Below are 57012 nucleotides of genomic sequence, written 5' to 3'. Positions count from 1 at the left end.
GGTCAGTCTCGTCGTCTGTGATCTGAACGGGCTCAAGCGGGTCAACGACACTCATGGGCACGCCGCGGGGGACCGCCTCCTGGAGCGGTTCGGGTCGGTGCTGTCGCTGTGCGGGGCCATGCTGCCGGGGGCGCTGGCCGCGCGGCTGGGCGGGGACGAGTTCTGTCTGCTCGCGGTCGGGCCGCCCGCCGACCAGGTCGTGAAGGCGGCCAACGAACTGTGCCGCAGGGCAGCCGAGTTGGAGCTCGGGGACGGGGTGGCCTGCGGGGTCGCCTCCACGGAGGACCCGATCGGGCCGGTGCGCTCGGCCCGCCGGCTGTTCCGGCTCGCCGACGCCGCCCAGTACCGGGCCAAGGCCGAGCGGGCGGCCGGGCCCGTCGTCGCGGGGCGGGCCGGGCCCGACGATCCCGTCGTACGGCTCGCGGACGAGCCGTCCCAGGAGGCCGGAGGCGAGCGCCGACGGTTCCGGGGCCGCCACGCGCCCTGATCCGGCACGCGCCCTATCCGCCCGCACCCCAATGCCGCCCGTGCCCCTGACAGGCCCCGATTCCACACGCGCTCCGGTTCCGCACGCGCCCCCGAACGCGCCCTGATCCCGTCCGCGCGCCGCACGCGCCGTATCCGCCCGCACCCCGATGCCGCCCGTGCCCCTGACAGGTCCCGATCCCACACGCGCTCCGGTTCCGCACGCGCCCCGAACGCGCCCTGATCCCGTCCGCGCGCCGCACGCGCCGTATCCGCCCGCACCCCCCGTACGCGCCCGATCCCGCCCGCGCGCTGCACGCGCCCTATCCGCCCGCACCCCAATGCCGCCCGTGCCCCTGACAGGTCCCGATCCCACAAGCGCTCCGATGCCGCACGCGCCCCCGAACGCGCCCTGATCCCGCACGCGCGCCGCACGCGCCGGATCCGCCCACCCCCCGTACGCGCCCGGTCCCGCCCGCGCGCAGCGCACGCCCCGATCCCCCCCGCGCGCCGACCCCGGGACGCACTCTGCCTAACCCCCGGCGGTGTGACGCATTCGGTAAGGGGTGAACGCCGCCCCCAGTGGTGACATCATCGAATTCACTGCGTACGCTCCTGAATATGGATATGCACACTGTGGTGGTGGGGACGTCCGGGACGACGGCGTCCGATGTGCTCGCGGTGGCGCGCGGCGGCGCCCGCGTCGAGCTCTCCGGGGAGGCCGTGGCCGCCCTCGCCGCGGCCCGCGAGATCGTGGACGCGCTGGCGGCCAAGCCGGACCCCGTGTACGGCGTGAGCACCGGCTTCGGCGCCCTGGCGACCCGGCACATCAGCCCGCAGCTGCGCGCTCAGCTGCAGCGCAACATCGTCCGCTCGCACGCCGCCGGGATGGGCCCGGCCGTGGAGCGGGAAGTCGTCCGCGCCCTGATGTTCCTGCGGCTGAAGACCGTCTGCTCCGGACACACCGGCGTCCGCCCCGAGGTCGCGCAGACCATGGCCGACCTCCTCAACGCCGGGATCACCCCGGTCGTGCACGAGTACGGCTCCCTCGGCTGCTCCGGCGACCTCGCGCCGCTGTCCCACTGCGCGCTGGCGCTGATGGGCGAGGGCGACGCCGAGGGCCCCGACGGCGTCGTCCGCCCCGCCGCGGAACTCCTCGCCGCGCACGGCATCCAGCCGGTCGAACTGCGCGAGAAGGAGGGCCTGGCCCTCCTCAACGGCACCGACGGCATGCTGGGCATGCTGGTGATGGCCCTGGCCGACCTGGACACGCTCTACCGGTCCGCCGACGTCACCGCCGCCCTGTCCCTGGAAGCCCTGCTCGGCACCGACAAGGTCCTCGCGCCCGAACTGCACGCCATCCGGCCGCACCCGGGGCAGGCCGCCAGCGCCGCCAACATGCTGGCTGTGCTGAAGGGCTCGGGCCTGACCGGCCATCACCAGGACGACGCCCCGCGCGTCCAGGACGCCTACTCGGTGCGCTGCGCCCCGCAGGTCGCCGGCGCCGGGCGGGACACCATGGCCCACGCCCGGCTGGTCGCCGACCGCGAACTGGCGTCCGCCGTCGACAATCCCGTCGTCCTTCCCGACGGCCGGGTGGAGTCCAACGGCAACTTCCACGGGGCGCCCGTCGCCTACGTCCTGGACTTCCTGGCCATCGCCGCCGCCGACCTCGGCTCCATCGCCGAGCGGCGCACCGACCGGCTGCTCGACAAGAACCGCAGCCACGGCCTGCCGCCGTTCCTCGCCGACGACGCCGGTGTGGACTCGGGCCTGATGATCGCTCAGTACACGCAGGCCGCGTTGGTGAGCGAGCTGAAGCGGCTCGCCGTACCGGCGTCCGCCGACTCGATCCCGTCCTCCGCCATGCAGGAGGACCATGTCTCGATGGGCTGGTCGGCGGCGCGCAAGCTGCGCACGGCCGTCGACAACCTCACGCGCGTGATCGCCATCGAGTTCTACGCGGCCGCGCGCGCAGTGGAGTTGCGCGAGGGGCTGACCCCGGCGCCCGCGACGCGGGCGGCCATCGACGCGGCGCGAGAGGCAGGAGTCGAGGGGGCCGGCCCGGACCGGTTCCTCGCGCCCGACCTCGCGGCGGCGGACGCGTTCGTGCGCGGCGGGCGGCTGCTGGCCGCCGTGGAGAAGGTCACCGGGCCGCTCCAGTAGGGCGGTGGGGGTCCTGCCGTCCGGCGGGGCCCCTCAACGGCCGTCAGAAACCGAGGCGTTCCCGGCGTACCGAGTACACGACGAACCCGGCGCCCAGTGTCAGGCAGAAGGTCCCGCCGATCACGTACGGCGTGCTGTCGAAGGTGCCGGTGTCGGCGAGGCGCGCGCCGGTGACGGAGGCGTCGGCGGTCGTGGCCGCGATCCGGGCCTGCTCCGTGACCTGCGGCGACGGGCTCGTCGAGACCGCGTCTCTCACCGGGGAGTCGGGCGTCGCGTTCGCGGACGGGACGAACCACATGGCGCCCAGCAGGGACGCCGCGGCGGTGGCGGTCAGCAACGGGCGGCGAGCGGATGACACGGAATATCGATCCCCTTGTGACGTCGGCGAATTGGCCGTGTGGGGCGATGTTAGTGAAAGTCGCGGGTCACGGGAAAGTCACGGGAGGGCCTGGACGTACGCTCCGGCCATGAGCACACCAGAGACATCACGTTTTGTACGGCTTCGGGTGGAACTCGTTCTCGAGGTCGACGACGCGGACGCGGTCACCAAGGCCGCACTGCGCCGGATCGCCGGTGAGGAAGGGATGCCGGCGGCGGAGCGGGCCCACACCGAGAGCGCTGTGACGGAAGACACCGCAGAGGCCCTCGCGTACCTCGTGGACCCGTTCGACCTGGTCAGCGAGGTGCCCGGGGTGGAGCTCCAGCAGGCTTCCTGGAGCAGCGAGCGGGTCGACCACGACCCCGATTCGCCGGACTGGGACCTCGACGAGGATGATGACGAGGACAGCGACGGCTGAACCGTCCGGGAACTCGTGGCCCCGGGTGGCAACCGCCGCCCGGGGTTTTCGCGTCTCAAGCGGCGCACCGACCGCACCCGTAACGCCGGCATCACGCGTCACGACGTGGTGATCCCCACACCTGCGCGACCTGGGGAACCGGACGAGCCGGCCGTAGCGTTGAAAGTTCCGGATGAGGACTCACGAGTTCCGGCGGGGGCACTCAGTGGTGACGGGGCACTCGGTGGTGACGGGGACACTCGGGGTTTTTGGGGAAATCGGCAACGATGGAGAAGCGTGTGATGACGGTCAGTAAGCGGCGCAAGGGCCTGACGGTCGCGTCCGCACTGCTCGGCGGAGTGCTGGTGCTCTCGGCGTGTTCGGGTGGCGACGACGACGCCTCCGGGGGTGGCGGCGACAGCTCCCAGTCGAAGGTCGACGAGGCCGCGGCGAAGAAGACCTCCGAGGCCCAGATCAAGATCACGCCCGAGGACGGCTCCGACAACGCCTCCATCAACAACTCCGCCGCCGTCACCGTGAGCAAGGGAACGCTCACGAACGTGAAGATGACGACGAACGAGGGCACCGAGGTCAGCGGCCAGATATCCGCCGACAAGAAGAGCTGGAAGCCCAGCACGCAGCTGGAGCGTTCCACCACCTACAAGCTGGCGGCCGAGGCGAAGGACTCCGAAGGTCGCGTCGCCCACGAGAACGCCTCGTTCACCACGGTCTCTCCGGCCAACAGCTTCATCGGCAACTTCACGCCGGACGACGGCACCACCGTGGGCGTCGGCATGCCGGTGTCGATCAACTTCGACAAGGCGATCACCAACAAGGCCGCGGTCCAGAAGGGCATCAAGGTCAGCACGACCAGCGGCCAGGAGGTCGCCTGCCACTGGTTCAACGCCAACCGCATGGACTGCCGGCCCGAGGACTACTGGAAGGAAGGCTCCACCGTCACGCTGAAGCTCGCGCTCGACGGCGTCGAGGGAGCCAAGGGCGTCTTCGGCGTCCAGCAGAAGACGGTCACCTTCAAGATCGGCCGCAACCAGGTCTCGTACGTCGACGCGAAGACCAAGAAGATGAAGATCACGCAGGACGGCAAGGTCGTCCGCACGATCCCGATCTCCGCCGGCTCGCCCGAGAACAAGACCTACGAAGGCATCATGGTGATGTCCGAGAAGTTCAAGGAGACGCGCATGAACGGCGCGACCGTGGGCTTCACGGACGACGACGGCAAGGGCGAGTACGACATCAAGGACGTGCCGCACGCCATCCGCCTCTCCAGCTCCGGCACGTTCATCCACGGCAACTACTGGGGCGCGAAGTCCATCTTCGGCAGCGTGAACACCAGCCACGGCTGCGTCGGCCTGCAGGACGCCAAGGGTGCCAACGACCCGAACACCCCGGGCGCCTGGTTCTTCAAGAACTCGATGCTCGGTGACGTGGTGGTCGTCGAGAACACCGGCGACAAGACCATCGCGCCGGACAACGGCCTCAACGGCTGGAACATGAACTGGGCCGACTGGAAGGCCGGCTCGGCGGTCTGACGACACGCCACATCCCGCCGCGCGGCTGACGAAAGGCCGCCGCCCACCCCTCGTCCGGGGCGGGCGGCGGCCTTTCGGCTGTTCTCATGCACCTCTTATGCGCGGCTCAAGCCCTCATCACGGACCGCCCCTAGCGTGCGGCCATGTTCTTCACCTACCTGAGGCGCGAGCTGCGCCGCCGCAGAAAGGCGGCCCTCGTCGTCGCCTCCGGACTGGCGCTGGGTATCGCGCTGGTCATCGTCGTGACGTCCGTGTCCGCCGGCATGGGCAGGGCGCAGGACAAGGTCCTCCAGTCGCTGTACGGGCTGGGCACGGACATGACCGTCACCAAGGCCGCGGCCCCCGCGGCGAGCGGCTCCGAGCAGCCGCGCTTCCGCTTCGACGCCCAGGACGACGGCTCGACCGGTGAGCAGAGCAGCGACCGCGTCATGGTGCGGGGTTTCGAGACGCTGGCGAGTTCGACCGTGGGCAAGGTCGACACGCAGAGCGGCGTCGCCGACGCCGTGGGCGGGCTGAGCCTCCAGGTCGTCAAGGTCAGCGGCGCGTTCACGCAGGGACGGTTCGAGCAGGGTGAGGGCGGCGGGCAGGACCGCGGCGGGGCGCTGCCCTCGCCGCAGGGCCGTGTCGAGGGCGGTGGCGCCGACTTCGACGTCAACACCTACTCGGTCTACGGCACCGACGTCACCAAGCCGGCCCTCGGCCCGCTGACCTCCTCGAAGATCACCAGTGGCCGTACGTTCACGACGGCCGAGACGAACGCGAAGGTCGCCGTCGCGGACTCGGCGTACGCCAAGGAGAAGAAGCTCAAGACCGGCTCCACGGTCACCATCAAGGGCAGCAAGTTCAAGGTGATCGGCGTCGCCACGGCCGACAGCGGGGACGCGGCCGCGAACCTCTACGTCCCGCTGAAACAGGCTCAGACCTTGGCCGGCGCCAAGGACAAGGTCACCACGATCTACGTCAAGGCCACCGACTCGCAGCGGATCGCCGACGTCAAGTCGGAGATCCGGAAGAACATCCCCGGCACGACGGTCACCACCTCCGCCGACCTCGCCGGCACCGTCTCCGGCTCCCTGTCCACGGCCTCCTCCCTCGCCGCGAGCGTCGGCAAGTGGCTCTCGATCACGGTGCTCGTGGCCGCGTTCCTCGTGGCGGGCCTGCTGACGTCCTCGGCGGTCTCCCGGCGGGTGCGCGAGTTCGGCACGCTCAAGGCACTGGGCTGGAAGTCGAGCCGGGTGACCCGGCAGGTGGTCGGAGAGGCGGTCGTCAACGGCCTGGTGGGCGGAGCGCTGGGGATCGCGCTGGGTCTGGCGGGAGCGTACGCAGTGACTGCCGTCAGCCCCACACTGCAGGCGCAGCTGGGCGGGGGTGGGGCCGGAGGCGTCGGGAGCTTCAGCGGCGGTCCCGGCCGTGAGGCGGCGGGCAGGACCCTGGACGTCGCCCTCACCGCACCGGTCGCCCTGACGACGATCGCGCTGGCGGTGGGCCTCGCCGTCGCGGGCGGTCTGATCGCGGGCGCGTTCGGTGGCTGGCGGGCTTCCCGGCTGCGCCCGGCGGACGCCCTGCGGCGGGTGGAGTAGGCGCTTCCCCCCCCGTCCGGCGGCATCGCACCGATCCAGGGGCGCAGGGTTGTATCGATACGTGGCTCCGCCGCGTGAGCGCGAACAACCCCCATGCGCCCGCACTCGACGCATCACCCCAGGAGCCCACACATGTACGACCTCAGAGCCGTCACCAAGCACTACATCCGCGCCAAGGACACCGTCCAAGCCCTCGACGACATCGACCTCACCATCCCCGACGGCGACCGGCTGGTCATTCAGGGCCCCACCGGCGGCGGCAAATCCACCCTGCTCCAAATGCTCGGCGGTCTGGACCGCCCCACCTCCGGACAGGTCGTCCTGGACGGCACCGATCTCGCCGCGCTGCCGGAGGCACGACTCACCCGGGTCAGAAGCGAAAGCATCGGCTTCGTCTTCCAGTCCTTCAACCTCATCCCGACGCTCACCGCGCAGGAAAACGTGGAGACCGCGCTCGTCCCGCTCGGCGTGAAACCGAAACAGCGACGTGAACAGGCCGCCGAGGCGCTGAGGTCGGTCGGCCTCGGCGAACGCCTCGCCCATCTGCCCGGCGAGATGTCCGGCGGCCAGCAGCAACGTGTGGCCATCGCCCGGGCCCTGGTGAAACAGCCGAAGGTACTCCTCGCCGACGAACCCACCGGCAATCTCGACGAATCCATGCGCGACGAGATCATGGACGTACTCGAACGCATGTGGGAGGAGCTCGGTCTCACCTTCGTGATGGTCACCCACGACTCGGCGATAGCGCAGAAGGCCCCCCGCCTGGCGACGATCCGCAAGGGCCGGATCACCGTCGAAGAGAACGCACGAGCGTAACCGCGCGGCCCTGTAACGGAGTTCCGACGGCCTTGTAACAGCCTGCCGACGGATTTCTTACCTTCCTCTCATCTATTGAGCACTTGATCACCCCTCGGCATACTGCGTGTTCCGGGGGGTGTACGTGCATGCGTACGAGACCACCTCCGGCCGGGTGAACGGGGATTCATCCGGTTCTTCTGCAAGGGGGAAACTTGCGCAGACAAGTGAAAAGGGCGTGCGCGGCCACGGTCGCCACAGCGGCTGCCGTGGCCCTGGCGGCGGGCATGACCAGCCCGGCGTCGGCCAACGGCGAACAGGCGGCAGCGGCCGCCAAGCCGGCGTCCCTCACCGCCAAGCACCGCATCACACTGATCACCGGCGACCGCGTCGTCCTCGACGCCAAGGGCCGTGTCATCGGCCTGGAGCACGCCAAGGGCCGTGAGAACGTACCCGCCCAGGTCCGCAAGGTCGACGGCCACACCCTGGTCATCCCGGCCGACGCCGCCCGCCTGGTCGCCACGGGCAAGCTCGACCAGCGGCTCTTCGACGTCACCGAGCTGAACAAGTCCGCGACCCGCAAGGCCCAGAAGAAGGGCCTGAAGGTCATCGTCGGCTACCAGGGCAGCCCCGCTGCCACCAAGGCCGACGTCCGCGAGGCGGGCACCGTGAGCCGCACGCTGAAGTCGGTGAACGCGGACGCGGTGCAGACACCGCAGAAGGACACCGCCGAACTCTGGGACGCGGTCACCAACGGCGAGAAGACCGCCGCCGGGATCGCGCACGTCTGGCTCGACGGCGTCCGCAAGGCCAGCCTCGACAAGTCCGTCGCGCAGATCGGCGCACCCAAGGCGTGGTCGGAGGGCTTCGACGGCAAGGGCACCAAGATCGCCGTCCTGGACACCGGTGTCGACGGCACCCACGACGACCTCAAGGGGCAGGTGATCGGCGCCAAGAACTTCACCGCCGCTCCCGACACCTCCGACAAGGTCGGCCACGGCACGCACGTCGCCTCCATCGCGGCCGGCACCGGCAAGAAGTCCGGTGGCACATACAAGGGCGTCGCGCCCGGCGCGAAGATCCTCAACGGCAAGGTCCTCGACGACGGCGGCTTCGGCAGCGACTCCGAGATCGTCGCGGGCATGGAGTGGGCCGCCGCCGAGGGCGCGGACGTCATCAACATGAGCCTGGGCGGCCTCGACACGCCCGCCATCGACCCGATGGAAGCGGCGGTGAACAAGCTCTCCGCGGAGAAGGGTGTTCTGTTCGCCATCGCGGCCGGCAACGAGGGCGACTTCGGTGAGCAGACCATCGGCTCCCCGGGCAGCGCCGCCGCGGCCCTGACCGTCGGCGCGGTCGACGACAAGGACAAGCTCGCCGACTTCTCCAGCCGCGGCCCCAGCACGGACGGCGCCCTCAAGCCCGACGTGACCGCGCCCGGTGTGGACATCACCGCGGCCTCCGCCCCGGGCAACCAGATAGCCCAGGAGGTCGGCGAGAAGCCGGCCGGCTACATGTCGATCTCCGGTACGTCCATGGCGACCCCGCACGTCGCGGGCGCGGCGGCGATCCTCAAGCAGCAGCACCCGGAGTGGAAGTACACCGAGCTCAAGGGCGCCCTCACCGGCTCCACCAAGGGCGGCAAGTACACCCCGTTCCAGCAGGGTTCGGGCCGCATCCAGGTCGACAAGGCCATCAAGCAGTCCGTGATCGCCGACCCCGCCTCGGTGAGCTTCGGGGTGCAGCAGTGGCCGCACACCGACGACAAGCCGGTCACCAAGGAACTGACGTACCGCAACCTCGGTACGAAGGACGTCACGCTGAAGCTGGCGTCGACGGCCACCAACCCGAAGAACCAGGCCGCCCCGGCCGGCTTCTTCAAGCTCGGCGCCACCTCGGTGACGGTCCCGGCCGGCGGCAAGGCCTCCGTGCCGTTCACCGTCGACACCAAGCTGGGCGGCACCGTCGACGGCGCGTACTCGGCGTACGTGACGGCGACGGGCGACGGCCAGACGGTCCGCACGGCGGCCGCGGTGCAGCGCGAGGTCGAGTCGTACGACGTGACGCTGAAGTTCCTCGACCGTGACGGCAAGGCGGCGAAGAACTACAGCGCCGGCCTGTCCGGCATCGCGGGCCTGGGCAAGGGGAAGGAGGCCGCGCCGTACGACGAGGACGGCACGGTCACCGCCCGCCTCCCCAAGGGCACCTACATCCTGAACACGAGCGTCTTCGTGGGCGACGACCCGGAGAAGTTCGAGGGCGTGGACTGGCTCGCCCAGCCCAAGCTGAACGTCACCAAGAACACGACCGTCACGCTGGACGCCCGCAAGGCCAAGCCGGTGGACATCACCGTCCCGGCCACCGGCGTCAAGTCGGAGTTCGCCTCGGCCGACTTCACGGTGGAGACCGATGACAGCAGCTACGGCTTCGGCTGGTGGCTGGACTCCTACGACAAGTTCCGCAGCGCCCACGTCGGCCCGCAGATCACCGACGGTTCGGTGACCCAGCAGTGGGACGGCCACTGGTCCAAGGGCGCCAAGGAGGAGTACGACGTCATCGCCGGCGGCCCGGTCAAGCAGCTCGCCACCGGTTTCACCAAGCACTACAAGGCGAGCGAGCTCGCCACGGTGAAGGCAGGCCTCGGCGCCTCGGCGAGCGGCAAGAAGGGCTCGATCAACGCGGTGGGCTGGATGCCGTGGAGCTCCAGCGCCTCCTCGATCGGCCTCCCGCAAACCCTGCCGGGTACCCGCACACTCCACCTGTCCGCCCAGGGTGGCGTGAAGTGGCAGCTCGAGTTCGCCCAGTCCGGCGGTGTGGACGCGGACGGCTTCCCGGTCGACGAGGCCGCCTACGAGATGGGCACGCACAAGTTCGCCGCCGGCAAGAGCTACTCGAAGAGCGTCAACACGGCTGTCTTCGGGCCGCGTCTGTCCGGCGACTTCGGCGTCATCCGTGAGGGCAACCAGATCTACGGTTCCCTGCCGCTCTTCGCCGACGGCAAGGGCAACGTGGGCTACTCGAAGTTCTCCGCGGTCGACACGACCCTCTACCGCAACGGCACCAAGGTCGGCAGCAACGACGACCCGCTGTTCGGCGACAAGCAGTTCAAGGTCCCGGCCGCCGACGCCGAGTACAAGCTGACGACCTCGGTCAAGCGCAGCGTCAAGGTCGCGTCGGCTTCCACCCGCGTCGACGCGAGCTGGACGTTCCGCTCGAAGAAGAGCAGCGGCATCACCAAGCTGCCCGTCTCCACCGCCCGCTTCCTCGCGGCCACGGACCTGAGCAGCAAGGCCCCGGCCGACAAGACCGTCAAGGTCCCGGTCACCGTCGAGGGTGCGGCCAAGGGCAGCAACCTGAAGTCGCTGTCGGTGTACGTCTCCTACGACTACGGCAAGACCTGGAAGAAGCTCACCGTCAAGGACGGCAAGGTGAGCGTCAAGAACCCGGCGAAGGGCAAGGGCATCTCCTTCCACGCCAAGATCGCCGACAAGAAGGGCAACAAGTCGACGATCTCGATCTACAACGCGTACTACGGCAAGTAGCACGCGCGGCGAGCACGCAGTGACGCAAGCGCGTCGACGGCCCGTCGGGAGCTTCGGCTTCCGGCGGGTCCGTCGCGTCAGTAGGGTCCTCGCATGACCGCCGCAGTGACCGCCATGATCACCGCCGTGGTGGGCGTCCTCGGCACGCTCTTCGCCCCGGTGCTCAGCCAGCGGTTCTCCGCCCGGCAGCGCGACGAGGAGACCCGGGCCGACGAGCGGCGGCGGCGCTTCGAGGAGCGCAGAGACGCCTACACGGCGATGAACAGGGCCTCGCGCCAGTTCCACACGCTGTTGAAGGACGCCCTGCACCGCCTCCGCGACGGGGTCTACGGCGACGCCGAGCGCGACCAACTCGAAGAGACCCGGCGCGAGTACCGGGACCGGTACGCCGAGGCCCAGATGATCGTGCCGGAACGCGTCCTGGAGGCCTCACGGTCCGTGAACGAGGTCCTCGCGGGCGTCGACGCGGCGGTCAAGCGGCTCGACCGGGGCGTGGCCCGGGACGGCGAGAGCGCCGAGGGGGCCCTTCGCGAGCTCAAGGCGGCCGAGCCGAGACTGTCCGCGATGCGCGGGCTGATGCGGGAGGACCTCGGCGTACCGGACTGAGACGCCGGCCCGCTCACTCCGACGGCGTCGAAGCCCTGGTCCCCGAGCGCGTCGCGTCCGCCCCCCAGCTCGCCAGCAGCCGCAAGGCCTCCGCCGACGGGGTGCCCGGTTCCGCGTGGTAGGTGACCAGGGACTGCTCACCGTCGTCGACCAGGCGGAACGTCTCGAAGGACAGGGTCAGGTCGCCGACCAGGGGGTGACGCAGGCGCTTGACGCCGTAGCTCTTCTCCTTGACGTCGTGGGCGGCCCACAGGCGGCGGAACTCCTCGCTCTTCACCGACAGCTCGCCCACCAGAGCCGACAGCCGCGGGTCGTCCGGGTGGCAGCCCGCGTCCATGCGCAGGTAGCCGACGATGTCCGCTGCCTTCTGCTCCCATTCGACGAACAGCTCGCGGTACTCCGGCCGCAGGAACACCATCCGTGCCCAGTTCCGCTCCTGGGCCGGCACCTCCGCCCAGTCGCCGAAGAGGGCCGACGCCATCCGGTTCCAGGCCAGGACGTCGGAGCGGCGTCCGACGATGTACGCCGGGACGCCCTCGATCGAGTCCAGCAGATGCCGCAGGGCCGGCCGCACCTGCCGGCTGCGTGCCACCGGCTTCTTCTTGTGCTGCTTCGGCTTCGCCAGATGCATCAGGTGCGCGTGCTCGGCGTCGCTCAGCCGCAGGGCGCGCGCGATGGCGTCCAGCACCTCCGCCGAGACATTGCGGCCGTTGCCCTGCTCCAGCCGTGTGTAGTACGCCACCGACACCCCGGCCAGCTGCGCGAGTTCCTCGCGGCGCAGCCCGGGCACCCGCCGCCGTCCGAAGTCGGGCAGCCCCATGTCCTCGGGCTTCAGCCGGGCCCGCCGGGTGCGCAGGAACTCGCTGAGTTCGGCGCGCCGGTCCAGGCCGCCACCGGCCGTCTGTGCGGGTTCGGGCTGTTCGTCCATGCGTTCCAGTATTCACGGTCGTACGCACACCAGCCTGACCCCGCCAGTGGTACGCACCGTGTGCGTACGCAAAACCGTGGTCTGGGTGAGCACGATCGAATCGGGCACGCTGGTGATCATGCCCGGTCAGAAGATCCAGAAGGCCGCCGGGCGCACAACCCCGCTAGGAGAACCCCGGCATGACCACTGTTGCTGCGTACGCCGCTCCCGCCCCCAAGGCTCCGCTGGAGCGCACCACCATCGAGCGCCGCGAGGTCCGCGAGTTCGACGTCCAGATCGACATCAAGTTCGCTGGCATCTGCCACTCCGACATCCACCAGGCCCAGGAGGGCTGGGGTGAGGCGATCTTCCCGATGGTCCCCGGCCACGAGATAGCCGGTGTCGTCTCCGCCGTCGGCCCGGGCGTCACGAAGTTCGCCGTCGGCGACCGGGTGGGCGTCGGCTGCATGGTCGACTCCTGCCGCGAGTGCGAGAACTGCAAGGACGGGCGCGAGCAGTACTGCGTCAAGGGCAACGTCCCGACGTACAACGGCATCGGCCACGACGGCGAGCCCACCTACGGCGGCTACGCGCAGAACGTCGTCGTCGACGAGAACTTCGTCGTCCGCATCCCCGACGGCCTCTCCCTCGACGTCGCCGCGCCGCTGCTGTGCGCCGGCATCACCCTCTACTCCCCGCTCCGCCGCTTCGGCGCCGGCCCCGGCAAGAAGGTCGCGATCGTCGGCCTGGGCGGCCTCGGCCACATGGGCGTCAAGATCGCCCACGCGCTCGGCGCCGAGGTGACCGTGCTGTCGCAGTCGCTGCGCAAGCAGGAGGACGGCCTGCGGCTGGGCGCCGACCACTACTACGCCACCAGCGACCCGAAGACCTTCGAGGAGCTGGCCGGCACGTTCGACCTGATCGTGTCCACGGTGTCCGCCCCGCTGGACTTCAACGCCTACCTGTCCCTGCTGAAGACCGAGGGCACGCTGGCCAACGTCGGCGCCCCCGAGGAGCCCGTCTCCCTCAACCTCTTCTCGGTGATCGGCGGTGGCAAGACCCTCGCCGGTTCCATGATCGGCGGAATCGCCGAGACGCAGGAGATGCTGGACTTCTGCGCCGAGCACGGCCTCGGCGCCGAGATCGAGCTGATCCGCGCCGACCAGATCAACGAGGCCTACGAGCGGGTTCAGGCCAGCGACGTGCGCTACCGGTTCGTGATCGACACGGCGACCATCTGACCCCGGCCCCATGTGCAGCAGCCCTGAGGGCCCCGGCCACGTGCCGGGGCCCTCAGGGCTTTCGTGATGTACGGCGGGCCGCAGGCGGGGTACACGTGGGGGAGTGCACCACAGGGGTTCGCCGGGTTTTCATGGGGAGGCCCGTCATGACCGTGCAGCTGAACCACACCATCGTCGTCGCCCACGACAAGCGCGCATCGGCCCGGTTCCTCGCCGACCTCCTGGGGCTCGACGTGAGTCCGCCCTACGGGCCCTTCCTCCCGGTCGAGATCCCCAACGGGGTGACGCTCGACTTCATGGACAGCCCGGGCGCCATCACGCCGCAGCACTACGCCTTCCTCGTCTCGGAGGAGGAGTTCGACGAGATCTTCGGCCGCATCCAGGAGGCCGGCCTGACCTACTGGGCGGACCCGTTCCACAGCCGCCCCGGGGAGATCAACCACAACGACGGCGGGCGCGGGGCCTACTTCGACGACCCCGACGGCCACCGCCTGGAGATCATCACGAGGCCCTACGGCAGCGGCGGCTGAACCGCCCGCACGCCGCTCGCACCCCGGCTCGTCACATCGTCGCGCCGCCGCCCGTCATACCGGCGAAGGCGACACCACGACGAACAACCGGGGAGCAGTCATGACATCACCGATCCTGGTCACCGGCGGCACGGGCACCCTCGGCGCCCACGTCGTCCCGCTGCTGTGCTCGTCCGGCCACGACGTGCGGGTCCTCACCCGGAGCGCCCGCCCCGCCGGGGACGGCGTCGAGTACGTCACCGGGGACCTGCTGACGGGCGACGGCGTTCAGGCCGCGGTCCGGGGCGCCGAGACGGTGCTGCACCTGGCGGGCGGCCCCAAGGGCGACGACGAGGCCACCCGCACCCTGGTGGCGGCCGCCGCCCGGGCCGGCGTGCGGCACCTGGTCCACGTCTCGGTCATCGGCGCCGACCGCATCCCGCTGGCCTGGATGCGGACGAAGCTGGAGTCGGAGCGGGCCGTCGCCGAGTCGGGCATCGGGTGGACGACCCTGCGCGCGGCCCAGTTCCACGACCTCGCACTGACCATGGTCGAGAAGATGGCGAAGCTGCCGGTCCTCCCGGTTCCCGGTGGTCTCCGGCTCCAGCCGGTCGACTCCCGCGAGGTCGCCGCCCGTCTCGCGGAACTGGCCCTCGGCGCCCCTTCGGGCCTGGTCCCGGACCTGGCCGGGCCGCACCTGTACGACCTCGCCGCCCTGGCCCGCCCCTACCTCCGCCTGCGCGACAGGCGCCGCCCCATGCTGCCGGTGCGCATCCCCGGGAAGGCGGGGCGGGCGTACCGGGCGGGGGAGAACCTGGCGCCGGCGGGGGCGGAGACGGGGAAGCGGACGTGGGAGGAGTTCCTGGCGGAGAGGCTGGGCCAGGGGCTGCCCCACGGGTGACCGGGCAGCCCCGGGCCCTGGTCCTACCCGGCGTCCGGCCGGTCCTGGTCCTCGAAGGTCCACACCGCCCGGGACCCCGGGCCCACCACGAGGGCCGAGTGGCCGATCCGCTCGACGTGCCGGTACGACACCGGGTGGTTCAGCGCCATCTCGACCTGCTCGAGCCCGACCCGGTCCAGGGGCACGGAATCGAACCGGATCGTGGTGCCGCCGCCCTTGGCGAGGACGCCGCCGTCCGGCAGGGAGCGGACCGCGAAACCGCCGGCCTTCAGCAGCGGCACCGTGGCGGCGAGGTCGCGTGCGGTCACCGCGAGCCGGATGCCGGTGACGTCCCGCATCAGGTGGTCGCGGTAGGCGTCGGACAAGTAGCGCTCCCGGCCCACGTCACCCGGGTGGGAGGCGGGCTCGGTGTTGCTGCGCGGGTCGGCGAAGTACTCCGGCCGGTACTCCATGCCCCAGGCGCCGAAGAGGTCGTACTCGCCGGTGGTGAAGACCGCGTCGAACCAGGGCACGGGGACGCCGTCGCCGAAGTCGCGCGTCTGCGGAAACTCGACCGGGTCGCTGATCCCGGCCTTCCGCAGCCGCTCGACCACCGTGGGCAGATCGCCGGCACGCTCGGTGGACACGCCCAGGCCGGCGGCGCCCAGGGTGCCGTCCTTGCCCGGTACGTCGCCCACTCCGAAGAGCTCGAAGTAGGTCTCGCGCCCCATCAGGTAGCGGCCGGTCCAGGTCTGCCCGCCGGAGCCGGTCGTGGTGCGGACCTGGAAGTTCGCGAAGTCCCGAAGATAGGAGGAGTGCTCGATGGCGTCCGCGGTCTGCCGGTCGAACACCCCGTAGGCGTGGTTGTAGAACAGCAGGTGCCGCCCCTCCGGGGCCCCCTTCTCCTCCGCCCGTGCCGTGCTCACGCCGCCCTGGACCGCCCCCGCGAGGGCCAGAGCGACGACCATGATCAGCTGTAACGCTCTTCTGAGAACCATGCCAGGGAGCGTAGGGCGGGAGGAATCGATTCCGCCGTGGATTGTTCCCGTTGCGCGGTCAGACCTTGGTCAGTGGGTCCGTCGGTGGCGGTGATGCCGCCGGTGGCGGTGAGGGCTCCTGCCCGCCCTGGTCGAGCCGGAACGGCGGGTACTGGTCCGTCAGCAGCGCGGCGTAGGCCGCCACCCGGGCCGCCCAGCGGGCGAGGCCGATCAGGAAGTCGAAGAGGCGCCGCGGATAGCGGGCGGTGAAGAGCAGGATGACGACGGCCACCAGGGAGAGGAAGGGCAGCAGCCCCCCGCCCCGCCAGTCGTCCCCGCCCCAGCCGCCCCCGACGATCATCCCGACGACGATGTACTGCGGGATCGCCAGCAGCCACCACTTCACCAGGACCAGTCCGCGCGACAGCCGTTCGGGATACGCGACGTCGAAGCGCGCCGGGTAGTCGGGCACGTCGGCGAGGGTGAAGGGCGGGTAGCGGTCGGTGCCGAGCGCGGTGTGCGCGTAGTAGCCGACCCGCCAGTTCCAGCGCAGTACGCCGACGCTGAAGTCGAAGAGGGGCCGCGGGTAGCGGGCGGTGAACAGGACGGCGAAGAAGGCGATCACCGTCACGACGGTGAACGCGATCCACAGGAACACCAGCACGATGTAGTGCGGGAGGGCGAGCAGCCATTTCACCAGCCACATCCACCGGGACAGGCGGGGATCGACGGACGCCTCCAGACGCACGGGTGACGCGACTACAGCAACCATGGGGCGGCTCTCCTCTCGCCTGCAGACTCGCAAGCGAGGAGGGGCCGCGCCACCCGGACAGGGCCGTTCGCGCGTCGGCGCGGCCGGGTGACCAGGGCCCTCGCGCCCGGTGCCCCAGGGCCGCCGCCCCCGGTCCGCTACGACGACGGGACGGCCGCTCCGGCATCCGGCTCGTCGGCGCCCGGCTCGTCGGCTGCCGCTTCGCCCGCCGGATCGGCGAGCTGCTCGCGCACGTAGTTCCACACCACCGCGATCAGCGCCGCCACGGGCACGGCGAGCAGGCTTCCCACGATGCCGGCCAGGTTGCCGCCCAGCGTCACCGCCAGCAGGACGACGGCCGCGTGCAGACCCAGGCCACGGCTCTGGATCATGGGCTGGAAGACGTTGCCCTCCAACTGCTGCACCACCACGATGATCACCAGCACGATCACCGCGTCCGTCGGACCGTTGGACACGAGCGCGATGAGCACCGCGACGAAGCCGGCGAACAGGGCGCCGATGATCGGCACGAACGCCGAGACGAACGTCAGCACCGCCAGCGGCAGCACCAGCGGGACACCCAGGACCCACAGGCCGAGCCCGATCAGGACGGCGTCGAGCAGGCCGACGGCCGCCTGGGACCGTACGAAGGCGCCCAGGGTGTCCCAGCTGCGCGCGCACACGGTCGGCACGTCCGTGGCGAAGCGGCCGGGCAGCTGACGGGAGAGCCACGGCAGGAAGCGCGGGCCGTCCTTCAGGAAGAAGAACATCAGGAAGAGCGCGAGGACGGCGATGACGACGCCGTTCACCACGGTGCTCACCCCGGTGACGACGGCGCCCACCATGCTGCCGACGCCCTCCTGGGCGCGGGAGACCGCGCTGTCGAAGGCCTGGTTGATCTGCGCGTCCCCGATGTTCAACGGCGGCCCGGCGGCCCACTCGCGAAGCCGCTGGATCCCCTCCACGACACCGTCGGTCAGCTCCCCGGACTGGGACGCCACCGGCACGGCGATCAGCGCCACCACACCGGCGGCGACCAGCAGGAACAGCACCGTCACCACGGACGCGGCCAGCGCGGGCGGCCACCCGCGCCGGCGCAGCAGCCGGGCCGCGGGCCAGGTCAGCGTGGTCAGCAGCAGCCCGACCACCAGCGGCCACACCACGGACCACATCCGGCCCAGCAACCACAACGCCACGGCGGACATGGCGAACACCAGCAGCAACTCGGCGGAAACCCGCGCGGATGTCCGCAGCGCGGCACGGGACCTGTCGGAACTCAAGGGCGCAGTCACGCAGGCACTTTACGGGTTGACGGGGCACCCGCAGCAGCCCCGTACCCCGGGAACTCCAGGTACTGCTGGTGCCACGGTCATCTGAGCAAGCGGCAGATGAAGGGCCGTACAGGACTCCCTGTTCGGGTGACCTGCTCGCCACCTTCTTCTCAGAGCCCCCCGAGTGGATCTGCCTTGTCTCCACCGAGGATCCCTCCGGTCTTCCGGAACTCCTGGACGCACCGTTCACGCCGAACCACGCGCCGTTTCCCGGCGGGGAAGGACTGTCCTACCGGGACCACGCGAGCGTCCTGCGGGCGTGGCACGACCGGTACGGTGCGGAGATCTGCTACCTAGACACCCACGAGGTGATGCTGTCGGTCGAGCACCCCCGGCGGCCCCGTTGGAGGCAGCACGAGTCGCGATCGAGCACTACGCCTACTGCCCCGACCTGGACCAGGTCATTGGAGGGTTGCCCGAGGTCGCTGTGCAGGTCCTGACGCGAACCTGGTTCTTCTGGTGGGACTGAGCAACCCTCCACCCACCGCTCGACAGGCTCGACGGGTCGAACCGGCTTCCTACCGGGTGAGTTCGGTGGCAGCCCGGCCTCGGGTTCATTCCGGCGCGAGCGCGTAGCGCGCCATGATGTCGAAGAGCAGCTCGACACGGCTTTGGACACGGTTGTCCACGGCTCCCTGGACACTCACGGACACCTCGTCGCCGTGCACGGATCGGGCGATGTGAAGATCCAGGCGGTCGCGTCCGACGAGGGGGTAGGTGTACCAGGCCGAGCGTGGTCGGTCGTCGTCGGTCTCGGGCAGTGCCGTGCCGATGGCCAACCAGTCGCTGTCGTCGAAGTCGTAGTCCACTTCCGCCGCGAGGTACTCGCAGAAAGGGCGGAGATTGCGCAGCCAGATCCAACCTGCCGCGACCGTCCTGCTCGGCTGAGTGCCGGGCGATGAGTCGACCACGGTGTCGAGGTCCTCGTACAGACAATCCAGCGAGCGGTGCGTCGGCTCTCCGGCGGGTGTCGTCTCCGTGAGCACCCATCCGGGCATCTGCTGTCGTATGTCGGCGGGGAGGTCGTCGCTGTCCGGGTCCGCCAGTCGGCGCAAGACGCTGAAGGCCGTCTCACGGGCAACGAGGCGAGCAAGGAGCCCGAGATCCATCGCGGGATTCGACTCGGTCGCCCCCTCGGCGTCACTGTCATCACGGAGGGAGCTGACCGAAGCCGTGTCCCACGCCTCGATGTCTTGCCGTAGCGCTCGGAGGAACCGGTACCGAGCCAGCTGGGGAAGATTCTCCGCAACCTCTGATGCAGCCCAGCCTTGCGGATCGTCAGCGCCGAGAGCTGCGAACAGTCGTGCGATCTTCTCGTTGTCGCTCACTTCGCATCAACCATCGGCCTGGGCAACGCCGTGTGGCCGCCCTGGTAGCCGACGAGGGTCGTCCACACACCGGCCGGAAGCTGCCAGAACGTGCGCTCGGCGCCCCAGAAGCAGCCCAGGCCGAAGTCCGCGGTCTCCAGGCCCTGGGGGTACGGGCCGAGCAGCGGGTTGCCGAGGACGGTGTGGCGGTCGGGGACCGTGAACGCCGGCTCCGGGCGCCCGGGCAGCGCCTGCCCGGCGGTCGGCAGCCGGGGCGTACGGCTGTGCAGGAACATGCGGTCTCCCCTCGTGGCGACGCCCTCGTCAACGTGCCGGAGGGGTCCGGAATTCCGGTCGGGCCCGGCCCGGGCGGGCTCAGTGCGGCAGGCTCGCCGGGCTGCCGCCGTTCGCCTCGTAGCCCGCCACCGCCAGGGCCCGGTACACGGCGAACTCCGCCGCCGGGTCGGCGGACAGGGTCCAGGGCAGGGCGCCCACGTGGCCGTCGATGTGCACCAGCTGGTTCATGGCCTCCGCCCAGCGCTCGCTGCGGACCAGGAAGAACACCAGCATGTGCCGGACATGGGCCAGCATCGGGTCGTCGGGACGGGCCGAGTGCACCGCGTGCAGCGCGCCGTGGACCGCCTTCGTGACGACCTCGCTCTGCCAGAAACTCGCGACGAGGGTCACCTCGGGGAGGTGCTCGAACACCGCGAACAGGGGCATCGCGGCCAGGAGGGAGCCCCGGGGCGCCCGGGCCGCCGCGGCCTCGGCGAACGCGTACGCCTCCGCACGCGAGCCGTGCCACTTCTCGCACCAGTAGTGCAGCGCCGCCAGGTGCGCCCCCATGTGGGCCGGGGCGCGGTCCAGGATCTTCAGCCAGACCTGCTCGAAGTCCTTCTGGGAGTAGCCGAGGCCGCGGGCCACCGACAGCTCGACGATGTACGGGATCGGATCACCGGGGGCGAGCAGCGCCGCCTCACCGCACGCCGACCTGGCCTCCTCCATGATGATCCGGAACTCGTCCGTCCCCGGCGCCGCCGTCCGCCACGCCTGCTGCACCAGGAACTCGGCGTGCACCGCCGCACCGCCCGCGTCCTTGGGCGCCTCGGCCCGCCACACCCGCAGCCACTGCCCGCCCGGCGCCTCACTCACCCCGCCGGGCCGCCGCGCGAGCTCCAGCGAGGCAGCGCCCGCGAAGGCCTGCACGCGCTGCCAGCGCCGCTCGCCCTCCGTCTCCGTGCCCGCCAGGAGCTGCTGCGCGGCGCGGTGGTCCTGCGTGCGCTGCACCACGTCCAGGACGTCCAGCAGGTCCTGGTCGGGGCCCGGCATGCGGATGTCGAGCTCCTCCTCCCGGACGAAGCCGTAGTTCGCCGGGTCCGCCGCGTCCGGGTGGTCGGGCGAGACCAGCCCTGTGGCACCGCCGCGCCTGCGCCGCAGGAAGGGGAGCAGCACGAAGCCCAGCATGACCAGCGCGATCAGGACCCAGAGAATCTCCATGCGTCAAGCGAACCAGACCGCGCCGACAATTGGCCAACCTGCTCCCCGAACCTGTGGAAAACCCGGCGTCGCCGCTGTCCCCCGGCGCGCTGCGCTTCGGCGCATTACCCTCGGTGCCCATGAGCGACAGCCACATCAGTCAGCACTTCGAGACGCTCGCGATCCACGCGGGCAACACCGCCGACCCTCTGACGGGCGCGGTCGTCCCGCCGATCTACCAGGTCTCGACCTACAAGCAGGACGGCGTCGGCGGGCTGCGCGGCGGCTACGAGTACAGCCGCAGCGCCAATCCCACCAGGACCGCGCTGGAGGAGAACCTCGCCGCCCTGGAGGGCGGCCGCCGCGGGCTCGCGTTCGCGTCCGGGCTGGCGGCCGAGGACTGCCTGCTGCGTACGCTGCTCGCCCCCGGCGACCACGTGGTCATCCCGAACGACGCCTACGGCGGCACGTTCCGGCTGTTCGCCAAGGTCGTCGCCCGCTGGGGCGTCGAGTGGTCGGTCGCCGACACCAGCGACCCGGCGGCCGTCCGGGCCGCCGTCACCCCGAAGACCAAGGCCGTCTGGGTGGAGACGCCCTCCAACCCGCTGCTCGGCATCACCGACATCGCGGCCGTCGCGCAGGTCGCCCGGGACGCCGGGGCCCGTCTCGTCGTCGACAACACCTTCGCCACGCCCTATCTCCAGCAGCCGCTGTCGCTGGGCGCGGACGTCGTCGTGCACTCGCTGACCAAGTACATGGGCGGTCACTCCGACGTCGTCGGCGGCGCCCTGGTCACCGGTGACGCCGCCCTGGGCGAGGAACTGGCCTTCCACCAGAACGCGATGGGCGCGGTCGCCGGGCCCTTCGACTCCTGGCTGGTGCTGCGCGGCACCAAGACGCTCTCCGTGCGCATGGACCGGCACAGCGAGAACGCGGTCAAGGTCGCCGACATGCTCACCCGGCACCCGCGCGTGACGAGCGTGCTCTACCCGGGCCTGCCGGAGCACCCCGGCCACGAGGTGGCCGCCAAGCAGATGAAGTCCTTCGGCGGCATGATCTCCTTCCGCGTCGCGGGCGGCGAGGAGGCGGCCGTTGAGGTGTGCAACCGGGCGAAGATCTTCACGCTGGGCGAGTCCCTGGGCGGCGTCGAGTCGCTGATCGAGCACCCCGGCCGCATGACGCACGCCTCCGTGGCCGGATCGGCCCTGGAGGTCCCCGCCGACCTGGTGCGGCTGTCCGTCGGCATCGAGAACGCCGAGGACCTGGTGGAGGACCTCCAGCAGGCGCTCGGCTAGACCCGTACGGAGACCGGTACGGCCCCCGTCGGGGTCACCAGCCGGTGAGGGGTGGAGTCGTGTCGGACGGCGGCTCCACCCAGGGGCGGGCCGTCAGCGCCCACACCGTGAACGCCACGGCCGCCGCGCACAGCAGCAGCCACATCAGCCGGCGGGCGAGCGTCCTGCGCCGCAGCATGCGGCCACCGCGGCGCACCGCCTCGGTGTGGATCTCGGGCGGCAGCGGCCGCGCCGGCTGCTCCAGGAGCCTGCGTACGGCCGCCTCGCGGTCGTTCCCGCTCATGCCGCTCTCCGGCCGGCGGGGCTCACGGCGTCGCCTTCGTGGCCGTCACCGCCGGGGCCGGGCCCCGCGAGCGGTGCAGCAGGGCCGAGGTCGCCCGGTGGCAGATCGCCCGCACGCGTTCCGGGGACAGACCGAGCAGGGCGGCCGTCTGCTCCTCGGCGACACCTTCGTGGAGCCGGAGCACCACAATCAGCCGTTCCTGCGGGGCGAGCCGGGCCAGGGGGCTCGCGGGGTGCGGCCGGGCGCGGCCGAGTGCCCCGTGCCGGTGCCAGGCGCCGCGCGCGAAGCGGATCGCGAGCTGCCGGCGGGTGCGATCGTACGGATCCTCGCCGTGCAGCCGGTCCCAGCCCGCGTAGGTGTGCGCCAGCGACAGCGTCAGCAGGCGCCGCGCGCGGGGGTTGTCGTCGGGGGACTCGGCGGTGAGCAGCGTGGCGGCGTGCAGCAGCCGCCCGGCCGCGCCCGCGACGAACGCCTCGAACTCCCGGTTGCGACGGGCTGCCCGGGACGCATGCCGCTCCAGCACCGCACCTCCCGCCCGACGGTGACCCCGAGGATGCGGACCCCGGCCGCGCGCGACGGGGGCCCGGTCTCATATCAGGCCAGGGAGGGCCCGGAGGTCAAGAGCCGCGCACGGCTCGGACGGTGGCGCGTACGCCCGGGCGGTGCGTACGGCTCGGCAGGTGCCACGTACGGCTCGGCGGGTGAGACGTGCGCGGACGGACCCGGCCGCCCCCGTGAGGCCCGGCCCGTCCGCATGCGTCCCGCCCGCCGGGCCGACGCCGTCGGCGTGGCCGGCCGCCGGGCGCTCAGGACGCCGGCTGTGCCTCCGGCCCCGGCATCCCCTGCGCCGCCATCCGGGAGGACAGCGCGGTGTTGAAGCGCGTGAGGAGGTCGCAGAACGCCTCGCGCTCGTCGGGCTCCCAGTCGTGCGTCAGCTCGGCCATCAACTGGCGCCGGGAGGAGCGCACTTCTTCCAGCCGGGCCTGCCCGCGCGGGGACAGCTGCAGCACGACCGCGCGTCCGTCCTCGGGGTGCGAGGTGCGCTTGACCAGGCCGGTGTCGACGAGCGGAGCCACCTGACGGGTGACCGTCGAGGAGTCGATCCCCATGCTCGCGGCGAGCGCCTTGACGCCCATCGGACCTTCCTTGTCGAGGCGGTTGAGCAGCAGATACGCGGCGCGGTCCATGGAGTTGCGCACCTGCCCGACCCCGCCGAGCCGGGTCTGTTCGGCACGGCGGGCGAACAGCGCCACCTCGTGCTGCAGCGTGTCGAGAAGACCGGTGTCACCGACGGTCGTCATGTCCATCGACATTTCAGGTGTTGTGGGCATCGCCGGGGGCTCACTTCGTGGAGGGCTGGCAGATTGGGGGACAGGGTACGCGGCCGGAGGGCAGGCCGTACCGGCGCTGGGCAAAGCGGGTCTCGGAGGTTGGTCACAACGGTCGTTCCCGCCTGTGAACTGCGATGCTGGAGTCATGAGCTACCGCACCGCTGACTCCTTTCGGCCCGTCACCCTCGACGACGTGCGCGGCGCGCAGAAGATGCTGTCGGGTGTGGCGCGGGTGACCGCGATGGAGGGCAGCAGGCACCTGTCCCAGACGGTCGGTGCCCCGGTGCACCTCAAGTGCGAGAACCTCCAGCGGACGGGCTCGTTCAAGCTGCGCGGCGCGTACGTGCGGATCGCCGGTCTGCTTCCTGAGGAGCGTGCCGCCGGTGTCGTCGCCGCGAGCGCCGGCAACCACGCGCAGGGCGTCGCCCTCGCGTCCTCCCTCCTGGGCGTGCGCTCCACGGTGTTCATGCCGAAGGGCGCCCCGCTGCCCAAGGTGAGCGCCACCCGGGACTACGGGGCGGAGGTGCGGCTGCACGGCCAGGTGGTCGACGAGACGCTGGCCGCCGCGCAGGAGTACGCGGCCGAGACGGGCGCGGTGTTCATCCACCCCTTCGACCACCCCGACATCATCGCCGGCCAGGGCACGGTGGGCCTGGAGATCCTGGAGCAGTGCCCCGAGGCGCGCACGGTCGTCGTCGGCATCGGCGGGGGCGGGCTGGCCGCCGGGATCGCGGTGGCGGTGAAGGCGCTGCGCCCGGAGGTGCGGGTCGTGGGCGTGCAGGCGGCGGGCGCGGCGGCCTATCCGCCCTCGCTGGCCGCGGGCCGGCCGGTGTCGGTGGAGAGTCCGGCGACGATGGCCGACGGCATCAAGGTCGGGCGGCCGGGCGACGTGCCGTTCCGGATCGTCGGCGAGCTGGTCGACGAGGTGCGCACGGTCAGCGAGGACGAGCTGTCCGCCGCGCTGCTGCTGTGCCTGGAGCGGGCCAAGCTGGTGGTGGAGCCGGCCGGGGCGAGCCCGGTCGCGGCGCTGCTGAGCGACCCCGGCGCCTTCGAGGGCCCGGTCGTCGCGGTGCTGTCCGGCGGCAACGTCGATCCGGTGCTGATGGAGCGGGTGCTGCGGCACGGCATGGCCGCGCAGGGCCGTTACCTGGCGGTCCGGCTGCGGCTGACGGACCGGCCCGGTGCCCTTGCCACTCTTCTGGGCGTGTTGTCAGTGGTCGACGCTAACGTCCTCGATGTGAGCCATGTACGGACCGACCCACGGCTCGGGCTCACGGAGGCGGAGGTCGAGCTGCACCTGGAGACGAAGGGCCCGGCGCACTGCGCCGAGGTGGGTCAGGCGTTGCGCGAGGCGGGCTACACGGTCATCGGCTGAGCGGGCTTCCCGACCCGGTCACGATGGGTCCCCGACCCGGTCAAGATCCTTTCGTCTCACGGAGAGCAACACGGAGAAACTCATTGTGAGACGCGATACATCGCGTTATGGTGTGTCGGTGAGAAGCATCACCGGACACCTGTCCGGTCGTCCCCGAAGACGTGGAGACTCATATGCCAGGCGCCATCTACGCCGAAGATCTGGTCAAGACCTTCGGTGATGTAAAGGCCTTGGACGGCGTCGACCTCGACGTGCCCGAAGGCACGGTCCTCGGCCTGCTCGGGCCGAACGGCGCGGGCAAGACCACCACCGTCCGCTGTCTGACCACCCTGCTGCGGCCCGACAGCGGGCGGGCGGTCGTCGCGGGCATCGACGTGCTGAAACACCCCGACGCGGTCCGCCGCTCCATCGGCCTGTCCGGCCAGTTCGCGGCCGTCGACGAATACCTCACCGGCCGGGAGAACCTCCAGATGGTCGGGCAGCTCTACCAGATGCGGGCCAAGGCGGCGAAGGAGCGCGCGGCCGAACTGCTCGAGCAGTTCCACCTCACCGACGCCGCCGACCGGCCCACCAAGACCTACTCGGGAGGCATGCGCCGCCGCCTCGACCTCGCGGCGGCCCTGGTCGTCTCGCCACCCGTGATGTTCATGGACGAGCCGACCACCGGCCTGGACCCCCGCAACCGCCAGCAGCTGTGGGAGGTCATCAAGCAGCTGGTCTCCGGCGGCACCACCCTGCTGCTCACCACCCAGTACCTGGAGGAGGCCGACCACCTGGCCCACGACATCGCGGTGGTCGACCACGGCAAGGTCATCGCCAAGGGCACCTCCGACCAGCTCAAGGCCCGCACCGGCGGCGAGCGCGTCGAGGTCGTGGTGCACCAGCGCGAGCACATCCGGGCCGCCGCCGAGGTCCTCGCGGGCTTCGGCAAGGGCGAGACCACCGTCGAGGACCACATGCGCAAGCTCACCGCCCCCGTGACCGGCGGCGCCAAGCTCCTCGCCGAGGTCATCCGCGAACTGGACACCCGCGGCATCGAGATCGACGACATCGGCCTGCGCAGGCCGACCCTGGACGACGTCTTCCTGTCCCTCACCGGACACGTGGCCGAGGCCAAGGACCAGGAGAACGACAAGGAGGCAGCCCAGTGAGCGCCGTCACCGACACCGTGCGGGTCGCACCGGCCGCGAACCCGGTCAGCCAGTCGATCCGGGACTCGATGGTCGTCGCCAAGCGCAACCTGATCCGCATGTCCCGGATCCCCGAGATGATCATCTACGGGCTGATCCAGCCGATCATGTTCGTGGTGCTGTTCACCTACGTCTTCGGCGGCTCCATGCAGATCGGCAACAGCACCAGCGCCGCCGACTACAAGAACTTCCTGATGGCGGGCATCTTCGCGCAGACCGTCACCTTCGCCACCGCCAGCTCCGGCGCCGGCATCGCCGACGACATGCACAAAGGACTCATCGACCGCTTCCGCTCCCTGCCGATGGCACGCGGCGCGGTCCTCACCGGCCGCACCCTCGCCGACTCCGTGCAGACCGCCCTCACCCTCGTCGTCCTCGCCGTGGTCGCCCTGCTGGTCGGCTGGCGCGTCGGGTCGGACGGCAGCACCAACGCCGCCAGAGTCCTCGCGGCCTTCGGCCTGCTGCTCCTGCTCGGCTACGCGTTCACCTGGATCGGCGCCCTGATCGGCATGTCGGTGAAGACTCCCGAGGCGGCCACGTCCAGCGGCCTCATCTGGCTCTTCCCGGTCACCTTCATCTCCAACGCCTTCGTGGACACCAGCCACATGACGCCGTGGCTGCGCCACATCGCGGAGTGGAACCCCTTCAGTGCCACGGTGCAGGCCTGCCGCGTGCTGTTCGCCAACCCGGGACAGTCCACGTCGGACGCCTGGCCCATGCAGCACCCCGTGTGGGCCTCGCTGATCTACTCGATCCTGATCCTGGTGGTCTTCCGGACCCTGGCGGTGCGCAAATACCGCTCGGCGACGGCATGACGATGCCCCCGGCACCGCAGCGGCGCCGGGGGCACGTCAGGGATCGGGTGGCCGGTCAGCCCTCGTACGGCTCGGCCTTGAGGATCTTCACCAGGGCCTTCTTGCCGTTCGGCAGCTCGTACTGCGCGTCCTCGCCGACCTTGTGGCCGATCACGCCGCTGCCCAGCGGGGACTGCGGCGAGTAGGTCTCGATGTCGGAGCTCGCGTACTCGCGGGACGCGAGCAGGAACGTCAGCGTGTCGTCCTCGTCACCGTCGAAGGCGATCGTGACGACCATGCCGGGCGCCACCGCACCGTCCGCCGCGGGCGCTTCGCCGACCTTGGCGTTCTCGAGGAGCTGGGTGAGCTGGCGCACACGGAGCTCCTGCTTGCCCTGCTCCTCCTTGGCCGCGTGGTACCCGCCGTTCTCACGCAGGTCGCCCTCCTCGCGCGCCGCGGCGATCTTCGCGGAGATCTCCGCCCGCGCGGGACCAGTAAGGTACTCAAGCTCAGCCTTGAGCTTGTTGTACGCCTCCTGGGTCAGCCAGGTGACGTTCTCGCTGGTCTGGGTCACAGGTGCTCCTCGTAGGTACTGGGAATACAAAGCATCGCCCTACCCAGAAGAATGTTCCTTCACGGAAGGGCGAAACCACGAGCCTAACAATTCAGGGGCCCGAGGGGGAGGACATAAGCGACCAGAATCACGTCAATGCAGGTCAGCATCTACGTATTCCAGGTGACCCCGAGCGGTCGTCAGCCGGCGTGGCAGCCCAGCAGCTCGGCCGTCGTCCCCGGGGAGGTCGTACGGAGCGTGACGACCTTGTCGATGCGGGTCCCGTCCCCGTCGAAGCGGAAGTCGGCCCGGCCCACCTCGGCGCCGTTCTCGGCCTGCGAGCGCACGGTGCAGTAGCCGTCGGTGCCGGCGTCCTTGCGGACCTCCAGATGCACCTGCACGGACCTCTTGCCCGGCTCGAAGCTGATCACCTCGGCACTGATCTCGCTCTTGGCGACGTAGTGGTAGCCGAACCAGCCGACGAGCCCCAGCAGTGCCACCGCCAGGACGGCGCCCACGACCTTGAGCGTGCGGTCGGCGCGCTCGTCCGAGGAACGGCCGTAACGGCCCTCGGGCAGTCGCGTGCTCGCCGAACTCATGATCGTCCTCCAGGCAGGGCCGGGACCGAGGTCCCGGAAGGGGCTCCAGGACCGGGCCCCGGAATTATTCGCCCCCCGATTCGGTCACTATAGAAGCCGCTGATTGCGCCGACGCACACCGGGCGCCGACTTACTGAGGATTGAGTCTTGACTGACCAGTTGCGACTGATGGCCGTTCACGCCCACCCCGACGACGAGTCGAGCAAGGGCGCCGCGACCATGGCGAAGTACGTGTCCGAGGGGGTGGACGTGCTGGTCGTGACCTGCACGGGCGGGGAACGCGGCTCCATCCTCAATCCGAAGCTCCAGGGCGACGCGTACATCGAGGAGCACATCCACGAGGTACGCAAGAAGGAGATGGACGAGGCCCGGGAGATCCTGGGCGTCAAGCAGGAGTGGCTCGGCTTCGTCGACTCGGGCCTGCCCGAGGGTGACCCGCTGCCGCCGCTGCCGGAGGGCTGCTTCGCCCTGGAGGACGTGGACCACGCGGCCGGCGAGCTGGTGCGCAAGATCCGCGCCTTCCGGCCGCAGGTGATCACCACCTACGACGAGAACGGCGGCTACCCGCACCCCGACCACATCATGACCCACAAGATCTCCATGGTGGCGTTCGAGTCGGCCGCGGACACCGAGAAGTACCCGGAGGCCGAGTACGGCCCCGCCTACCAGCCGCAGAAGCTCTACTACAACCAGGGCTTCAACCGCCCCCGCACCGAGGCCCTGCACCAGGCGATGCTCGACCGCGGCCTGGAGTCGCCCTACGGGGACTGGCTCAAGCGCTGGGAAGAGTTCGGCATGAAGCAGCGCACCCTCACCACGCACATCCCGTGCGCCGAGTTCTTCGAGATCCGCGACAAGGCCCTGATCGCCCACGCCACGCAGATCGACCCGGACGGCGGCTGGTTCAAGGTGCCCATGGAGATCCAGCAGGAGGTCTGGCCGACGGAGGAGTACGAGCTGGCGAAGGCCCTCGTCGATACCTCCCTCCCCGAGGACGACCTCTTTGCCGGCATCCGCGACAATGCCTGACATGAGCGCAAGCGCAAGCCTGGCAATGACGCACCTCGTCTCCTTCGCCAAGGAGGTCGACGAGGACAAGGTCACCCCCGGCGTCCTCGGCTTCATCGTCTTCGCGGCGATGGCCCTGGCGGTGTGGGCCCTGATGAAGTCCATGAGCCGGCACATGAACCGGGTCGACTTCACCCAGGTCCCGGACCCCGAGGCCGAGCAGCCGGAGCAGTCGGCGGCAAAGCCGCCCCGGACGGAAGGTGAAGCCGCGGAAGCGGAGCCCTCCGGCCAGGGTGGCAAGAAGCAGGGCTGACGCCCCCACCGGGGGACGCCACCCGTCGGTGGCCGGCAGGGACCGCCGCCGACGGGGCTGCCCAGTGCCTGCCGGTGCGCTTCAGGGCTACGCGGCCGGCTCCACGGCCACCCCCATCACCTCCCGCGCATGCCGGTTCGGCACCATGCCCAGGCGCCAGGCCTGCCAGCCCGCCTCCAGGGTGATGCCCCGCTCCAGCAGCAGCGCGTACGCGTCGAGGTAGTCGTCCAGCTTGCCGTCACGCAGGCCGTGGCTCGTACGGGACAGCTGCGCCAGTTCCTCCTGCGCCACCGCCGTACCCACCTCCATGCCGCCCGGGGCCGCGTAGGGCAGGAGCGTGCAGCGCAGGAAACGGGCCCAGTCCTCGCCCCGGCGGTCGCCGTAGGACGCGAAGAGCTCCACCGCCTCGTCGCACAGCGCCAGCGCCTGCTGGGTGCGGGCGTTGCCCGCGTCCACGACCACCAGCTCCAGACACGTCCAGGCCTCCCCGTGGGCGACGCCGATGCGCTGGAAGTCGGCCCGGGCGTCGACGAGCAGCTGGCGGGCGAAGCCCGAGTTGCGCAGGGAGCCCGTCTGGGCCGCCCGCTGGTCCCGGGTGACGCGCGCCGAGTGGTGGCGCGCGCAGGCCAGCCCGTAGACGTCCCGCATACGGGAGAACATCGTGCGGGCCCGCTCCAGCTCACGGACCGCCTGGTCGAGGTCGCCCGTCTCCTCCAGGGCCTGGCCCAGGTAGTACAGCGTCCAGGCCTCGCCGCGCGCGTCCTCGTTGTCGCGGTGGCGCGCGGCCGCCCCGCGCAGCTCCTCCACCGCCGGGGACGCGTCCCCCGCCACCAGCAGCGCCCGGGCCAGCTGGGTCAGCGCCCAGGCCTCACCGCGGGCGTCACGGGTGCGCCCGTACAGCCCCAGGGCCGCCCGCAGCTCGGCCTCGGCCCGCGGGACGTCCCCCATGCGCAGCGCCAGCTGACCGAGCTGGAAGTGCGCCCACGCCTGGCCGTGCACGGACTCACCCGCGCGATGCAGCACCAGGGACTCGGTCAGCAGCTCCAGCGCCTCTCCCACCCGGGCACGGTCCCGCTCGACGGCCGCCAGGGCGTGCATCGTCCAGGCCCGGTCCGTCGCCAGCTCGGGCGAGGCCTGCAGCGCCAGGGCCTCGCGGAGCTTCTCCGACGCCTCCGTCAGATTGCCCTGGTGGTGCAGGGTGATGCCGAGCGAGCACAGGGCCCGGGCGGCACCGGCGTCGTGATGGGCGTCCCGGTACAGGTCCACGACCGACGCGAGGGTCGTGCGGGCCTTGTCCAGCTCGCCCAGCTGCCGTGCCGCGATACCCGTGCGCCACTGCACCGAGCGGACCAGCAGCCCCTCGTCCACCGCCTGCGCCAGCTCACTGATCTCACCCAGCCGGTACAGGTCGCCCCGCAGCAGGCAGTAGTCGCACAGCGCGCCCAGCAGGTTCAGCACCGCCGCCTGGTCCACGCCCTCCGCGTGCCGCAGCGCCGCCGTGATGAAGCTCGACTCGTCGTCCAGCCAGCGCAGCGCCTCGTCCAGGGAGGTGAAGCCGTACGGGCTGAAGCGGTTGGTGCGGGTCGACATGTTGCCGTCGACCATCCGCAGCACCGAGTCGGCCAGCTCGGCGTAGTTCACGATCAGCCGCTCCTGCGCCGCCGTGCGCTCGGCCGGCTCCTCCTCGTCGAGGAGGCGGGCCTGGGCGAAGGAACGGACCAGGTCGTGCAGCCGGTAACGGTCGCCCCGGACGTGGTCGATCAGACCGGCCCGGGTCAGCACCTGCAGATGCCGCTTGGCCTCCGCCTCGTCCGTGGCCAGCAGCGCGGCGGCCGCCGCGGCACCCAGCGAGGCCCGCCCGGCCAGAGCCAGCCGGCGCAGCAACCGCCGTACGGTCTCCGACTGGTCCGTGTAACGCAGCCACAGGGCGCGTTCGACCGGCTCGACCGGTCCGTAGGCGTCGAGGTCCGTCGCCAGCGCCCGCGGGGAACGCGGGCCGAGACCCGAGCCCGCGATGCGCAGCGCCAGCGGCAGCCCGCCGCACAGCTCCCGGACCCGCTCCGCGGCCTCCGCGTCGTACGGCCCGGAACGGTCCTGCGCCGCCGCGCCCAGCAGCTCTTCCGCACCGGCGGCGTCCAGCGGCTCCACGGCCAGCCGGTGCACCCGCGCGGGCAGGCCCTCCAGCTCCAGCGGGCCCCGCGCGGTCACCAGCACCAGGCTGTCGGACCGCTCCGGGACCAGCGCGCGGATCTGCTCCGCGTCCGAGGCGTCGTCGAGGACGACGGTGACCGGCAGGCCCGTCAGATGCTGGTGATACAGCTCGCTCAGCCGCTTGACCTGCTGGTCCGGCGAGGAGCGCTCACGGAACAGCAACTGCTCACGGGGCGCGCCGAGCCGGTTCAGCAGATGCAGCAGGGCGTCACGGGTGGACAACGGGGCCCCGGCCGGCCCCTCGGCGCGCAGGTCGACCACGCAGGCGCCGCGGAAGTAGTCCTTCAGATCGTGCGTGGCGTGCACCGCGAGCGTCGTCCGGCCGCTGCCGGACGGGCCGTGCAGCACGACCACGGTCGGCTGCGTCTCCGTGCTCGCGCGGGCCGCCTGCACCCACTGCCGGATCTGCGCCAGCTCCTGCCGCCGCCCCGCGAACGGCGCCACCGGTTCCGGGAGCTGCCCGAACGACTGCTCCAGCACGTTGCGCCCGCGCGCCGCCGCGCTCTTGTCCGCGCCCCGCAGCCGCGGGCCGCCCGTCTTCTTCGGCCCGGTCGAGGCCGCCAGCACCCGCTGCTGGTCCAGGAACGGCCGGATGCCCCGCACCTCCAGCGCCGTCAGCCACTGCAGCCGCAACTGCTCCGGCCCGCCCGGCTGGCTCACGGCCCCGGCCCGGCGGTGCGCGGCCGGCAGATGCGACCCGACCACCTTCACCACCGTCGCCGCGGCCCCCACGACCCCCACCGTCACACCCGCCCCGAGAGCGGTCCCGGTCCCCGTGCCCAGCGCCATGTCCGCGACGACCGCCGCGAGGGCCGCGACCCCGGCCACCAGCAGCGGCGTCCCGGCGCCCTCCCGGGCGTAGCGCTGCCCGAAGGTCAGCTGACCGGCCGCCGCCTCGTCCAGGGCGCGCGTGTAGGCCTCGTACTCCTCGGACGCGCTCCGCGCCATCACGTCGAGCGCCCCGCGCGCCCGTGCGAGCAGCACCTTCCCGTCGGTGCGGCCGCCCGAGCGCCGCACCTCCTCCTCCACGGCCCGCCCCAGCAGCCGCTCGGCCTCCGCCCGATGAGCGTCCCGCATGTCACGTCCCCCTCCGGCGGCAACTCCTGTGCGTACGAGTGTCCTTGGTGCGAGGCGCGAGCGCGAGGGGGCGACGATCAACGGTTGCGGTCCGGTGACCTTCGAGCCGCCCCTGGCGCGAGGGGGCGCGTTCCGTGGCCGGGTGGCCGTTGTGAGGCAGGATGGAAGCATGCCGAACCGACTGGCTCATGAAACGTCCCCGTACCTGCTCCAGCACGCCGACAACCCCGTCGACTGGTGGCCCTGGTCGGAAGAGGCTTTCGAAGAGGCCCGGAAGCGGAACGTGCCCGTGCTGCTCAGCGTCGGATACAGCAGCTGTCACTGGTGCCATGTCATGGCGCACGAGTCCTTCGAGGACCAGGAGACCGCCGAGTACCTCAACGCGCACTACGTGAGCGTGAAGGTCGACCGCGAAGAGCGCCCCGACGTCGACGCCGTCTACATGGAGGCCGTGCAGGCGGCGACCGGGCAGGGTGGCTGGCCCATGACCGTCTTCCTCACCCCGGACGCCGAGCCGTTCTACTTCGGTACGTACTTCCCGCCCGCTCCCCGCCAGGGCATGCCCTCCTTCCGGCAGGTGCTCCAGGGCGTGCACCAGGCGTGGGACGAGCGGCGGGACGAGGTGACCGAGGTCGCCACGAAGATCGTCCGGGATCTGGCCGGGCGGGAGATCTCCTACGGTGACGCGCGGACGCCGGGCGAGGAGGAGCTCGCGCAGGCGCTGCTCGGGCTCACCCGGGAGTACGACCCGCAGCGCGGCGGTTTCGGCGGGGCGCCGAAGTTCCCGCCGTCGATGGTGCTGGAGTTCCTGCTGAGGCACCATGCGCGGACCGGCGCCGAGGGCGCTCTGCAGATGGCGCAGGACACCTGCGAGCGTATGGCCCGGGGCGGGATCTACGACCAGCTCGGGGGCGGCTTCGCCCGCTACTCCGTCGACCGTGACTGGGTCGTGCCGCACTTCGAGAAGATGCTGTACGACAACGCCCTGCTGTGCCGGGTGTACGCCCATCTGTGGCGCTCCACCGGCTCGGAGCTCGCGCGGCGCGTCGCCCTGGAGACCGCCGACTTCATGGTGCGTGAACTGCGCACGGCCGAGGGCGGTTTCGCCTCCGCGCTGGACGCCGACAGCGACGACGGCACGGGCAAGCACGTCGAGGGCGCGTACTACGTGTGGACGCCGGAGCAGTTGCGGGAGGTCCTCGGCGAGCAGGACGCCGAGTCGGCGGCGCGGCACTTCGGGGTGACCGAGGAGGGGACCTTCGAGGAGGGCGCGTCCGTCCTCCAACTGCCCGTGCGGGACGACGGTCTCGTCGACGCGGAGAAGGTCGCCTCCGTCCGGGAGCGGCTGTTCGCGGCGAGGTCGCAGCGGCCCGCGCCGGGCCGGGACGACAAGGTCGTCGCCGCCTGGAACGGCCTCGCGATCGCCGCGCTCGCCGAGACCGGTGCCTACTTCGACCGGCCGGACCTGGTCGAGGCCGCCGTCGCCGCGGCCGACCTCCTCGTCCGGCTGCACCTGGACGAGCAGGCCCGGCTCACCCGCACCAGCAAGGACGGCCACGCCGGTGCCAACGCCGGTGTCCTGGAGGACTACGCGGACGTGGCGGAGGGCTTCCTCGCGCTCGCCTCCGTCACCGGGGAGGGCGTCTGGCTGGAGCTCGCCGGGTTCCTCCTCGATCACGTCGTGGTCCGTTTCACCGACCCCGAGTCGGGTGCGCTGTACGACACCGCGGCCGACGCCGAGCGGCTGATCCGCCGCCCGCAGGACCCGACCGACAATGCCGCGCCGTCCGGCTGGAGCGCGGCGGCCGGTGCCCTGCTCGGGTACGCCGCGCACACCGGCTCCGAGCCGCACCGCGCGGCCGCGGAGAAGGCTCTCGGTGTCGTCAGGGCGCTCGGTCCGCGGGTGCCGCGTTTCATCGGCTGGGGGCTCGCGGTCGCGGAAGCCGTGCTGGACGGTCCGCGGGAAGTGGCGGTCGTGGGTCCGTCGCTGGACGACGAGGGCACGAGGTCCCTGCACCGCACGGCACTTCTGGGGACCGCGCCGGGTGCCGTCGTGGCCGTCGGTGTGCCGGAGAGCGAGGAGTTCCCGCTGCTCAGCGGCCGTCCCCTGGTCGGCGGTGAACCGGCGGCGTATGTCTGCCGTAACTTCACGTGTGACGCGCCGACAACGGAAGTTGACCGGTTGCGTGCGGTGCTGAGCGACTGAAGTCGGGAATCAACGGAAACTCGCTCTTTATCTGAACAGCCCCCGGGCTTCACAGTTCCCCCCTAATCTCTGCACAGTGACGTGACGGGAGGGGCCGCACCGGCACACCGTCACGACCGGGGGCTCTTGGATCTGGGGGGATCTGCTTGCTGACGTCTGTCTTCATCGCTGCCGTTTCGCTTGCCCTGTTCTGGATGGCGGCGTTCACCCTGTGGTGGCAGATGCACGCCTGGCGCACGCCGGAAGTGCTCGCCTCCACCCGGTTCAGCAGTCCGGACGGGGACGAGCACGTCTCCTTCTCGCTGCTGCTGCCCGCCCGGCACGAACAGGCGGTGCTGGACCACACGATCCAGCGGCTGCTGGAGTCGAGCCACACCGACTTCGAGATCATCGTGATCGTCGGGCACGACGACCCGGAGACCACCGCCGTGGCCGAGACGGCCGCCGCGCGTGACCCGCGGGTCCGGGTCGTCGTCGACACGCACGAGAAGAAGAACAAGCCGAAGGCCATGAACACGGCGCTGCCGCACTGCCGCGGCGACGTCGTCGGCGTCTTCGACGCGGAGGACCAGGTCCACCCCGAGCTCCTCGCCCACGTCGACCACGCCTTCCTCACCACCGGCGCGGACGTCGTCCAGGGCGGGGTGCAGCTGATCAACTTCCACTCCAGCTGGTACAGCTTGCGCAACTGCCTGGAGTACTTCTTCTGGTTCCGCTCGCGGCTCCATCTGCATGCGCAGAAAGGATTCATCCCGCTCGGCGGGAACACCGTCTTCGTCCGCACGGACGTCCTCAGGCAAGCCGGCGGCTGGGACCCGAACTGCCTCGCCGAGGACTGCGACCTGGGCGTGCGGCTGTCCAGCGTCGGCAAGAAGGTCGTCGTCGCCTACGACTCCGACATGGTGACCCGCGAGGAGACCCCGGGCTCGCTGATGTCCCTGCTGAAGCAGCGCACCCGCTGGAACCAGGGCTTTTTGCAGGTGTACCGGAAGAAGGACTGGAAGCAACTGCCCACCCTCGAGCAGCGGCTGCTCGCCCGCTACACCCTGATGACCCCGTTCATGCAGGCCTTCACCGGCCTGATCATCCCGCTCAACGTGGCGATCGCCCTGTTCCTGGACGTGCCCGTCGGCATCGCCTTCATCACCTTCCTGCCGGCCGTCACCGCCCTGGTCACCTTCGTCTTCGAGATCGTCGGACTGCACGACTTCGGCAGGCAGTACGGGCTGCGGGTCCGCTTCGCGCACTACCTGAAGCTGATCCTGGGCGGCCCCTTCTATCAGGTCCTGCTCGCCGGTGCGGCCGTGCGGGCCGTGTGGCGTGAGCAACGCGGCCGCAACGACTGGGAGTTGACGACCCACGTCGGCGCGCACCTCGACGAGCACGCCGTCGCCCGCCAGGACGCGACCCGAGAGGACGTTCCCGCGTGACCTCCACCCTTCCCGCGGCGGCCACGGCGACGGTCCCCGCGCAGCGCCGGCCCGCGCCCCGAACCGCTGCGCACCGCCGCGTGGAGCCGCCTCGCCGGCTGCGCTCCTCCAGGCCCGACCTGATCCTGTGCGGCGTCCTCCTCGTGGCGATCCTCGTCGTGCAGGGCTGGAACATCGCCGACTACCCGGCCCTCAGCGACGACGAGGGCACCTATCTCGCCCAGGCCTGGTCGGTCCAGCAGGGCGACGGACTCGCCCACTACACCTACTGGTACGACCATCCGCCCCTCGGCTGGATCCAGATCGCCCTGCTGACCTGGATCCCCGCGCTGATCAGCCCCGAGTCGATGACGGTGGGCACCATGCGCGCCGCGATGCTGGTGATCAGCGGCATCAGCGCGGTCCTGGTCTTCGTGCTGGGCCGGCGCCTCGCCCTGCCCCGCTGGGCGGCCGCGCTCGGCATGGTGTTCTTCGCGCTCTCGCCGCTGTCGGTCGTGCTCCAGCGGGAGATCTTCCTCGACAACCTCGCGGTGATGTGGACGCTGCTGGCCTTCACCCTGGCCGCCTCCCCGAGCCGCCACCTCTGGCACCACTTCGGTGCGGGCATCGCGGCCGCGACGGCCGTGCTCACCAAGGAGACGATGCTCGTCGTCCTGCCCGCGCTGTTCCTCACCATGTGGCGCCACAGCCACAGGGACACCCGCAAGTTCGCCCTCACCGGAGCCGTCACGGCGTGCGCCCTGATCGGCTTCTCTTACCCGCTGTTCGCCCTGCTCAAGGGCGAGTTGCTGCCGGGCGCCGGGCACGTGTCCCTCTGGGACGGCGTCAAGTACCAGATGACCAGGCCCGGTTCGGGCTTCATCCTCGACCAGGGCTCAGGATCCTGGGGCGTGCTCCAGTCCTGGCTGTACTACGACAGGATCCTGCCGCTCGGAGGCCTCGCGGGCGCGCTGCTCCTGCTCGTCACCTGGCGCTGGTCGGTCACCGCCCGCGCCCTGGCCGGACCGGCCCTGGCCGTGGCGATCTTCGCCGCGCTGGCCCTGCGCCCCAACGGCTACCTGCCCGCGATGTACGTCATCCAGGCCCTGCCGTTCCTGGCGCTGGTCCTCGCCGGAGGCACCGCGTCGGTCGCCCACGCCGTGCTGAGCCGCTGGCGCTCCGAGGCGGAGAAACGGTACGTCAGCGCGGGCCGGTACGCCCTCGCCGGCGTCCTCGCGCTCGCCGCCGGCGCCTACGTCGTCCCCCACTGGTACGACGGCGCCCGCACGGCCGTCACCACCGACGCCAACGCCCCCTACCAGGCCGCCTCCAGGTGGCTGGCCACGGAGGTCGAGGACCCGGAGCGCACCCGGGTGCTGGTCGACGACGCGCTCTGGCTGGACCTGGTGCACCAGGGCTACCGGCCCGGCCTCGGCGTCATCTGGTTCTACAAGGCCGACCTGGACCCGGCGGTGACGAAGACGATGCCGCGCGGCTGGAAGGACCTCGACTACGTCGTCGCCTCGCCGACCGTACGACGCGACGCGGCCGACCTGCCCAACGTCAAGGCCGCCATGGAGCACTCCGAGCCGGTCGCCACCTTCGGCACCGGCGAGGACCGCATCGAGATCCGCCAGATCCAGACGTCCGCCGGAGGCGCGCGATGAGCCAGGAGTCCACCGTCCCCGGCGAGGTCGTCGAGACCGCCGAGATCCCCGAGCCGGGCGCCGTCACCATCGTCGTACCGACGTTCAACGAGTCGGCGAACGTACGGCAGTTGCTGCGCCAGATCACCGAGGCCGTCCCGGCCCGGCTGCCCTGCGAGGTCGTCTTCGTGGACGACTCCACCGACGACACGCCCGAGGTCATCGAGAAGGCGGCGCAGGACTGCCCCTTCCCCGTCACCGTGCTGCACCGCGAGGAGCCGGTGGGCGGCCTCGGCGGCGCCGTCGTCGAGGGCATGAAGGCGGCCACGTCGGACTGGATCGTCGTCATGGACGGCGACTGCCAGCACCCGCCGTCCCTCGTGCCCGACCTGGTCGCCACCGGCGAGCGGGCGAACGCCGGGCTGGTCGTCGCCTCCCGGTACATCAAGGGCGGCAGCCGGGCCGGACTCGCGGGCAGCTACCGCGTGTTCGTCTCGCGCGGGGCGACCTGGCTGACCAAGGCGCTGTTCCCGCGCCGGCTGCACGGCATCAGCGATCCGATGAGCGGCTTCTTCGCGATCCGCCGCAGCGCGGTCACGGCGGAGGTCCTCCAGCCGCTCGGCTACAAGATCCTCCTCGAACTCGCCGTCCGCAGCCGTCCGCGCACGGTCACCGAGGTGCCCTTCGTCTTCCAGGACCGGTTCGCCGGGGAGTCCAAGTCGACCGCCCAGGAGGGCTTCCGTTTCCTGCGCCACCTGGCCGGGCTGCGCACCGCCTCCCCGGTCGCGCGCATGGTCGGGTTCGGCCTGATCGGGCTGACGGGCTTCCTGCCGAACCTGGTCGGCCTGTGGGCGCTGACCGCCGCCGGCATGCACTACGTACCGGCGGAGATCCTCGCCAACCAGCTCGGCGTCGCCTGGAACTTCCTGCTCATCGAGCACCTGCTGTTCCGCGAGCGGCGCCGGCACCGGCGCTGGTGGGACCGGGCCGGTCGGTTCGCGCTGCTCGCCAACGCCGACCTGGTGCTGCGCATCCCGCTGATCGCCCTGTTCGTGCACCAGCTCGACCTGGGCGTGCTGTCCGCCACCGCGCTCGCGCTGGTGACGACGTTCGTCCTGCGCTTCGCCGGGACCGAAGCGCTGGTCTACCTGCCGCGCCGGGGCCTTGGGACGCCCGCGCGCGGGAGCCGCACCGCGAGGAGAACCACGTGAACCTTCGTCGCAGAACGACCGCACTCCTGTCCGTCGCGGGCCTCACCTCGGGCCTGCTCCTGTCCGCACCCCAGTCCGCCTCCGCCGCCAACCTCATCAAGAACCCCGGCTTCGAGACCGCCGGCACCGACGGCATGCCCTACTGCTGGGAGAAGTCCGGCTGGGGCGACAACGACTTCACCTTCACCACCACCTCCGACGCCCACACCGGCTCTCAGGCCATGAAGGTCGAGCTGACCCGCCGGGTCGACGGCGACCGCAAGGCGCTGATCACCGAGTCCGCCGCGTGCGCGCCGGTGGTGACGCCGGGCAAGCAGTACGACCTCGGCCTCTGGTACAAGACGACGACCCCGGACGCGGCGATCACCCTGTTCCGGCACGACACGACGGCCGGCTGGCAGTACTGGACCGACCTCAAGACACTGGACCTCGCCGGGACCTGGACCGAGACCACCGTCCGCACCCCCGAGGTCCCGGCCGGCACCGACCGCATCACCTGGGGCGTCTCCGTCTACGGCACCGGCTCGGCCACCACCGACGACTACAGGATGGACCAGGTGCCCGACCCGGTCCTGCCGCCCGCGTGCACCGGCACGGCCGAGAGCTGCGCGAACGGCAAGTGGGACGTGCTGCCCACGCGGAACCCCGTCCGCTCCATGCACTCGGTCGTCCTGAACAACGGCAAGGTGCTGCTGATCGCGGGCTCCGGCAACGACGAGTCGATGTTCAAGGCGGGCACCTTCACCTCGGCGGTGTACGACCCGCAGAAGGGCACCTACAAGGTCATCCCCACGCCGAAGGACATGTTCTGCGCCGGCCACGTACAGCTCCAGGACGGGCGCGTGCTGGTGATGAGCGGCAACCAGGCGTACCCGGTGCCGGGCGGGCACGGCTACGAGGGCTACAAGGACTCGTACGTCTTCGACCCGAAGACCGAGACGTACACCAAGACCAACGACATGAACGACGGCCACTGGTACCCGTCGGCGACGATCCTCGGCAACGGTGACGTCATCTCCTTCGGCGGGCTGCGCGAGGACTCCACCGGCTCGGTCACCGCAGAGCTGTTCTCCGAGGCGGAGCAGCGGTGGCAGCCGCTGTGGAAGGTCAACCAGACCTGGTCGTACTGGGGTCTGTACCCGTCGATGATCCTCATGCAGGACGGCCGCCTCTTCTACTCGGGCAGCCACGTCTTCGGCAACAACATCCCGGGCACGGGCTCGGCGATCTACGACTACGGCGCCAACACCACCACCCAGGTCCCGGGCCTGCGCAACAAGGACGAGCGCGACCAGTCGGTCAGCGTGCTGCTGCCTCCGGCGCAGGACCAGAAGGTCCTCACCTTCGGCGGCGGCAACATCGACTCCAACCCGGACGCGAACCGCCTGACCGACATCATCGACCTCAAGCAGCCCGACCCCGCCTACGTGGCCGGGCCGCCGATCCCGCAGGGCACGGTCGACCTGGGCAACGGGCCGGTCCCGCAGACCGGGAACCAGGGCAAGATGTACGCCTCCGCGGTGCTGCTGCCCGACGGCAGGGTGCTGGAGACGGGCGGCGCCCTGCACAACCGCGCCGACCCCGTCTACGAGACGTCGATCTTCGACCCCGCGTCGGAGACCTTCGACCCGGTCGCCGTCGACCCCGAGGCACGCGGCTACCACTCCTCGGCGTTCCTGCTCCCGGACGGCCGGGTGATGACGACCGGCGACAACCCGGGCAACGGCACCTGGAACCACGACGTGTCGGTCTACAGCCCGCCCTACCTCTTCAAGGGCCCGCGCCCGGCGATCACTTCCGTCATCGACACCGAGTGGAACTACGGCGACACCCAGCGGATCACCGTCGACCGGCCCATCGCCAAGGCCGAGCTGATCCGCCCGGCCGCCGTCACGCACTCCTCGGACCCGAACCAGCGGTTCGTCGACCTGCCGCTGTCCGTCGACGGCAACAACGTCGACCTGAACGTGACGAGCAACCCCAACCTGGCCCCGCCCGGCTGGTACATGCTCTTCGCGGTCGACGCGAACGGGGTGCCGTCGGTGGCGAAATGGGTGCACCTCCAGGGCCCGCAGGCGCTCAAGGCGACCGACGCCTCGGCCCATGTCCACGACTTCGCGGACGCGCCCACGGGCAAGGTGGCCGGGCCCGGAAAGAAGCGGGCGTCCCAGAAGGTCAGCCCGACGATCTCCGGCTGCGACCGCCACTACGGCTCGATCAACGTCTGCGTGCCGACCAACTTCCCGGCGGAGGTGAAGAAGACGACGGCGGCCCGCTGCGCCTGGCTCAAGACGAACGACTACGGCCGCCTGAAGATCAACGGCAAGGACGACCCCCTGGGCCTGGACAGGAACAGGGACGGAATCGCCTGCGGCAAGGGGGACGTGACCAGGCGTTGAGAGCACCATCGAGCAGCGCGCCCTCAGGGGCGCGGGGAACTGCGCGGCCGGCCACGACGGTCCCGCAGTTCCCCGCGGCGCTGAAGAATCAACGGCGCTGTGCGCGGAGCGCAAGCGCCTGCTCCACGATGGCCTCCAGCTGCTCGTGGTGCGCGCCCTTCCAATAGGCCCGCCCACACGCGCCGCACCGCGCGAACACGTCGTACGTCGCATGCGTACCGTGCTTCAGCTGATCGGCGACCTCGTCCTTGCTCGCCGTGCGCAGCATCCCGTTGCAGGCCGTGCACCGCGTCCACGGCAGCAATTCGGGCCGGAACCGTTCCAGCACGTCACGCAGCTGCTCCTCGGGCCGCGTGCTGTACACGAACGCCCCCGCCCACAGCTCGCGCCGCCGCAGCAGCCCCCGGTCACGGCTCAGCATCACCCGCTGCTCGGCCGCCGAACGCGCCGCGAGCGCGGGGTCGCCGATGTCCCTCGACTCGTAGGCCGTGTCCACACCGAGCAGGCGCAGCCGGCGGGCCAGCGTGCCGAGGTGCACGTCGAGGAGGAAGCGCAGGGGAGCACCCGGCACCTGCTGGGGGCGGGCGACGGCCCGCACCGTCACCGACTCGCCGGCCGTCGGGACGTGCGCGAAGGGCACCTCACGGCCGTCCACGAGCAGCACGCCGACCTCGGTCAGCGGCACGCCCAGTGACTCGACGACATGGCCGAGGCTGGAGACGCCGTCCGTGGTGGCCCGCACGCTGCCCGACTGCCGGGCCCGGGGCACGAACACGTGCAGCTCGGGGGCGAACTCGACCTGGATCTCGGGACCGTTCACCCGGTCAGGATGCCACGGCGCACCGCGGCGGCCTCAGGGTTTTCGTCGGCGGGCCGGGCTGTGGTGCGGGGGCCGTCAGGGAGGTCATGGTCCGCCATCGGCGTGGTGCGGGCACGCGAGAGGCCACGGCCGTGAGCCGTGGCCTGGAGGGGAGAGGGCGCGCTCAGTGCTGGTAGGCCACCAGCGAGATCCCCACGTAGTGCGTGATGAAGGCCGCCAGGGTGAACGAGTGGAACACCTCGTGGAAGCCGAACCAGCGCGGTGACGGGTTGGGCCGCTTGATCCCGTAGACCACGCCGCCCGCGCTGTAGAGCAGGCCGCCGACGATGACCAGGACCAGGACGGCTATGCCGCCGGTCCGCATGAAGTCCGGCAGGTAGAAGACGGCCGCCCAGCCCATCGCGATGTAGCAGGGCGTGTAGAGCCAGCGCGGGGCGCCGACCCAGAAGACGCGGAAGAGGATGCCGGCCGCGGCGGCGGCCCAGATGCCCCACAGCAGCCACTGACCCTTGGCTCCGGGCAGGAGCAGCATGGTCAGCGGCGTGTAGGTGCCCGCGATGATCAGGAAGATGTTGGCGTGGTCCAGCCGGCGCAGGACGCCGTCCATGCGCGGGCTCCAGTCGCCCCGGTGGTACAGCGCGCTCACGCCGAACAGCAGGCACGCCGTGAGCGCGTAGATACCGCAGGCGATGCGCCCTCTGGAGGAGTCGGCCAGGGCCGTGAGCACGAGGCCCGCGATCAGAACGGCCGGGAACATGCCGAGATGCAGCCACCCGCGCAGCTTCGGCTTCACCGGGTGCGGCAGGGAGAGCGCCTGCGGACCGTGGCCGTCGGCCGCCGAGTCCGTGGGCGCGTCGGGGACGAACGCAGTCATGGGCGAATGGTAGCTACGGAGCCGTAAGTCACGTATCAGAGCCGCGGATTGCAAGGCGAAGAGTGGCCATCCTCTCACCGTGACCTGGCGGTGGTTACGCAAACGAACCGTCTGGTGAACGCAACGTGCACGTAAAGCGGCGCGGGAAACCGTGGCGAGCCTCACGTTGCTCACCTGTGCGCTCCTCTGGACAGATGGGCGCGCACGTCGGATGATCAAATGAGTGCGGTCGGCACCGGATGAGCGCCAAGTTCAACCCTGAAGCATCCGGGTCGCAGCCCCCACGGGGCCTCCACATCACAAAAAATCCCTCATTTAGGAGCAATCGTGGCGCGCGACATCGCGGCTCCCACCGTCCCCACCACCCATCAGGGGCTGATCTCGTGGGTCAACGAGATCGCCGAGCTGACGCAGCCGGACAACGTGGTCTGGTGTGACGGATCCGAGGCCGAGTACGAGCGACTGTGCGAGGAGCTCGTCGAGAAGGGCACCTTCCGCAAACTCGACCCGATCAAGCGCCCCCACTCCTACTACGCCGCCTCCGACCCCACCGACGTCGCGCGCGTCGAGGACCGGACCTTCATCTGCTCCGAGAAGGAGGCGGACGCCGGCCCGACCAACCACTGGAAGGCCCCCGCCGAGATGCGGGAGCTCTTCCAGGGCTCCGGCGGCCAGGGCGGTCTCTTCCGCGGCTCCATGCGCGGCCGGACCCTGTACGTCGTGCCCTTCTGCATGGGCCCGCTCGGCTCGCCGCTGTCCGCACTCGGCGTGGAGATCACCGACTCGGCGTACGTCGCCGTCTCCATGCGCACCATGACCCGTATGGGCCAGGCCGTCCTGGACGAGCTCGGCTCCGACGGCTTCTTCGTCAAGGCCGTCCACACCCTGGGCGCCCCGCTGGAGCCCGGCCAGGCGGACGTCCCCTGGCCCTGCAACCAGACCAAGTACATCTCGCACTTCCCCGAGGACCGCGAGATCTGGTCCTACGGCTCCGGCTACGGCGGCAACGCCCTGCTCGGCAAGAAGTGCTACGCCCTGCGCATCGCCTCCGTCATGGCGCGTGACGAGGGCTGGCTCGCCGAGCACATGCTCGTGCTGAAGCTGACCCCGCCGCGCGGCGAGGCCAAGTACGTCGCCGCGGCCTTCCCGAGCGCCTGCGGCAAGACCAACCTCGCCATGCTGGAGCCGACCGTCCCCGGCTGGACGGTCGAGACCATCGGCGACGACATCGCCTGGATGCGCTTCGGCGAGGACGGCCGCCTCTACGCCATCAACCCCGAGGCCGGCTTCTTCGGCGTCGCGCCCGGCACCGGCGAGCACACCAACGCCAACGCGATGAAGACGCTCTGGGGCAACTCGGTCTTCACCAACGTCGCCCTCACCGACGACAACGACATCTGGTGGGAGGGCATGACGGAGGAGACCCCGGCCCACCTCACCGACTGGAAGGGCAACGACTGGACGCCGGAGTCCGGCACCCCGGCCGCCCACCCCAACGCCCGGTTCACCGTCCCGGCCTCGCAGTGCCCGATCATCGCGCCGGAGTGGGAGGACCCCAAGGGCGTGCCGATCTCGGCGATCCTCTTCGGCGGCCGTCGCGCCACCGCCGTACCGCTGGTGACGGAGTCCTTCGACTGGAACCACGGCGTCTTCCTCGGCGCCAACGTGGCCTCCGAGAAGACCGCCGCCGCCGAGGGCAAGGTCGGCGAGCTGCGCCGCGACCCGTTCGCGATGCTGCCGTTCTGCGGCTACAACATGGGCGACTACATGGCCCACTGGATCGACGTGGCCAAGGACAAGGACCAGTCCAAGCTGCCGAAGATCTACTACGTCAACTGGTTCCGCAAGGACGACGAGGGCAAGTTCGTCTGGCCCGGCTTCGGCGAGAACAGCCGCGTCCTGAAGTGGATCGTGGAGCGCCTGGACGGCACGGCCGAGGGCGTCGAGACGCCGATCGGCGTCCTGCCGACCAAGGAGGCCCTCGACACCGACGGCCTGGACCTGGCCGAGTCCGACCTGGAGTTCCTGCTCACGGTCGACAAGGAGGTCTGGCGCGAGGAGGCCGCCCTGGTCCCCGAGCACCTCAACACCTTCGGCGACCACACGCCGAAGGAGCTGTGGGACCAGTACCGCGCGCTGGTGGAGCGCCTGGGCTGATCCCCACCCCGAACTCCGCGGCCGGCCGGAACCGACAGTGCCCTGACCAGCAACATCGTCACGGCCGGCCGCGGGACGGACAGGCGGGGCCCGCACAACGGCGTGCGGGGTTCCGGGCCCGTCGCCACCTCCGTCCGCCCCGACGGAACCACGGCGGCAGGCCCCCTCCCGCCCGCTTCGGCACGGCCCGCCCAGCGGGCTCACGAACGTGCCGATGACTGACCGAGCGCTCCGGCCGACGTCCCTCGTCGACCGGAGCGCTCGGGCGTTTTCGGGGCGTCGGTGTCGGTGCCGGCTTCGGCCTCGGTCCACAGCTCGCACCACACGGTCTTACGGCCGGCCTCCTGCTCCACACCCCACCGCACGGCCAGCGCTTCCAGCAACGCCAGCCCGCGGCCCGACTCGGCTTCGGCGCCGGCCCCCGCGACCAGCACAGGCGGCACCCGTGGATCAGGATCGCTGACCCCGAGCCGGACCCGCCCGCCCTCCGCCCGCCACAGCCGCACCGTCACGGGGACGCCCTCCCCGACGTGCCGGATCACGTTCGTGACGAGTTCGCTCGCGCAGAGCTGCACGTCGGTCCCGTGCGAACGCAGCGCCCGCCGCACCCCGGACACCCCGGCCGGGGCCGCGAGCAACTCCAGCGTCATCACCGGCCGCATCACGCGGCACCCTGGCGGAGAGCTGCGGCCAGAGCCTGCGCGGTGAGGAGATCACAGGCGCCGAGCGTGATCAGCGGCCGCGCGGGCCGGGAGGCGAGAGCCGGGAGGTCGAGTCCGAGGGACGGCAGGGTGATGCCGTGTGCGGCGAGCGCGGCTCGCAGCTCCTCGACGCAGGCGTCGGCTTCGACGGGGCTGTGCATGGGGTTCACACCTTCCAGTGCGCTGAGTGACGAACCCCTCACACTCTGCCGCCGGTCGCCGTAGCGTGACAGCCCATCGGTATCCCGCTCCGGAACTGCGCGTACGTGCTGCGGGCTTCGGTAGCGGGCGGTAACGGCACACCAAGGACGGTGAACGATGGGTCAGCGCAAGGACATCGACGGTTCGACGGGCGTCCCGACCTTCTACGGCAGTGAGTTGCGCTGGAAGCGCGAGGAGGCGGGCCTCACCCTCCAGCAACTCGTCGAGGGCAGCTTCTACGGTCCCAGCCACCTCAGCGAGATCGAACGCGGCACCCGCCGGATGCCGGCGGAACTCGCCGAGCACGTGGACCGGGTGCTCGGCACGGACGGTTTCTTCAGGCGGCGGTGCGAGGACGTGCGGCGGGCGAAGCGGCGGGGCCACGCGAGCTACTTCGAACGGGTGCTGGAGGCGGAGCAGCACGCGGAGACCATCGAGGAGTGGTGCCCGACGCTGGTGCCGGGGTTGTTGCAGACGGCGGCGTACGCGCGGGCGGTGACCCGTTCCGCTCACCCCCTGGCACCGGACGAGGACGTGGAGGAGAAGGTGACCGCCAGGCTGGCGCGGGCCCGGCTGTTCGAGGACGACCACAAGAGCCCGGAGTACTGGGTGATCCTGCCGGAGTCACTGCTGCGGCAGCCGATCCTGCCGCCGGAACAGCACGCCGACCAGTGGGAGTGCGTCGCGCAACTCGCGCGGCGTCGTCGGATCGTTCCCCAGATCCTTCCGGGGAACTGCGGGGCGCACCCGCTGATGCTGGGCTCGGCCATGGTCATGACCTTCCCGGACGCCCCGCCCCTGGTGTACACGGAGGCGCAGTACAGCGGTGACACCATCGACGATCCGGCCCTCGTGAAGCGGTACCGCAAGGCATACGATCGGCTCAGGGCCGCCGCACTGCCCCCGGAGGCGTCCCTCGCCCTGATCGAGCAAGCGGCTGAGGATGACCGAAATGGCACACCACGCGACTGACTTGAGCGCAGCGAACTGGCGCAAGAGCACCTACAGCAACGGGGACGGCGGCAACTGCCTCGAAGTCTGTGACGGCCACACCGCCGTCGTCCCCGTCCGTGACTCCAAGGCCCCCCACGGCCCGGTCCTCACCATCTCTGCCCCGGCGTGGGCGTCCTTCGTCACGTCCCTCAAGTCGGCACCTGTCGCCTGACCGGACTCAGGGCAACGATCGCCCCGAACTCACCGCCCCTTCCGTCTGTTGGCCCGGCGACGATCCAGGAACAAGATCACTGCAAGCAGCAGCAAGCAAGCGATGATCACGTGAGGTTCGTATCCGTCCGGGATCACGTCGCGAGCCAGCGTCGTGGCAAGCACTGGTCATCGTCTCCAAGGGAGGGGGTGTTCCGGCGTGTGCGGAGGCCCTGCGCCAGGCAGCTCCGAAACGGCGAACGCGGCGGCGCGAGACATTGCTTCACCTCTTCGGTCTCCGGCGGGTCATGGCCATCACCTGCAGAACAGTCCGAATGCGGCGCCGATCACCACGAACAACGTCAGCTCCTTTGTCTGGCTGACGGGCACTGGCTGGAACACACCAATGACGAGGGACTCCGTCACGTCACCACACCTGACCAGCCCCTTCCATCCGGCCGGGACAGGATGAAAGAGGTCGGGTCAGAGCGTCTCGTTACTTCTTCTCACGCTTGAGGCGCCAATAGAGCAGGACGAATGCCACCGGCAGCACTATCACTCCGAGGATGACGGTGGCTGCTGCGTTGTCCTCGAACCCGATGCCCACTACCGCTAGGTTCATTTGCTTTCACCCTTCAGAGCCATCCGCCCGTTATTCCTGCACCACCGAAGTAACCCAATGCGGTGTATCCGAGGTCAACCCCCAGGCCTGTTTTGCCCCCTATTCCAGCGAGCTTTGTCGCGGCTCCGACGCCACCTGTCCCTAGTCCCAGGATTCCGACCGCTGCGGTTTCCCCTGCAGAATTACCCGATGCGATGGAACCCGCAACACTCAAGCCGGTGCCCACTGCGGCCGCTCCGATTGCCACGGGCGCCGGTACCGGGGCCAGGGCGACAAGTCCGACTACGGTCCCTGCTAGGCCGAGTCCTTCGCCCAGTGAGAGCAGTCCGCTGGGGTCGGTGCGGTTGACGGGGTCTCCGGCGGCGTAGGCGTAGGGGTTGCTTTCCTTGCCGGAGGGGTTGGGCTGGGTGAAGCGGCCGAGCTGGGGGTCGTAGTAGCGGGCGCCCATCTTGTACAGACCGGAGGGGTCGAGGTAGGTGCCGGTGTAGCGGTAGGGCTGGTTGGTGCCGGTGGTGGTGCGGGCCTCGCCGTAGGGGCCGTAGCTGTAGGTCGCGGTGCGCTTGCCGGAGGCGTCGACCAGGCCGATGACGCTGCCCTGTACGTCGGTGAGGTAGTACTGGCTCGCCCCGCCGGTCGTCATGGCTGTCAGGGTGCCCGAGGGTTCGCGGACGAAACCGGTGGTGTTCTCGCGGGTCATGCCGGTGGCGGCGTTGGTGAAGGTCGAACTGCCGCGGGAGACGGTCGTTGTTGTCGGTGCCGGCGTAGGTGTAGTTCGACGCGGTGCCGGAGGCCGTCAGTTCGGCGAGCTGGGTGAAGGGGGTCCACTGTCCGCCGGAGCGGCTGCCGGTGAGGGAGGCGGCGGAGGTCTCGTTGCCGTCACCGTCGTAGGTGAAGCCGGTGTTGCCGCCGAGTGAGGTCAGTTCGTTCGCGTTGTTGTACTCGCGGACGGACTGGGCCTTGTCGCAGGCGGGCAGGGAGGTGCCGGTGGAACGGCCGGTCATGTTGCCGGCCTTGTCGTAGCAGTAGGCCCAGCCGGCGGTGGTGGAGCCGTCCTTGGTCTCCACGGCCTTGGTGAGGCGCCCCTTTGAGTCGTAGGTGTAGGCGGTGGCTGCACCGTCGGTGGTGCGCTTGTTGATCTTGTCGGGGTCCTTGCCGGCCTTGTCGTAGTCGTAGGTGGTTGTCGCGCCGCCCGGCTGGGTCAGGGTGGTGACCTGGTTGGCGTCGTTGTAGTCGTAGGTGAGGGTGCCGCCCGCGTCGGTGGTGGTCTTCACGTTGCCGGCGGCGTCGTAGGTCACCGAGCTGGTACCGCCGGCAGGCAGGGTGCGGATGCGTTCGCGGTTCTGTTCGTCGTAGGTGTAGCTGCTGGTGCCCGCCGGGGTGGTGCGGGTCCTGATGTTGCCGTCGGCGTCGTAGGTGAAGGTGGCGGTCTTGCCGTCACTGGTCTGGGTCTTCAGTCGGTCGCGTCTGTCGTAGGTGTAGACCGTCTTCACACCGCGGCCGTCGGTGACGGTTTCGGTGCGGCCCAGATCGTCATGCGTGTAGGTGAGGTCGCCCTGTGCGGAGGGACGGTCCACCTTGGTCAGGTTGCCCTTGGTGTCGTAGGCGAAGGACGTCTTGTGGTCTTCCGGGTCGGTGGCCGAACAGCGCTGGCCGGGCAGCCCGCCACAGTCCATGGTGCCCGTCTTGGGGTTGTGGTCATACGTCCACTTGGCGCCGTCGGAACCGGTGGTGGTGTCGGTCTGCGCCATCATGTTGCCCGAGGTGTCGTAGCCGTTGGTCACCTTCTCGCCGCTGGCGGAGGTGAGGGTCTCGGGGTAGTGGCCGCCGGCCTTCTGGGTCCACGCCATGGTGGACTGGGCGCCGGTGGGCTGGGTGGCGGTCTTGGGGTTGAACGAGTCGTCGTAGTCGAACTTGACGGTGTTGTCCGGAGTCGAGCCCACGCCCATGCCGTCGACCGCGCTGGTGACGTTGTTGTCCGGCCCCCACGTCTTGGAGCGCTCACGGCCGAGTGGGTCGGTGGTCTTGGTGACGCGCCAGCGGGAGTCGACTGTCTTCTCGGTGTGCTGTCGCGCGGGTCGGTGATGCGGACCACGCCCTCTCCCTCGCTGCCGGGCTGCGGGAAGATGTAGCGGAAGGCGGTGGTGGCGCCGGTGCCAGCCGTCTTGTCCACGACGCGGGTGATCGAGGCGAGACGGTTGGTGTCCCAGGTGAAGCGGCGGGCTACGAAATCCGTCCGCTCCGAAGCCATGATCCCCACCGCCTGCAACCTTTCCCCCCGTCCGGTTGTCTCCTGATCATCAGCCGCTCCTTGTGGTCCCTGAGACATCAACCGGCACAGGAGCGGTCGCACAGAATCTGGAGACATTCATGCGCGTTCGCCCCGCAGCCTGCGCGGCACTCCTCGTGGCGTCCCTCGCCCCCGTCCTCACAGCACCTCCCGCCGGCGCGGCGGCGGCCAAGTACGCGGACGACTTCAACGGCGACGGCTACCGCGACTACGCCAGCTACACCTACGAGCAGTACAGCAAAGGCGGCGGCGTCCGGATCACGTTCGGTACCCCCTCCGGACCCGGCACCCAGACCCAGTTGATCACCCAGAACAGCGCGGGTGTCCCCGGCGCCGACGAGACGGAGGACCAGTTCGGCGACGTCCGGGTGCCCGCCGACTTCAACGCCGACGGATACGGGGACCTCGCCGTGTCGGTGTCGCGCGAGGACGTCGACGGACGCACGGACGAGGGCGGCGTCGTCATCCTGTGGGGAAGCGCGACCGGCCTCTCGGGTGGCACCGCTATCCCCAACGCCGGCGCCAAGGTGTCGAACGCCCGCTTCGGCCGCGACCTCGCCGCCGGGGACTTCAACGGGGACGGCAAGAAGGACCTGGCCGCGATCAGCGGGAGCAAGGTCTACGTCTACCGCAGCATCACGCGCACCGGTGCGGCAGGCTCGGTCACCAGCCACGACAAGACGACGAGATTCGCGCCCACGTCCCTCGTCTCGGGCAACATGAACGGGGACTCCAAGACCGATCTGGTGATCATCGGAATCAACGACGAGCCCGACAACTTCGGCACGGACGCGTGGTTCGTCAAGGGCGGCTCCCCGCTCAGCGCGGGCAAGACCCTGCGCCTCGTCACGAACTACGGCGACCCCAGCGAGGCGGTGATCGCCGACTTCGACAAGGACGGCTACGGGGACCTCGCGGCGGGCAGCCAGATGTACAACAACAACCAGGGCCGGGTGTCCCTCTGGTACGGCTCCTCCACCGGCCCCGCCACCGCCGTCCGCATCACGCAGGCCACCACCAACGTCGCCGGCACCCCGGAGTCCGGCGACCTGTTCGGCTCGTCCGTCTCGGCCGCCGACATCAACGGCGACGGCTACAAGGACCTCGCGATCGGCGTCTTCGGAGAGAAGATCAGCCAGGAGACGACCGAGGGCGGCGTCCACGTCCTGCGCGGCAGCGCGAGCGGGATCACCGGCACCAACTCCCGGTGGCTCGCCCGCAACACCGCCGGCGTCCCCGGCGACGTCGCATGGAACGACTGCTTCGGCGACCCGGTCCGCCTCCGCGACACCAACCGCGACGGCAAGGCCGACCTCTACGTCGGCGCCATCAACGGCTCGCTGCGCTTCCCCGGCACGTCGTCCGGCGTCACCACGACCGGTGTGACCGACGCCGACACCGAACTCATCTGGGGCATGCTCCAGTAGACCCGGCCTCCCACCCAGCTGCCTGGGGTTCGCCTTGTTCGTACGAGTGCGGCCGCGTCGTGGCCGCACTCGCAGTTCCGCGCCCCTGGAACGCCGTTTCATTTCACGCAGTCGTCCAGGTTCACCGTCGTCCCGCCATCCAGACCAGGTGCCGACGACGCTGTCGCCGCCGACCCTGCCGGTGTCACCGGTTCGGTCCTCGACGGTTGGCGGTCAGTCGATGCCACTGCGTCGCGATGGGATGGGCGAGCAGCCCCGCAGTTGCTCCCCATAGGACGAGCCAGAGCATGTCGGCCGTGCCCCAGTTCACCCGGGGCACTACAAGGGGCCCCGTAATGATCAGGAGCATGAGGCCGATCACCAGCCTGGTCTGGGCCTTGCTGTCCAGCACTACGTCACTCCCCACCGCTGTGAGTCGCTGAGAATCGCGGAAGTTTCGCACCTCGACGGGCCAGGTCTCTGCGGGACCGTCAGCCGATGACGGTCAGGACGATCCCGACCACTCCCAACACGATGCCGGTCCATACGAGAAGCGCAAGGATGGATTGTTTGGTCATCGGCATGGCTCCGCGGGCGTGGACAGCCTCCTGACCGGACGGCAGATGCGGTTGACGTGCCGAGTGCGACTGCACGGCACCGTGACCCCGATGTGCGATGACACCAGCCGTTGCCGCTTCCAGGCCCGTCGCGTCCAGGTAGCCCCGCTGTAGCGGTGGGGCTGGGGGACCGCCTCGGTGGTGGTGGCGCGGGGCAGGCCGGTGGGGCCGTAGGCGTGGGTGTGGGTGCGTTTGCCGGTGTCGTCGACGAGTTCGAGGACGTTGCCCGTGGCGTCGGTGAAGTAGGAGGAGTACTTCTCCCCAGCCGTCATGGAGTTCAAGATGCCCGCCGGTTCGCGGATGAATCCGGTGTCGACGCTGTTGGTGGTCGTGGACGCCGGACCGAGGGCCGTGTGGTGGAACCAGGTCGAACCCAGCTTGTGGCGCTCAGGGGCATCGGGCCGTCCAGGCCGGCTCGGCGGCCCCGGGGCGTGAGGAACCCCGCCCCCGCGTTCCCGGACCACGGACACGATTCGTGCGTGCTGCATACGGAGCGACAGCGGGCAACCAGGACGCCCACCATCGTTCGGGATGTCCGGCTGAGCACGAGCCCTGGCGCCAGGACTCACTCCCGCTCAGTCTCCAGGAACGGTTTGTGGCGCCCGGTCCGCGCGTCGCTGCGGGTGCGCGCGGACCGGGGCCGCACAGGGGAGCCGGGGGCTCGTGGGGGCCCGGGGCTCAACGAACCCCTTGAAGGGGCAAGGGGGCCGGAAGGGCTCAGTGGGACGCGAGTTCGCGGGGCTCCAGGGCCGCCGTGTGGGCGTCCATCCGCTCGGCTGCCAGGATCGCGACCGCCGTGTCGGCGCGGGAGGCGGCGACGACCAGTGCGCGGCCCGCCAGGGCGTGCGCCCGCTGGTGCAGGGCGGCGGCGCCGGCCCCGCGATGGCCGCTCATCGGCGCGCGCACCGGGGTGCGCCCTCCGCGCAGCCTGCTCACCTGCTCCGCGAGCCGCTCCGCCGCCGCGTCCAGGTCGGCCGAGGCCTCCGCCGCGCGCAGCTCGTCCGTGACGGCGAGCAGGGCGGCGAGATGGCCCGCGAGCTGGATGTCCAGCTCCTCCTCGCGGGAACGGTGGGGGAAGTCCGGGTTGGGGCCGTCCACCGTGCTGTGGACCGACTTGGTGCGGATCGGTTCGTACATGGGAAGGCCTCCTGAGCTCTTACAGGAAACCATCCTAGCTTAGATTTCGTCTAAAGTTGAGTCGTTCACAAAACCGGACTGCCCGCGCACATAGCGTGAGCGGGCAGTCCGTGAGGCTCGGTCGGATCAGGGTTGGCTGTAGCCGTCCAGGAAGTGGCCGATCCGCCCCACCGCGTCGGTCAGGTCCCCGACCGTCGGCAGGGTCACCACCCGGAAGTGGTCCGGCTCCGGCCAGTTGAAGCCGGTGCCCTGGACGACCATGATCTTCTCGCGCCGGAGCAGGTCCAGGACCATCCGGCGGTCGTCCTTGATCTTGAAGACCTTGGGGTCCAGGCGTGGGAAGAGGTACAGCGCGCCCTTGGGCTTCACGCAGGTCACACCGGGGATCTGGGTCAGCAGCTCGTACGCCGTGTCCCGCTGCTCGCGCAGCCGTCCGCCCGGCAGTACCAGGTCGTTGATCGTCTGGCGCCCGCTGAGTGCCGCGACGACTCCGTGCTGCCCCGGCATGTTCGCGCACAGGCGCATGTTCGCCAGGATCGTCAGGCCCTCGATGTAGGAGTCGGCGTGGGCGCGCGGTCCGGAGATCGACATCCAGCCGACCCGGTAGCCGGCGACCCGGTAGGCCTTCGACATGCCGTTGAAGGTCAGGGTGAGCAGGTCCGGGGCGACGGAGGCGGTCGGGGTGTGCGTGGCGCCGTCGTAGAGGATCTTGTCGTAGATCTCGTCGGAGCAGACCAGGAGGTTGTGCCGGCGGGCGATGTCGGTCAGGCCCTTGATCATCGCCTCGTCGTAGACGGCCCCCGTCGGGTTGTTGGGGTTGATGATCACGAGCGCCTTGGTGCGGTCGGTGACCTTCCGCTCGATGTCGGCGAGATCCGGCATCCAGTCGGCCTGCTCGTCGCAGCGGTAGTGCACGGCGGTGCCGCCGGACAGGGAGACGGCGGCGGTCCACAGCGGGTAGTCGGGCGCGGGCACGAGGACCTCGTCGCCGTCGTCCAGCAGGCCCTGCATCGCCATCACGATCAGCTCGGAGACGCCGTTGCCGATGAAGACGTGCTCGACGTCGGTCTCGATGCCGAGGGTCTGGTTGTGCATGACGACGGCCCGGCGTGCGGCCAGCAGGCCCTTGGCGTCGCCGTAGCCGTGTGCCGACGACACGTTGCGGAGGACGTCCTCCAGGATCTCCGGCGGGCACTCGAAGCCGAACGCGGCCGGATTGCCGGTGTTCAGCTTGAGGATCCGATGACCGGCCGCTTCCAGCCGCATCGCCTCCTCGAGCACCGGGCCCCGGATCTCGTAACAGACGTTGGCGAGCTTGGTCGACTGGATCACCTGCATGTCTGGGAGCTTACGGCCCGGTAACGCCTCCCGGGTCGTGTTTTCCGCCACGTGAGACGCGGGGATTTGGGGTGATATCGCCACACGCTGTCCCACCAGCCTCTTCAGTCCCTAGAATGCCCCGCCATGTTCAAGCCATTCGATTACGCCGAGGGAGCGACGGGCGGTGAGCCGCAGGGCCCGCCGAACGTCTACCTGCCGCAGGGAGCCGCGCCTCCGGCGTACGACGCCTACGCGGATCCGGCGGCGGCACACGGATGGCAGGACGTGTACGGCGCGACGGACCCGGCGGCCGCCGGGGGCACGCCGCATCAGGCCGGCGGCGCGGCCGGCGGTGGCGAAACGGGCGCCCGTCCCGGTGCCGGTGCGTACGACGCGCACGGTGGCCCGGCGTATCCCGGCGGCGCTGCGGAGGACGCCCGCGGCGGGCCGGTGCACCCCGGCGGCACCGGCGGTCACGCGTACCACCACGGCGGTGCTGGCGATGCCCGCGGCGGGCCGGTGCACCCCGGCGGCACCGGCGGTCACGCGTACCACCGCGGCGGTGCTGGCGATGCCCGCGGCGGGCCGGTGCACCCCGGCGGCACCGGCGGTCACGCGTACCACCGCGGCGGTGCGGAGGACGCCCGCGGCGGGCCGGTGCACCCCGGCGGCACCGGCGGTCACGCGTACCACCATGGCGGTGTGGACGAGGCCCGCGGCGGGCCGGTGCACCCCGGCGGCACCGGCGGTCACGCGTACCACCATGGCGGTGCGGGCGATGCCCGCGGCGGGCCGGCGCACCCCGGCGGCACCGGCGGTCACGCGTACCACCGCGGCGGTGCGGAGGACGCCCGCGGCGGAACGGCGCACCCCGGCGGCACCGGCGGGTCCGCCTACTCCGGCGACGCCCTCGTCGACCCCCGTCCCGGGGGCTCTGACGGCATCGGTGAGACGCGCGAGCTGCCGGTGGTGCCCGGGTCGGGTGGCCGGTCCCGGGCCGGGCACCGGGGCCGGCACAAGCCGCCCGTGTGGCGGTCGCGTCGTGTGGCGGTCGCCGCCGGTGCGGTGGGTGCCGTGGCGGCTGCCGCGCTCATCGCCGGGGTCTCCTTCTCGGGTGGGTCCTCCGGCGGGACGCAGGGCGGTGAACGCGGCCGTACCGATCCGACGGTGGGGGCGTCCTCGTCGGCGTCACCCGCGGACACCGGTGCGGCGGCGAGCCCCGACGCCCCGCTCGCGGGCACGCCGGGGGGATTTGACGGGCCGTCCGGAGGTGCGTCCCCGAGCTCGTCCTTCACGGTGAGCCGGGCCCCTTCCGCGTCCGTCACGGAAGGCGGCACGCGGCCCCCGTCCGGCACCTCCACGACCACGGCCCCGGCGGACTCCGCTCCCGGTCCCACCGCCACGGCCTCGGCCCCCGGCCGGCCCGAGGGGAAGCCCGGGCATGGTCCCGGCGGCACCAAGGGACCCAAGTGACCTGCCCGTGAGGGTGGTTGAGTAGGGTCGTTCCGGACGTCCAAGTTCCGGTTGTGGAACAGGTTCTTGTGCCATCCCCCTCTTCGCGATCACAATGCACATGACAATCGTGCAGGCGGCCGGAGGAATTCCGGCCGCCTCCGTCGCAAGAGGGGACCCCCCATGAGAAAACCTCTCGCCGCCGCGTTCTGCGCCCTGGCGATAGCCGGGGCCGGCGCGGCCCCCGCGACCGCTGCCGAGGCCGCCCCCACGGGCGTCGGCAAGGCCGCGGACACGGGCTCGGCCACCTCCGCCGTCTCCGGCGTGGTCACGTCCGTGGAGCAGACGCTGTCCGGCCTCCGCGGTCCTCAGACCAAGGCCGTGAACTTCGCCGGCACCGTCGCGCTCAGCAACTGCTCCGGCTCCGTCGTCCGCATGCCGGACTCCGAGGCCGACGACCCGGCGCTCGTCATGACCAACGGCCACTGTCTGGAGTCCGGATTCCCCGGCCCCGGC

51 protein-coding genes and 3 pseudogenes (2 of these 54 running past the window's edge) are annotated in these 57012 nt (G+C 70.7%); 29 read left to right on the top strand and 25 right to left on the bottom strand.

The features are described from left to right. Window positions 1-487, top strand: the 3' end of a protein-coding gene (locus tag AB0F04_RS12750; protein ID WP_362040615.1) for a GGDEF domain-containing protein. Its footprint begins 662 nt before the window's first position; only the last 487 of its 1149 coding nucleotides appear in the window; the start codon falls outside the window, past its left edge; it ends in the stop codon at window positions 485-487. Between the two features lie 605 nt (window positions 488-1092). Then, the gene (gene hutH, locus AB0F04_RS12745) at window positions 1093-2631 is read left to right on the top strand and encodes a histidine ammonia-lyase (RefSeq protein ID WP_362040830.1); all 1539 of its coding nucleotides are present in this window, start codon (window positions 1093-1095) and stop codon (window positions 2629-2631) included. 43 nt (window positions 2632-2674) lie between these two features. Here hutH and AB0F04_RS12740 read toward each other — a convergent pair whose 3' ends face one another. After that, window positions 2675-2989 carry a hypothetical protein gene (locus AB0F04_RS12740; protein ID WP_352095596.1) on the bottom strand — a complete coding sequence of 105 codons (315 nt, stop codon included), beginning with the start codon at window positions 2987-2989 and terminating at the stop codon, window positions 2675-2677. Between the two features lie 109 nt (window positions 2990-3098). Here AB0F04_RS12740 and AB0F04_RS12735 point away from each other — a divergent pair, with 109 nt between their 5' ends. The 6 genes from AB0F04_RS12735 to AB0F04_RS12710 all read left to right on the top strand — a co-directional run bounded on the left by AB0F04_RS12735 (window position 3099) and on the right by AB0F04_RS12710 (window position 11480). Further along, a complete protein-coding gene (locus AB0F04_RS12735) occupies window positions 3099-3428 on the top strand; it encodes a hypothetical protein (protein WP_362040613.1) in 330 nt (109 codons plus the stop codon). A 281-nt stretch (window positions 3429-3709) separates the two neighbouring features. Next, window positions 3710-4957 (top strand): Ig-like domain-containing protein, encoded by a 1248-nt coding sequence (locus AB0F04_RS12730; RefSeq protein ID WP_362040611.1) that lies wholly within the window; start codon window positions 3710-3712, stop codon window positions 4955-4957. A 143-nt stretch (window positions 4958-5100) separates the two neighbouring features. Beyond that, window positions 5101-6537 carry an ABC transporter permease gene (locus AB0F04_RS12725; protein WP_362040609.1) on the top strand — a complete coding sequence of 479 codons (1437 nt, stop codon included), beginning with the start codon at window positions 5101-5103 and terminating at the stop codon, window positions 6535-6537. 132 nt (window positions 6538-6669) lie between these two features. Continuing rightward, window positions 6670-7353 (top strand): ABC transporter ATP-binding protein, encoded by a 684-nt coding sequence (locus AB0F04_RS12720; protein ID WP_362040607.1) that lies wholly within the window; start codon window positions 6670-6672, stop codon window positions 7351-7353. Window positions 7354-7619: 266 nt separating this feature from the next. Continuing rightward, window positions 7620-10874, top strand: coding sequence for a S8 family serine peptidase (locus AB0F04_RS12715; RefSeq protein ID WP_362040829.1), 3255 nt, complete (start codon window positions 7620-7622; stop codon window positions 10872-10874). A 93-nt stretch (window positions 10875-10967) separates the two neighbouring features. Beyond that, complete coding sequence (locus AB0F04_RS12710) at window positions 10968-11480, top strand: hypothetical protein (RefSeq protein WP_362040605.1); 513 nt, start codon at window positions 10968-10970, stop codon at window positions 11478-11480. Window positions 11481-11493: 13 nt separating this feature from the next. On the opposite strand, the gene AB0F04_RS12705 is transcribed toward AB0F04_RS12710, so the two are convergent. Further along, the gene (locus tag AB0F04_RS12705; protein ID WP_362040603.1) at window positions 11494-12408 is read right to left on the bottom strand and encodes a helix-turn-helix transcriptional regulator; all 915 of its coding nucleotides are present in this window, start codon (window positions 12406-12408) and stop codon (window positions 11494-11496) included. A 179-nt stretch (window positions 12409-12587) separates the two neighbouring features. On the opposite strand from AB0F04_RS12705, the gene AB0F04_RS12700 reads away from it, so the two are divergent. From AB0F04_RS12700 to AB0F04_RS12690, 3 genes are all read left to right on the top strand, one after another. Continuing rightward, complete coding sequence (locus tag AB0F04_RS12700) at window positions 12588-13628, top strand: NAD(P)-dependent alcohol dehydrogenase (protein ID WP_362040601.1); 1041 nt, start codon at window positions 12588-12590, stop codon at window positions 13626-13628. Window positions 13629-13774: 146 nt separating this feature from the next. After that, complete coding sequence (locus AB0F04_RS12695; protein WP_053675455.1) at window positions 13775-14158, top strand: VOC family protein; 384 nt, start codon at window positions 13775-13777, stop codon at window positions 14156-14158. 100 nt (window positions 14159-14258) lie between these two features. Next, window positions 14259-15038 (top strand): SDR family oxidoreductase, encoded by a 780-nt coding sequence (locus AB0F04_RS12690; RefSeq protein ID WP_362040599.1) that lies wholly within the window; start codon window positions 14259-14261, stop codon window positions 15036-15038. A 23-nt stretch (window positions 15039-15061) separates the two neighbouring features. On the opposite strand, the gene AB0F04_RS12685 is transcribed toward AB0F04_RS12690, so the two are convergent. From AB0F04_RS12685 to AB0F04_RS12675, 3 genes are all read right to left on the bottom strand, one after another. Continuing rightward, window positions 15062-15991, bottom strand: coding sequence for a DUF5829 family protein (locus AB0F04_RS12685; protein ID WP_362040828.1), 930 nt, complete (start codon window positions 15989-15991; stop codon window positions 15062-15064). Window positions 15992-16073: 82 nt separating this feature from the next. Next, window positions 16074-16766, bottom strand: coding sequence for a DUF4389 domain-containing protein (locus AB0F04_RS12680; protein WP_362040597.1), 693 nt, complete (start codon window positions 16764-16766; stop codon window positions 16074-16076). A 137-nt stretch (window positions 16767-16903) separates the two neighbouring features. Then, the gene (locus AB0F04_RS12675; RefSeq protein WP_362040595.1) at window positions 16904-18037 is read right to left on the bottom strand and encodes an AI-2E family transporter; all 1134 of its coding nucleotides are present in this window, start codon (window positions 18035-18037) and stop codon (window positions 16904-16906) included. Window positions 18038-18200: 163 nt separating this feature from the next. Between AB0F04_RS12675 and AB0F04_RS12670 the strand changes: the two genes are divergently transcribed. Further along, window positions 18201-18545 carry a DUF4253 domain-containing protein gene (locus AB0F04_RS12670; protein ID WP_362040593.1) on the top strand — a complete coding sequence of 115 codons (345 nt, stop codon included), beginning with the start codon at window positions 18201-18203 and terminating at the stop codon, window positions 18543-18545. An 85-nt stretch (window positions 18546-18630) separates the two neighbouring features. Here AB0F04_RS12670 and AB0F04_RS12665 read toward each other — a convergent pair whose 3' ends face one another. The 3 genes and pseudogenes from AB0F04_RS12665 to AB0F04_RS12655 all read right to left on the bottom strand — a co-directional run bounded on the left by AB0F04_RS12665 (window position 18631) and on the right by AB0F04_RS12655 (window position 20880). Next, the gene (locus tag AB0F04_RS12665) at window positions 18631-19404 is read right to left on the bottom strand and encodes a hypothetical protein (protein ID WP_362040591.1); all 774 of its coding nucleotides are present in this window, start codon (window positions 19402-19404) and stop codon (window positions 18631-18633) included. A gap of 29 nt (window positions 19405-19433) precedes the next feature. Then, window positions 19434-19679 (bottom strand): annotated as a pseudogene (locus tag AB0F04_RS12660) (peptide-methionine (S)-S-oxide reductase); the annotation flags it as partial. A gap of 79 nt (window positions 19680-19758) precedes the next feature. Next, window positions 19759-20880, bottom strand: coding sequence for a hypothetical protein (locus AB0F04_RS12655; RefSeq protein WP_362040589.1), 1122 nt, complete (start codon window positions 20878-20880; stop codon window positions 19759-19761). 119 nt (window positions 20881-20999) lie between these two features. Here AB0F04_RS12655 and AB0F04_RS12650 point away from each other — a divergent pair, with 119 nt between their 5' ends. Next, window positions 21000-22154, top strand: a complete 1155-nt coding sequence (locus AB0F04_RS12650) for a cystathionine gamma-synthase (protein WP_362040587.1) — start codon at window positions 21000-21002, stop codon at window positions 22152-22154. 34 nt (window positions 22155-22188) lie between these two features. Here the strand turns inward: AB0F04_RS12650 and AB0F04_RS12645 are convergent, their stop codons facing one another. The 3 genes from AB0F04_RS12645 to AB0F04_RS12635 all read right to left on the bottom strand — a co-directional run bounded on the left by AB0F04_RS12645 (window position 22189) and on the right by AB0F04_RS12635 (window position 23750). Beyond that, window positions 22189-22437, bottom strand: coding sequence for a hypothetical protein (locus AB0F04_RS12645; protein WP_362040585.1), 249 nt, complete (start codon window positions 22435-22437; stop codon window positions 22189-22191). A 22-nt stretch (window positions 22438-22459) separates the two neighbouring features. Continuing rightward, window positions 22460-22960, bottom strand: a complete 501-nt coding sequence (locus AB0F04_RS12640) for a sigma factor-like helix-turn-helix DNA-binding protein (RefSeq protein ID WP_362040582.1) — start codon at window positions 22958-22960, stop codon at window positions 22460-22462. A 283-nt stretch (window positions 22961-23243) separates the two neighbouring features. Continuing rightward, on the bottom strand, window positions 23244-23750 hold the full coding sequence (locus AB0F04_RS12635; protein ID WP_362040826.1) for a MarR family transcriptional regulator: 507 nt from the start codon (window positions 23748-23750) through the stop codon (window positions 23244-23246). A gap of 163 nt (window positions 23751-23913) precedes the next feature. Here AB0F04_RS12635 and ilvA point away from each other — a divergent pair, with 163 nt between their 5' ends. The 3 genes from ilvA (at window position 23914) to AB0F04_RS12620 (ending at window position 27148) form a co-directional block, all read left to right on the top strand. Further along, the gene (gene ilvA, locus AB0F04_RS12630; RefSeq protein ID WP_362040580.1) at window positions 23914-25143 is read left to right on the top strand and encodes a threonine ammonia-lyase; all 1230 of its coding nucleotides are present in this window, start codon (window positions 23914-23916) and stop codon (window positions 25141-25143) included. Window positions 25144-25316: 173 nt separating this feature from the next. Next, a complete protein-coding gene (locus tag AB0F04_RS12625; RefSeq protein ID WP_362040579.1) occupies window positions 25317-26294 on the top strand; it encodes an ATP-binding cassette domain-containing protein in 978 nt (325 codons plus the stop codon). After that, window positions 26291-27148: an ABC transporter permease gene (locus AB0F04_RS12620; RefSeq protein ID WP_362040577.1), complete on the top strand. Its 858-nt coding sequence runs from the start codon at window positions 26291-26293 to the stop codon at window positions 27146-27148. The genes AB0F04_RS12625 and AB0F04_RS12620 overlap by 4 nt, the downstream gene beginning before the upstream one ends. A 55-nt stretch (window positions 27149-27203) precedes the next feature. Here AB0F04_RS12620 and greA read toward each other — a convergent pair whose 3' ends face one another. Both greA and AB0F04_RS12610 read right to left on the bottom strand, forming a co-directional pair. Further along, window positions 27204-27701: a transcription elongation factor GreA gene (gene greA / locus AB0F04_RS12615; RefSeq protein WP_362040575.1), complete on the bottom strand. Its 498-nt coding sequence runs from the start codon at window positions 27699-27701 to the stop codon at window positions 27204-27206. A 179-nt stretch (window positions 27702-27880) separates the two neighbouring features. Next, window positions 27881-28279 (bottom strand): DUF4307 domain-containing protein, encoded by a 399-nt coding sequence (locus tag AB0F04_RS12610; RefSeq protein WP_362040573.1) that lies wholly within the window; start codon window positions 28277-28279, stop codon window positions 27881-27883. Window positions 28280-28426: 147 nt separating this feature from the next. Between AB0F04_RS12610 and mca the strand changes: the two genes are divergently transcribed. Further along, complete coding sequence (gene mca / locus AB0F04_RS12605) at window positions 28427-29308, top strand: mycothiol conjugate amidase Mca (RefSeq protein ID WP_362040571.1); 882 nt, start codon at window positions 28427-28429, stop codon at window positions 29306-29308. Next, on the top strand, window positions 29301-29600 hold the full coding sequence (locus AB0F04_RS12600) for a hypothetical protein (RefSeq protein WP_362040569.1): 300 nt from the start codon (window positions 29301-29303) through the stop codon (window positions 29598-29600). Before mca ends, AB0F04_RS12600 begins: the two co-directional genes overlap by 8 nt. Before the next feature lie 87 nt (window positions 29601-29687). Here the strand turns inward: AB0F04_RS12600 and AB0F04_RS12595 are convergent, their stop codons facing one another. Beyond that, window positions 29688-32888: a tetratricopeptide repeat protein gene (locus AB0F04_RS12595; RefSeq protein ID WP_362040566.1), complete on the bottom strand. Its 3201-nt coding sequence runs from the start codon at window positions 32886-32888 to the stop codon at window positions 29688-29690. A 169-nt stretch (window positions 32889-33057) separates the two neighbouring features. On the opposite strand from AB0F04_RS12595, the gene AB0F04_RS12590 reads away from it, so the two are divergent. From AB0F04_RS12590 to AB0F04_RS12570, 5 genes are all read left to right on the top strand, one after another. Continuing rightward, window positions 33058-35094: a thioredoxin domain-containing protein gene (locus AB0F04_RS12590; protein WP_362040564.1), complete on the top strand. Its 2037-nt coding sequence runs from the start codon at window positions 33058-33060 to the stop codon at window positions 35092-35094. A 146-nt stretch (window positions 35095-35240) separates the two neighbouring features. Then, window positions 35241-36524: a glycosyltransferase gene (locus AB0F04_RS12585; RefSeq protein ID WP_362040562.1), complete on the top strand. Its 1284-nt coding sequence runs from the start codon at window positions 35241-35243 to the stop codon at window positions 36522-36524. Further along, window positions 36521-38170, top strand: coding sequence for a phospholipid carrier-dependent glycosyltransferase (locus AB0F04_RS12580; RefSeq protein WP_362040560.1), 1650 nt, complete (start codon window positions 36521-36523; stop codon window positions 38168-38170). The genes AB0F04_RS12585 and AB0F04_RS12580 overlap by 4 nt, the downstream gene beginning before the upstream one ends. Next, entirely contained in the window at window positions 38167-39360 is a 1194-nt protein-coding gene (locus AB0F04_RS12575; protein WP_362040558.1) for a glycosyltransferase family 2 protein, read from the top strand. The genes AB0F04_RS12580 and AB0F04_RS12575 overlap by 4 nt, the downstream gene beginning before the upstream one ends. After that, entirely contained in the window at window positions 39357-41759 is a 2403-nt protein-coding gene (locus AB0F04_RS12570) for a galactose oxidase-like domain-containing protein (RefSeq protein WP_362040556.1), read from the top strand. The genes AB0F04_RS12575 and AB0F04_RS12570 overlap by 4 nt, the downstream gene beginning before the upstream one ends. Before the next feature lie 88 nt (window positions 41760-41847). Here AB0F04_RS12570 and AB0F04_RS12565 read toward each other — a convergent pair whose 3' ends face one another. Beyond that, window positions 41848-42579, bottom strand: a complete 732-nt coding sequence (locus AB0F04_RS12565) for a Mut7-C RNAse domain-containing protein (protein ID WP_362040554.1) — start codon at window positions 42577-42579, stop codon at window positions 41848-41850. Window positions 42580-42742: 163 nt separating this feature from the next. After that, the gene (locus AB0F04_RS12560; RefSeq protein WP_362040552.1) at window positions 42743-43453 is read right to left on the bottom strand and encodes a hemolysin III family protein; all 711 of its coding nucleotides are present in this window, start codon (window positions 43451-43453) and stop codon (window positions 42743-42745) included. Window positions 43454-43780: 327 nt separating this feature from the next. Here AB0F04_RS12560 and AB0F04_RS12555 point away from each other — a divergent pair, with 327 nt between their 5' ends. Next, complete coding sequence (locus tag AB0F04_RS12555) at window positions 43781-45610, top strand: phosphoenolpyruvate carboxykinase (GTP) (protein WP_362040550.1); 1830 nt, start codon at window positions 43781-43783, stop codon at window positions 45608-45610. A 200-nt stretch (window positions 45611-45810) separates the two neighbouring features. On the opposite strand, the gene AB0F04_RS12550 is transcribed toward AB0F04_RS12555, so the two are convergent. Together AB0F04_RS12550 and AB0F04_RS12545 are read right to left on the bottom strand one after the other, a co-directional pair. Next, a complete protein-coding gene (locus tag AB0F04_RS12550) occupies window positions 45811-46272 on the bottom strand; it encodes an ATP-binding protein (protein WP_362040548.1) in 462 nt (153 codons plus the stop codon). Further along, window positions 46272-46472 (bottom strand): hypothetical protein, encoded by a 201-nt coding sequence (locus tag AB0F04_RS12545; protein WP_362040547.1) that lies wholly within the window; start codon window positions 46470-46472, stop codon window positions 46272-46274. Before AB0F04_RS12545 ends, AB0F04_RS12550 begins: the two co-directional genes overlap by 1 nt. Before the next feature lie 157 nt (window positions 46473-46629). Here AB0F04_RS12545 and AB0F04_RS12540 point away from each other — a divergent pair, with 157 nt between their 5' ends. Together AB0F04_RS12540 and AB0F04_RS12535 are read left to right on the top strand one after the other, a co-directional pair. After that, on the top strand, window positions 46630-47484 hold the full coding sequence (locus AB0F04_RS12540; RefSeq protein WP_362040544.1) for a helix-turn-helix transcriptional regulator: 855 nt from the start codon (window positions 46630-46632) through the stop codon (window positions 47482-47484). A gap of 1 nt (window position 47485) precedes the next feature. Then, complete coding sequence (locus AB0F04_RS12535; protein ID WP_362040542.1) at window positions 47486-47677, top strand: DUF397 domain-containing protein; 192 nt, start codon at window positions 47486-47488, stop codon at window positions 47675-47677. 474 nt (window positions 47678-48151) lie between these two features. Here AB0F04_RS12535 and AB0F04_RS12530 read toward each other — a convergent pair whose 3' ends face one another. The 3 genes and pseudogenes from AB0F04_RS12530 to AB0F04_RS12520 all read right to left on the bottom strand — a co-directional run. After that, on the bottom strand, window positions 48152-48277 hold the full coding sequence (locus AB0F04_RS12530) for a hypothetical protein (RefSeq protein ID WP_362040540.1): 126 nt from the start codon (window positions 48275-48277) through the stop codon (window positions 48152-48154). Window positions 48278-48290: 13 nt separating this feature from the next. Continuing rightward, a complete protein-coding gene (locus tag AB0F04_RS12525) occupies window positions 48291-48917 on the bottom strand; it encodes an RHS repeat-associated core domain-containing protein (protein WP_362040824.1) in 627 nt (208 codons plus the stop codon). Window positions 48918-49461: 544 nt separating this feature from the next. Then, window positions 49462-49950, bottom strand: a pseudogene (locus AB0F04_RS12520) (hypothetical protein); the annotation flags it as partial. A gap of 694 nt (window positions 49951-50644) precedes the next feature. Here AB0F04_RS12520 and AB0F04_RS12515 point away from each other — a divergent pair. After that, the gene (locus tag AB0F04_RS12515) at window positions 50645-51991 is read left to right on the top strand and encodes a VCBS repeat-containing protein (protein ID WP_362040538.1); all 1347 of its coding nucleotides are present in this window, start codon (window positions 50645-50647) and stop codon (window positions 51989-51991) included. A 553-nt stretch (window positions 51992-52544) separates the two neighbouring features. Here the strand turns inward: AB0F04_RS12515 and AB0F04_RS12510 are convergent. Beyond that, window positions 52545-52859, bottom strand: a complete 315-nt coding sequence (locus AB0F04_RS12510) for a hypothetical protein (RefSeq protein ID WP_362040537.1) — start codon at window positions 52857-52859, stop codon at window positions 52545-52547. A 119-nt stretch (window positions 52860-52978) separates the two neighbouring features. Here AB0F04_RS12510 and AB0F04_RS12505 point away from each other — a divergent pair. Continuing rightward, window positions 52979-53170: pseudogene (locus AB0F04_RS12505) on the top strand (transposase); the annotation flags it as partial. 134 nt (window positions 53171-53304) lie between these two features. On the opposite strand, the gene AB0F04_RS12500 reads toward AB0F04_RS12505, so the two are convergent. The 3 genes from AB0F04_RS12500 to AB0F04_RS12490 form a co-directional block, all read right to left on the bottom strand. After that, window positions 53305-53724 (bottom strand): hypothetical protein, encoded by a 420-nt coding sequence (locus tag AB0F04_RS12500; RefSeq protein ID WP_362040535.1) that lies wholly within the window; start codon window positions 53722-53724, stop codon window positions 53305-53307. 126 nt (window positions 53725-53850) lie between these two features. After that, complete coding sequence (locus AB0F04_RS12495) at window positions 53851-55062, bottom strand: pyridoxal phosphate-dependent aminotransferase (protein ID WP_362040533.1); 1212 nt, start codon at window positions 55060-55062, stop codon at window positions 53851-53853. A 111-nt stretch (window positions 55063-55173) separates the two neighbouring features. Then, a complete protein-coding gene (locus AB0F04_RS12490) occupies window positions 55174-55866 on the bottom strand; it encodes a hypothetical protein (protein WP_362040531.1) in 693 nt (230 codons plus the stop codon). 813 nt (window positions 55867-56679) lie between these two features. On the opposite strand from AB0F04_RS12490, the gene AB0F04_RS12485 reads away from it, so the two are divergent. Further along, on the top strand, window positions 56680-57012 hold the 5' end (the start) of the coding sequence (locus tag AB0F04_RS12485; RefSeq protein WP_362040529.1) for a serine protease. Its footprint extends 594 nt past the window's final position; the window shows 333 of its 927 coding nt (coding positions 1-333); it begins with the start codon at window positions 56680-56682; its stop codon lies beyond the right edge, outside the window.

Origin of the sequence: Streptomyces sp. NPDC029041 (assembly GCF_040637515.1) — a bacterium.
Classification (GTDB): Bacteria; Actinomycetota; Actinomycetes; order Streptomycetales; family Streptomycetaceae; genus Streptomyces.
Note: the sequence above shows the minus strand (reverse complement) of the source record. Positions and strands in the feature narration are given on the sequence as shown.

Coding starts and splice junctions, on each gene's coding strand:
- hutH (WP_362040830.1), top strand. CDS start 1,093: ATGCACACTGTGGTGGTGGGGACGTCCGGGACGACGGCGTCCGATGTG.
- AB0F04_RS12735 (WP_362040613.1), top strand. CDS start 3,099: ATGAGCACACCAGAGACATCACGTTTTGTACGGCTTCGGGTGGAACTC.
- AB0F04_RS12730 (WP_362040611.1), top strand. CDS start 3,710: ATGACGGTCAGTAAGCGGCGCAAGGGCCTGACGGTCGCGTCCGCACTG.
- AB0F04_RS12725 (WP_362040609.1), top strand. CDS start 5,101: ATGTTCTTCACCTACCTGAGGCGCGAGCTGCGCCGCCGCAGAAAGGCG.
- AB0F04_RS12720 (WP_362040607.1), top strand. CDS start 6,670: ATGTACGACCTCAGAGCCGTCACCAAGCACTACATCCGCGCCAAGGAC.
- AB0F04_RS12715 (WP_362040829.1), top strand. CDS start 7,620: ATGACCAGCCCGGCGTCGGCCAACGGCGAACAGGCGGCAGCGGCCGCC.
- AB0F04_RS12710 (WP_362040605.1), top strand. CDS start 10,968: ATGACCGCCGCAGTGACCGCCATGATCACCGCCGTGGTGGGCGTCCTC.
- AB0F04_RS12705 (WP_362040603.1), bottom strand. CDS start 12,408: ATGGACGAACAGCCCGAACCCGCACAGACGGCCGGTGGCGGCCTGGAC.
- AB0F04_RS12700 (WP_362040601.1), top strand. CDS start 12,588: ATGACCACTGTTGCTGCGTACGCCGCTCCCGCCCCCAAGGCTCCGCTG.
- AB0F04_RS12695 (WP_053675455.1), top strand. CDS start 13,775: ATGACCGTGCAGCTGAACCACACCATCGTCGTCGCCCACGACAAGCGC.
- AB0F04_RS12690 (WP_362040599.1), top strand. CDS start 14,259: ATGACATCACCGATCCTGGTCACCGGCGGCACGGGCACCCTCGGCGCC.
- AB0F04_RS12680 (WP_362040597.1), bottom strand. CDS start 16,766: ATGGTTGCTGTAGTCGCGTCACCCGTGCGTCTGGAGGCGTCCGTCGAT.
- AB0F04_RS12655 (WP_362040589.1), bottom strand. CDS start 20,880: ATGGAGATTCTCTGGGTCCTGATCGCGCTGGTCATGCTGGGCTTCGTG.
- AB0F04_RS12650 (WP_362040587.1), top strand. CDS start 21,000: ATGAGCGACAGCCACATCAGTCAGCACTTCGAGACGCTCGCGATCCAC.
- AB0F04_RS12645 (WP_362040585.1), bottom strand. CDS start 22,437: ATGAGCGGGAACGACCGCGAGGCGGCCGTACGCAGGCTCCTGGAGCAG.
- AB0F04_RS12635 (WP_362040826.1), bottom strand. CDS start 23,750: ATGTCGATGGACATGACGACCGTCGGTGACACCGGTCTTCTCGACACG.
- ilvA (WP_362040580.1), top strand. CDS start 23,914: ATGAGCTACCGCACCGCTGACTCCTTTCGGCCCGTCACCCTCGACGAC.
- AB0F04_RS12625 (WP_362040579.1), top strand. CDS start 25,317: ATGCCAGGCGCCATCTACGCCGAAGATCTGGTCAAGACCTTCGGTGAT.
- AB0F04_RS12610 (WP_362040573.1), bottom strand. CDS start 28,279: ATGAGTTCGGCGAGCACGCGACTGCCCGAGGGCCGTTACGGCCGTTCC.
- AB0F04_RS12600 (WP_362040569.1), top strand. CDS start 29,301: ATGCCTGACATGAGCGCAAGCGCAAGCCTGGCAATGACGCACCTCGTC.
- AB0F04_RS12595 (WP_362040566.1), bottom strand. CDS start 32,888: ATGCGGGACGCTCATCGGGCGGAGGCCGAGCGGCTGCTGGGGCGGGCC.
- AB0F04_RS12590 (WP_362040564.1), top strand. CDS start 33,058: ATGCCGAACCGACTGGCTCATGAAACGTCCCCGTACCTGCTCCAGCAC.
- AB0F04_RS12575 (WP_362040558.1), top strand. CDS start 38,167: ATGAGCCAGGAGTCCACCGTCCCCGGCGAGGTCGTCGAGACCGCCGAG.
- AB0F04_RS12560 (WP_362040552.1), bottom strand. CDS start 43,453: ATGACTGCGTTCGTCCCCGACGCGCCCACGGACTCGGCGGCCGACGGC.
- AB0F04_RS12550 (WP_362040548.1), bottom strand. CDS start 46,272: ATGCGGCCGGTGATGACGCTGGAGTTGCTCGCGGCCCCGGCCGGGGTG.
- AB0F04_RS12545 (WP_362040547.1), bottom strand. CDS start 46,472: ATGCACAGCCCCGTCGAAGCCGACGCCTGCGTCGAGGAGCTGCGAGCC.
- AB0F04_RS12540 (WP_362040544.1), top strand. CDS start 46,630: ATGGGTCAGCGCAAGGACATCGACGGTTCGACGGGCGTCCCGACCTTC.
- AB0F04_RS12530 (WP_362040540.1), bottom strand. CDS start 48,277: ATGAACCTAGCGGTAGTGGGCATCGGGTTCGAGGACAACGCAGCAGCC.
- AB0F04_RS12525 (WP_362040824.1), bottom strand. CDS start 48,917: ATGACGACCGGCGGGGCGAGCCAGTACTACCTCACCGACGTACAGGGC.
- AB0F04_RS12515 (WP_362040538.1), top strand. CDS start 50,645: ATGCGCGTTCGCCCCGCAGCCTGCGCGGCACTCCTCGTGGCGTCCCTC.
- AB0F04_RS12510 (WP_362040537.1), bottom strand. CDS start 52,859: ATGACGGCTGGGGAGAAGTACTCCTCCTACTTCACCGACGCCACGGGC.
- AB0F04_RS12500 (WP_362040535.1), bottom strand. CDS start 53,724: ATGTACGAACCGATCCGCACCAAGTCGGTCCACAGCACGGTGGACGGC.
- AB0F04_RS12495 (WP_362040533.1), bottom strand. CDS start 55,062: ATGCAGGTGATCCAGTCGACCAAGCTCGCCAACGTCTGTTACGAGATC.